This window comes from Hymenobacter sediminis (assembly GCF_003231285.1).
Lineage (GTDB): Bacteria > Bacteroidota > Bacteroidia > Cytophagales > Hymenobacteraceae > Hymenobacter > Hymenobacter sediminis.
Genome location: NZ_QKNS01000008.1, coordinates 227810 through 285480, shown reverse-complemented (window position 1 = coordinate 285480; position 57671 = coordinate 227810). Strand labels below are relative to the sequence as shown.

Sequence of the window (57671 nt, the reverse complement as noted above, 5' to 3'; positions counted from 1 at the left end):
GTCGGGCGGGCTTCTCAAAGGCATCTACGATTTCACGCACAAAAGCCACCAGGTTGCCTTCGGTGGCACGCACCGGCATTTTGCCAACTTCAATCTTGCGGAAATCCAGAAGTTGGTTTACTAACTGCAACAGCTGCTGCGTGTTACGCCGAACCAGCGCTAGGTCCTGACGCTGGGGAGCGGTTAGGTCGGGGCTGCTGGTAAGCAGTTCTTCTACCGGGCCCAGGATCAGGGTCAGGGGAGTGCGCAGCTCGTGGGAGAAGTTGGTGAAGAAGCGAAGCTTAGCCTCCGTATCGGCCCTCGACTGTTCGGCCAGGGCCTCCAGCTGATTACGCTGCTGCCTGATTTCTTCGTTCTGACTGATTAGCTGCCGGTTGATCTTGTCATTAGCCTCATTCTGGAGGGCAAGCTGATGGTTGATCTGACGGTTTTTACGTGCCGACTGCCAAGCCAGAGCACCCAGCACAACGGCCCCCAGCAGGGTAGCCAACAGCCCATACAGAATGGTTTGCTGGCTGGCATAGGTAGCCCGCAAGCTCTGCAACAGGCCCTGCTGACGCTCAATGTCCTGCTGTTGGCTCACCATCTTATCGGTTTGCTGGTGCATGGTCAGCACATTGGTCGAGTCGATGACCATGGAGCCCAGCGTATTCTCTTTCTCGAAAGGCTGTTTGCGCAGGATTTTCAGCGCCGTCCGGATGGCATCCTCGCCGCCCGGCGAATACACCACGGAAGCCGTCAGCATGCCGCGCTGGAGCAGGTCAAGGCCTTCATTCGGCCCAGCCAAGCCGTCAACCCCGATGATGCGTACCTTGTTGGCTAGTCCCAGTTCCTGGCACACTTCATAAGCGCCCCGGCCCATGCCGTCGTTATGCGAAAAAATCAGCGACACGTTGGGATGAGCCTTGAGCGCGGTACGCAGGGCTGGCTTCAGCGACTTCACCGTCCAGTCGCCGGTTACCTGGCCTACTAGGTGCAAGCCGGGGTAGGAGGCCAATGCCTGAACAAAGCCCTGGTGCCGGTCGGTGGTAGCCGAGGAGCCCGGAGAGCCCAGCACTTCAATGATGTTGCCGTGATACTTGAGAAGGCGGGCCGCATAGTTGGCCGCCGTTTGTCCTACGGCCAGATTATCGCCCCCGACGTAGGCCGTGTACTTGCGCGAAGCCGTGCGCCGGTCGAGCAACACAACGGGCACACCGGCCCGAACGGCTTCTTCCACGGCCGGCGTTACGGGGCCAGCTTCGTAGGGAGAAACAATCAGCAAGTCAACGCCCTCCTTTACCAGCTGACGAATCTGTTGTTGCTGGCGGCGGCTGTCATCGTGGGCATCTAGCAGGTGCAGTTCTGCTTCCGGATGAAAGCTTAGCTCGCGTTCCATACCGGCCAGCATGGCTTCGCGCCAGGGGCCGGACGTGCTGCACTGAGAAAAGCCAATGCGATACGCTGTTTTCTTTTCGCTCTTCTCACAACCTGTGAACAGGGCTAAGAAGAGTAGGAGTAGCGCCCATCGGACTGAAAGAAAAGGCATTCTAGTCAAATAGTGGCCAGCGGGTTGAAGAAATAGGGTGCCACGCTTCTTTCAAAGATACATAATCTTGCTGCTGCAGACATGCGAAAAGTAGTGCAGTGTCGAGTCAACCAATCTTTTAGCTGAATAAGGGGTAGGAGGGGTAGTCAGGTTAAGTAGTTGGTATGCGCAAAGACACAGCCTAGTAATGGTTCTCAAGGCTATACTCGAAGTGGAAAGCCTGATAAGCTCAACTGTCGGTTTAGCCTCGACGTCTTCTGGTTCAGCGGCTGTTTCGCTGGCACAAGCCTTAGGCCCCACATGGAATTTACGCACAAAAAAAGGACGCCCTTCAACAGGGCGCCCTTAAGAAACTAGCCGGAAAGTCGGGCCTCAGATGATGTTGCGCAGATCTTGACGCAGGTTTTCGATGCCGTGCCAGATTTCGTCCCAGGCGCTCCGGTCTTGGTCGGGGCCAGTAGCCGACTTGTCGGAGGCAGTGGGGGTAGGGGCATCGGGGCCGAGGCGCTCAACCAGGCGGGCGCGCTTAGCTTCCAGAGCGTCGGCGTGTTGGTTATAGGTGTTCTGCGAGTTAGCGGTGGTAGCGTGGGCCCGGTTACGCAGGGTCTGGATTTTGGCGTCGAGTTCTGTGAGAGCTTGGCGCAAATCCTCAGCGGTGAGGTGGGCCGGGGCGCGCATGTGTTCGGGAGAAGGAGTAGTAGCCATAGTAGCAGAGCAGTAAGGAGTGGAGTGGCGCCGGGTGGGCCCGTTTGCTATGTACTTGCCCCCGCCCAAAAAGGATACAGCGCCCCGTGCCAACAAATAGACAACTGAATGATAACCTAATGGTTACCTACAGTTCAGCTGGCACCGGTAGTTTTGCCCGGTATTCCGTTTTCCGCCACCTATGCCGCAACTACTACGCTTGTTTCTGCTGCTTTGGCTGCTACCGATAGCTACCCCCACCTTTGCTCAACACTCTGGCCCCGACGTGCAAACCGATGAGCCAGCTGCTCAAGCATCGGCTACCCCCACCCCGGCCGTGTACCATATTGCCGAGGTGATGCCGGCTTTCCCTGGTGGCGCAGAGGCTTTCCAGAAGTTTATGCGCAAAGAGCTTCGCTACCCCGATGAGGCCCTGCAACGCCACGTTTCTGGTAAGGTGTACGTGCGCTTTCTAGTAACGGAGGAGGGCCGCATCCGCGATGCTGAAATAGTGAAAGGCCTCGGGGCCGGCCTCGATGAAGAAGCGCTACGCCTGGTCCGCATTATGCCTTGGTGGAGCCCCGGCCAGAATGCTGGTCAGCCCGTGCGGGTCCTTTATACCATGCCCATTGTGTTTCGGGCGCTGGAGTAGCAAGGTGCATTACTTTATTCCGGACTAGAACTCCCGCGGAATGCCCAGCTCGCGGGCCAGAGGCGCGGCAGCCGAGGCGTAAAGCAGCGTCAGTAACTCATTGAGGGCGGGGGCTAGCTCTACGTGGTAGTCCTCGTGGAGCTTTTGGATGGCTTTGACTACCTCGGCTGTGCGGCGGGCCAAGTGTTGGAGTAGGGGCTGGGTAGGGCCGTGCAGCCGACCGGTGGCTTCAGGCTGGTGGCGCAGCACGTTTGTTAGCAGGCGTAGGGTCAACTCGATTTCCCCCCGCGTATCGCCTGTGATTTTGCAGTGGTAGGTGAGGCGCTGCTGCAACTGCCGCACAATGTGCAACAAATCGTTGGGGGTTTGGTGGAAGCCGCGCACGGGGTCATCTACCTGCTGTTGCAGGCGCTGGCGGCGCACCTGCAGGGCGTCATCGCCTTCCAGCAGGCGGAAGGCCAGTTGCTCCGTCAGGACGGCGTCCTGAGAAACCAGGCGGGTTAGAAGTTGGTCTTTTTCTTTTTGCGGCAGGCTCAGGAGGGCTTTGCGCAGATCGGGGGGTAGGGCAGGCATAGGAACTATAAACGTAGTTCCGCCGCTCCGGATTCCCTAAGCGCTTACACTCTATGCAACCGCCACTGCCACCATTGCCGCACTACCCGCCATCCCGAAAGCAAGCTAAGAAGTAGCAGGAGCAGCCAAGTGTTGCGCCAGTCAGGGGAGAGCAGAGCTTTTGTAAAGGAGCGAAAAAGTGCCTCTAGTTTATTCGTAAATGTTGTTGGCAACGTGTATGAATCACAACAGCCACATGTAAGCGTTTCGACGTTAATGTTTTGATTGTCTGTTGCAATTAATGGTTTCTCGGTATATGTATAAAGCGTAGTAGGCTCATGAGCCATATCGAGCCAATATTTGCCAGCTTCTACTTCTCTAAGCCAGTCATACAGCTGAATCAAGTTAGTATAGTTAGAGCCGGGTGCAAACTGCACCCGCATCCCCCTGTCAAGGTTAGGTTCATACTGAAATTGTCGCGTGACAATACGGATGTTTTGGAGTGCGAAATAGTCGGGTAATGTCTGACCAACGAAGGAGAAAGTATACCAGGGTCTAAATTTTTCTAGTACTGTAAGTGGCAAACATGGCGGAGCACTGCGCATTTGTTCGACAAAGATGAACTTGTTGTCTTCTTGAGAGCATATCTTCTTGGACCATATTGCAATTTCCAACACTCGGAGTCGATGTCGTGACTGTATCTGCGGCAGCGCCACGCACCCTAGTAGCAGTAGCCAAGCCAATGCCAACAGGCCCGGCGGGAATAGTAGAGGACGATAATAAGGGCGAGGGGTAGGTGATAGCAGCATAACAGTAGATTATCCTCAAAGTAAGAATAACGGCTGAATAACAGCTGTTCAGAGTATCGTGTGCATCAGCAGACCCAGCAGGGGTAGCAAATCCTTAATGTACAGAAGTAGGTCATTTGTATTAATTCAATCGGGGTTATAAATTTTCTTCCCTATCTTGGCCCCAGCAGGCGCTACCTGCTGCCTTTGGGATTACTATTCTCGTTGCTGCCCCCTTACTGGACTGACCCCCACCCGTCTGGCCCCAAAAGCTCACTGTCTTGTCTGAATCAGGTTTTCGGCGTGGTGCCGATACCCAAGTGACCAGTCCGCTGGCTGCTCCGGAAGCAACGCTCTGCTGCGCCTCCGCCTTTCAAGTACCGGTCATCCTTGAAAGCTGTTCTATGAAATGCATGATACGCTACCTCCAGGGGGGGAAGCCGATGAGGATAATTGCGGCTGTGCTTAGTCTGGCGGCCGGCTTTGCTTCCTGCTCCGGCCCCCAACATCCGGCGGCCGTGGTGCGCACGCCCAATACTGCCGAAAGCTACGTGCGACCCTACACCGCCGATTTCGGCTACGGCTGCAACATGGGCTACTACGGCAGCGGCTGGGACGACGAGCACCTGGCTTCAGCTATCAGTAAGGCCGGAGGGCAAACCATTCGAGTAACCCTGCCCGATCAGTTCCTCGATAAGTGGGGCTGGCAGGCTCGGCAAGCAGCCTTCGACCACCACACCATTAACCTGGGCCTGCGCGAGTTGGTGTGCTTCGTGGGGGAGCCCTCGGCGGAGCACCGCGACAAAACCGTATACCCCGGCTGCCGGGAGCCGTCCAAGCTGTTTGCCAACCTCTACGAGCCCATCTGGAACGCCGACAGCACCATAAACCCGCGCAATTACTACGCCGCCTACATCTATCGGCTCACTCAAACCTACGGTAAGCACATCCGCTTTTGGGAGGTAGTGAACGAGCCCGATTTCATTACCGACGTCAGCAATAAGGAGTGGCTGGACCGGGCCCCGAACCCGGCCGAAACTACCAACACGCTAGCCCCCATTTACCACTACATCCGGACCTTGCGTATCACCTGGGAGGTAGTAAAAAAGTACTGCCCCGAGGATTATGTAACCCCCGGCGGGCTGGGCTACGCCGAGTACCTCGATGCCCTGTTGCGCTTCACTGATAACCCAAACAACGGAGCTGTAACGGCCCAGTACCCAGCCCGGGGCGGGGCGTATTTTGATGTGGTGGACTACCACGTGTACCCTTCTTACTACCTGCGCCGGCGCAACCTGCTGCACACCAGCTTCAACTACCTGCGCAACTCCGATAATGCTGCCGCTCAGCTGCTGCGCCACAAGGCCCAGTTTGAGGCCGTGCTGCACAAACATGGCTTCAACGGCGATACCTACCCCGAAAAGCACTTCATCGTTACGGAAACCAACATCAGTCGGCGGCCGGCGGAATGGCGCTACAGCTCCGATGAAATGCAGCGCAACTTTGGCATCAAGGCTCTGGTAGCAGCCCAGAAGAACGGTATCCGGCAGGTACACTTCTATAGTGTGGCCGAGGCCACCGATGCACCCCAGGAGCCAGCCGGTGTTTCCTCGGCCGATGAGTTCAAGCTCATGGGCATGTACGAGAACATGAACCGCGACCGGCCCGGCCACGAAAAGCTAACCCCACTGGGCCTGGGCTTCAAAACCACTGCCAACCTACTGGCCGGTTGGCGCTACGATGCTCCGCGCACTGCCGCCCTCAAGTTGCCGGAGGAGGCCGATGGTGCAGCCTTCCGGCGGGGTAGCCAATATGTGTATGTGCTCTGGGCTAAAACTCAGCTCGATCAGCAGGAGGCTGCCTCCGTGCGCTACACCTTTCCGGCTGCTTGGTCGGTGGCTGGGCTGGAGCGGCGCGCCTGGGATTTTGGCGTTTCCGGGGTCAGCACGCGCATGCCGGGGCCGACCGTATTGCTTGATGGAGCTCCGGCTTTTTTCACTCCTCTTGAGGATGCTAAGAAACAGCTCGCGGCTCGCGCCTACCCTCATCCCAAAGCAGAACAGTAGGGCAGGTTGGCTGAACGGCTGTTCAGCTATATTGTAAAAGGCCAATACGATTGTGCTCCTGCTTATTGCTTTTTGTATTGTATAATTACGATATCAAATTTTGAAAAATTGCTAAAATGCTGATTATCCAACGATTTAGGGAGTATGTAGTATTGACTAATTGTATTTTTTACGAAATTTGAACGACTGACATGCTGTGCTGGTTAACGGGAAATGTATAATATCAGCAACAGGAAAACGGAGTTGGGCGCCGCAGCTCCAGATCTGAACACCAATACCAACAAATAGCTTCTGCTCCGGACAGCTTGTCCGAAGTAGAAGGGTAGGAGATACGCATTCGGATACAGTTTGCCTGCCACCTAAAGGCAGTAAACGCGGAGCTTCCCTCGGGGAAGAGGTAGTTCTTCAGAAAGGCTGAGCAGGATAGACTCAGTTGCTATTCAGGCCCAACGAAGAGGTACGTGAGAAGAAATAGTACTGTGCTGCAGCTGCTAAGGTAACTGCAGAAACCCGATCTGTTCCCCCCACCACTACCACCCCCGGCCCCCCCGCAAGGCGGCCGGTTTAGCAACCAAAAAGGAGTAGCGTTCTGCTACTTACTGCTTCACCAAACTTCTTTCGAGATGGGGAAATTATCTGGATGGATGACGCTGCTGGCCTTCATTGCGTGCTTTTTTCTGGCTTTTAACAGCCAGGCGCAAACCGAAAAGCGCATCGGCATTACCGCCATTATGCCCAGCGTAAACACCGGTCAGGACTATTCGCCCTGGCTGAACGATGACCTGAATGACCTAGTCCGCAACCACTGGGTTCCTACTAACTTCCAGTACGTAGATGTTACGCTAAAGTTGGCTGAGCGCACTTCTATTACCCGCCTGCGGCTCTACGACTTTGAGGGTTCCTTTGTTGATAATCCGGCTACTATCTACGCCTTGAATGGCTCCCAGCGCACGTTGCTGGGTACTTTTACCGGGGTACTCTATCAGCAGTGGGTGGAGCTGAAAACGGCTGCGCCCGTAGTAGCCGATGCCATTGTAGTGCGCAAGTACAGCAACAACATGCCGCACAAGATTCAGGTGTTCGGGGCAGCCAGCGGCTCATCTACACCTGCGCCAGGCCAGGCCCAGGCTGTTATTAGCTTCGGTACGCTGCCTGGTAAAACTGTAGGTGCGGCGCCTTTTGCCCTCAACGCCACCAGCACCAACCCAACTACGCCCATCACCTTCGCTTCCTCTAACCCAGCGGTGGTTTCGGTTTCCAATGCCGGTGGGCAATGGACCGCTACGGTGGTTGGTGCGGGTACTACCACCATCACGGCTTCCCAGGCCGGCAGCACGGCCTATCTGGCTGCTAGCGCCAGCCAAAACCTGACGGTGTTGCCCTCCCTCTCGACAACCCCCATCACTCCGAATCCTGTTACTCCGCCTACCCCCGGTACTACGGCGCGGGCACTTAAGTTCAAGCAGTCGTTAGGAGTCAACGCTTTTGAGTGGGACCTGGAAGACCCTAACCGCCCCTGGGAAGTGGAAGCCTCGCGGCTGGCTGGTATGAAGAACTTTACCGGCATGCGCCACTACCTCGACTGGGAGCGGCTGGAATCGACGGAAGGCAGCTACACGTTCAACCCTACCCACAGCGGAGGTTGGAACTATGATGCCATGTACCAGCGCCTCAAGTCAGAAGGCATTGAAGTACTGGCCTGCATCAAAACGCTGCCCAAGTGGCTATTGAACACTTGGCCAGCCGATCAGCGCGACCATGAAAACGTGCCGGTGCGCGGCGGAGCTGACTTCAGCAAGCCCACTTCGTACCGCGAGCAGGCTCGGATGGGCTTCCAGTTTGCGGCCCGGTACGGCAGCAACACGGCCTTAAATCGTAGCTTGGTAACGGTAAACTCTACCCCCCGCTGGCCCGGTGATGGTATTAATGAGGTGAAGATTGGTCTGAACCTGATTAAGTACATGGAGTGCGACAACGAGCGGGACAAGTGGTGGAAGGGCGCCAAAGCCTACCAGACTCCGACTCAGTATGCCGCCAACCTATCGGCTTTCTACGATGGGCACAAGAACACCATGGGCCCCGGCATTGGGGTGAAAAACGCTGACCCCAACATGCAGGTGGTAATGGCCGGTTTGGCCAAGCCCGACCCGGAGTACGTGAAAAGCATGGTGGAGTGGTGCCGTCAGAACCGCGGCTACCGCCCCGATGGCAGCGTGAACCTGTGCTGGGACATCATCAACTACCACAATTATTCCAACGACGCCGGCACCTCGCAGGGCGGCAACTCTACCCGCGGGGCCGCTCCTGAGCTGTCGGATGCCGCCTCGGTAGCCCGCAACTTCGTGCAGATGTCGCGCCAGTACTGCGGCAGCATGCCGGTCTGGATTACCGAAACCGGCTTCGATACCAACCAGGGCAGCCCATTCAAGGCCATTGCCATCGGCAACCGCTCGGTACAGGAAACTCAGGCCGACTGGATTCTGCGTACGGCTTTGCTCTACCCGCGCTACGGTGTGGAACGGGTATTCTTCTACCAGCTCTACGATGATAACCCTGGCAGCTCCACGCAATTTGCCACGATGGGCCTGCTGAACGCCGACCGCACCCCGCGCTTGGCTACTAAGTATCTTACTCAAGCCAACCAGTTGCTTGGTGAATACACCTTCAAGGAAAGCCTGAACGCTAACCCTGTAGTGGACCGCTACGAGCTGAATGGGCAGTCGGCCTACGCACTGGTAGTACCCGATGAGCGGGGGCGCACGGTGCAGTATACCCTTAACCTGGGGTCTGCCACCTACGCCGACGTGTACCGACCCACTAGCGGTAGCGCATTGGCAGTGCAGCGCGTAAATCTGCAGAACGGGCAGCTAAGCGTACTGGTAACCGAAACGCCACTCTTCGTGGTGCCCTCTCCGGGCAGTAGCGGCAGTGTGCCTACCCCCACGCCGGCTACGGGCAGCCTGCTGCGCGAGCAGTGGAATAACGTGAATGGCTCGGCCGTGAGCAACATTCCGGTGCAAACCGCGCCTACCTCTACCAGCCAGCTGATCCAGTTTGAAAGCCCCAGCAACGTAGGGGACAACTACGGTGCCCGAATCCGGGGCTACGTCATCCCGCCCCAGACGGGTGCCTACACCTTCTGGATTGCCGGCGACGACAACTGCGAACTGTGGCTGAGCACCGATGAGGACCCTACCCGTAAAGTGCGGATAGCCTCGGTAACCGGTCATACCAACGCACGCGAGTGGAACAAGTATGCCAGCCAAAAATCGGCTCCGATTACCCTTACGGCCGGTCGGCGTTACTATGTGGAAGCGCTGCACAAAGAGCAAGGTGGCGGCGACTTGGTATCGGTAGCGTGGCAGCTACCCAATGGCACCATGGAAGGCCCGATTCCGGGTAGCCAGCTGGCACCTTACACTAGCTCAACCGCTAGCCTATCGGCCACTGCTACCAGTGAGATGCGCGCCGCCGGTCCGGCATCAGAGGTAGCACGCACAGCAGAGGGTGCTACCCTGGCTGTAGCGCCCAACCCCGTGGTTACCAGCAGCGAAGTTACATTTCGTCCGACGACTACGGGGCCGGCTACCTTGGCGGTTTATGACTTACAGGGCCAGATGGTACGCCAGCTCCTCGTAGGAACTGTGGAGGCCGGAGTTACCCAACGGGTTACCCTACACGCTCAGGGCCTGCCAACCGGTGTGTACCTGGTGCGGCTTACTACCCCCGCCGGTGTGCAAAACCAGCGGATAGTGCTGGCTCGGTAACCCCTCAGCGAACGACCTACGCCTCGGTCTCGCCTGTCAAATAACAGCGGCCACTCCCGGCAGTTAAAAACGGGAGTGGCCGCTGTTATTTTAGGCAGCTTTAGAAAGATGACGACGGCCCAAGGCCAGCAGCCTACGCACAAAGTAGCGGCTCAGTGGGCCTTTCGTCAGGGACTTCAGAGCGTACTTAATGCCGGCGGTAGGCTGGCGGTGAGCAAAGGCGTAGAGAGACCCCTCGCGGAGCCGGTCGCACTCCACCTCGCGCTGCCACTGCACCGTGAGCTGATGCACGCAGTATAGTCGCTCAGCCAGCGAGGCTTGCGCGAAGTTCTTCTGGATCAGAATAGAAAGCTGCCGGTCCATGATGTGCTTCTGCCGCCGGCCCCAATAGTGGAACAGGTAAGCCTGCCCGCTCTGCAGTTGGGTGCGGTTCTGCAAAACCAGCGAAAAAGCTAGCTGCTCACTAACGAACCACCCGGTGCGCTCAAAAAACGTGTCCAATACCCGTCGGATGTCTGGCAGTAACGGTAACTGCTCATGGCTAATACCCAACAAGCCAGAGTTCCAGGCTACTTGGCGGGAGTAGAAGCGAGTGGGTTGGCCAGCTACCTCAAATACTTCGTTTTCCAACAGTTTCAAAAACTGCTCGGGGTAGTGCTGCTGCCCGAAGCGGGCAAACTCGCGTACCGCATCCACCATCAGATATTCCGGCTGGTGCATCAGGCTGGTGCCTGGCTCCAGGCGGCTGAGCAACCCTACCGGATCGGCGGTGAAGAAAGTGTCGGTATCGATATAGAATACGTCGTGGCTCGGAAACAGCTCGAAGCTGTGCTCCAGAATCAGGGCCTTTACGCGATGGACATACTGGGCCGGGCCCCGCATCTGGGTTAGCCGTGCTGGGGTCAGGAGTTCGTAGTGCACCGAAATGCCAGCCAGATAAGGCCGGAAGTACTCTGGATTATCAGTGTAGATGATGGTCTGAATCCCCGCCTTATCTCCACTATACCACGCCCAGAAGCTCAACACTGCAAATATTGCTCGCTGATACTCGTTTCTCCGACCATAGGAGAGGACGACTAAATTCTTCATACGCTTGGGTTCCTATTCGTAATAAGCTTGACCTTCCGGAAAAGCACATCTAGCCGGCTTTTAAACTCGGCCAGGGCCAGGGGGAAGATGTCCTGATAATCCAGCGGTAGGTACTTATTGAGGATCCAGTAGCCATAGCCCAGGCTGGCTACCAGTGTGAAGGCGGAGGCCACTGCGGCTCCGTAAATGCTACCCGTAAACTTGATGCAGATAATATCGGCGGTGGTGTTGATGGCCAGGGCAATCAGCACCTTAATCAGGTTTAGCTGGGGTTTGTTGATGATGTCCAGGGTAACACCCAAAAACCGCTCAATGGGGAACAGCAGGGCGCACACAATCATGATGCGGTAGATGTTGGCCGCCTCAGTGTGTACGTACTTCTGCCCGCCAATGATGTACACAATTACGTCAGCAAAAATCAGCACCCCAATGGTAATTGGGATGAAGAGCAGGGTAAGCGAGCCGGCGTATTTCTTGAGCGTGTAGGCTACCTCGTCGTTGCGCTTGCGGTTCATGGCCGCCGACATATCGGGCATAGCCGTAGCTAGGCCACTACGTAGCGGAATTTCAATGATTTCGAGCAAGCGCTGGGGCAGGTTGTACACGGCCAGCGCGGCTGGGCCCAGCATAAATTTGATGATGAAGGTATCGGAGCTGCGCAGTAGAGTAGCGCACAAAAAAGTGCCGAAACTGTACTTCCCGAAATGAAATACCTCGGCCACGCACTCAGAGGTTTTGTGGCGCAGCGCACCCAGGCGCGCCCAACCCATCACCAGCGCCATCACACTTGTCAGTAGAGAACTGGCCAGAAAAGAATACACAATGCCCTGCAGGCTGATTTTGTCCAGCAGGTACAGCAGCACCGTCAGAAGAATAAAGGAGCCCTGGTTGAGAAGCCGGATTGCCAGAATAGCATCGAAGCGCTGCTCGGCCTGCAGCAGCCACACCGCCACGTTGAAGGGCAAGGTTACCACTAGGCTGATGCCAAAATAAGCCAGCAGCAGCAGCACGCCGGTATCATTGGTGTAGGGAGCGAGGGGTAGGGCTACCACGTTCAAGACCACAAAGAACCCAGTAACCAGCAGGCCAATAAACCACGAAGAGCCCGCCACGGTGGTTTGGCGGGCGGCATCGGCGCCGGCGTAAAACTTAATAAGAGGCGTTTGCAGCAGTCCGGTCCGGAAGGTGTCGAGCAGCAGAAAGGCAAACTGGAAAAACACCCAGTTCCCCATATCCGTCTCGGGCAGAAACCGATATAGGATACTATAGGTCAGGATGCTGAACACAGCCATTACACCGTTTCCCGTCAGGGACAAAACGTGTCGGTTCTTAAAAAGTGCAAGCATCAGGTAGCAGGGAATAACGGTGTGGGGCAGGTAGGCAGAGGGGAAGTGCGCTTATCAGGCATGAGCCAAGGCAACATCTGGCCCCGGCGTAGGGGTAGGGGCCACCGTCCGGATGGCCTCATAAATTTGGCGGACGCTGTTTTCCCAGGTATGGGTAGCGGCAAACGCGGCGCGGCTGTGCTGCAGCTCCGCCGAGTCTTCCCACAGGGCCTGCTCAATCAGGCGCACGTAGTCAGCGGCCGATTCAGCCAAGTACGTGTGCTCCGCGAAAATATCCATGGCCTGGGTGCGGGTAGCAACTACGGGCTTACCCAAGGCCAGGTACTCATCAATCTTGCGCGGGTAATTGCCAATGGTCATGTCATTGACGAGCTGGGGGTTGAGGCACACGGCGAACTGCCGGATATAGGCAGGCAATTCTTCCGGCTTTTTCGGCCCCAGGAAGTGCACGTTGGGCAGCTTATGCAGGGCACTAGCCCGGAACTCCTCGTCCTCGGGGCCCACCAATACCAAGCTCCAGTTGGGGCGCTGTTCGGCAATGGCCTGAAGCAGTTTTATATCCAGTCGCAAGCTCACCAGCGCACCTACGTAGCCAATAATAGGCCCGCGGATGCCGGCTAGGTCGGCAGGGGCGGCTTCGGGAGAGGCAAGGGGGGTAGGGGCTACGTCGCAACCCTGGCCTACGTAGTAGGAGTTAGGATTGTAGCGCTGGCAGTAGGAGGCCAAGTAGCTGGAGTTAGCCACGCACACGTCGCTTTTGGCAATGAGCTGGGGTTCCAAGTGGCGGCCGTGTTTGCGCCAGTAGTCCACCGCCAGCATATAGTCGCGGGAGTAGTACACGCTCACGGCGGGTTTCAGCAGCTCCTTCAGGTAGAAGCTGCGGAAGATGTCGTTGTCGTTGAATAACACGAAATCCTGAAAGCCCAGTGCCTGAATGCCGCTCTGGATGGAAGCCGCAAAGCGGCGGTTGTTCAGCTTGTTGAACACGGTGTACACCGGCGAGGGGGGGAGCCAGTTGATGGATTCCACCATGCTGTCGGGGGTGAGCACCCACAGGTTTTCATCCACTACCTCCAAGGCACGCTCCTCGCCCCGAATTACCCGCAGGCGCTGCTGAATGCGGGCCTCTCGGCGGTGCTTGAGCACCGTGTTGCGGTCCAGGGGCGAGTTGACGTAAAGAACCCGGTTGTGGCGGGCAAACTCCAGGGCAATATTCTTGCAGTTGCTGCCAATTTCGGTGTCCCAGGGCTGCTGCCCCACTACCACAATATCACGGCCGTGTAGAATGCTTTCCATAGGAATAAGGCTGGTGAAGCGGCCACCGAAGCGGCCGCCAATAATCAGGAAACGGGTTGTAGGGGAGCCGCCAGCAGGTACTCATCTACCAGATCCAGAACCGTGGTGTCCACCTCGGTATCGAACTTGCGAGCGAACAGCTTGTGGCTGTCGCGCAAGCTCTCAAAGTCATCGGCGGTCAGCACCTTGGGGTTAGCGCCCCCCTGGCTCCAGTCGATGTACCGGTAGTTGTCATTCACGATGGTAGACCGGTAGGGCGAGTTCATCAGGATAGTCGAAATCAGGAACTCATCGGAGCCCCAGGTAAACATCGAGAACCGCTCCAAGGTAGGATTACTATCCACAAAATCAATTAGATACTGCGCGCAGGTGCGGCTGATAGTCCACCACGAGCCATCCATACCGCCGTAGAGGGTGTAAGGCAGCGGGAACTTGCGCTTGGGCAGCACCCTGTTGATGATGGCCTGCAGCACGTACTGGCCCTTAAACTTGAAATAAGTGGAGTGGTACAGCTCTACCCGGCTCATGGCGTGCGCCCACCACGCCGAGTCTTCTTCATTCGACTCAAACGAGAGGAAAGACCGCCCGATGTTACGGGCGAAGAAGTCGTGGATGGCTTCGGCTGGCTTGATGGGGTAGTCCTGCGCGCTCATCAGGTTGACGAAGTCGTAGTCAATGCCGGTAGCCAGAATTTCGCGGGTGCACTCCAGAATGGCTTTGGTGAAGCGGTAGGAAGCCCAGCGCACGTACATGCGGGTGGTGGTGAGGCGCACGCCGGGCAAGGTTTCCAGAAACTCAAACTCCCGGCGGTCGGCCTTTGCATCCAGGTGAATGTAAAAGTCGGCGCCTTCGTGGGCCATGGACGTCACCAGGCGGACAATTTGCTCCGGGCCTTTGTGCGCCATAATTAGGTGGGCTATTCTCATCGCCGAGGAAAGTTGGGTGAACGGCTTACGAATGGGTGGGTGGGGTAGTAAGCAGAGCGGGATTTAGGCTTTCGGAATGCTCAGATTGCCTTCAAGGGGTTGATTGCGGGCGGCTTTTTCCCAGGCGGCCGGCTGGGCATTGCGCAGGTAGCGCCGGAAGCCGGCAAACACGGCCACGTTCATGATAGTAAAATAGAGTGGCACCAGTAGGGGCTTGATGCTGCGGCCCCGGCTTTCAGCCAGCCAGCCGAGGTAGGCCAGCCCGTAGAACAGCACTTGGCCGGCAAAGAACAAGGTGTAGAAACCGCCCTGCGTGGCGGCCAGCACGGCGCCCAGCACCAGCAGCAAGGCCAGCGCCACCGGCGTGATGCTCCAGCGCAACACCCGGTGCGACACGTACAGGAACGTCACTAGTGGCTGCCGAAGTGGGTTCAGCAAAGAGCGCAACCGTACCATCGACTGCCACCCGCCCGCGCAGATGCGGATTTTGCGCTTCATTTCTTCGGCCAAAGAGGCCGAAGGTGCTTCGGCGGCGTAAGCGGCTGGTTCATACACCACGCGGTAGCCCTTCTCCACAATGCGCAGCGACTGAATGAAGTCGTCGAGGATGGTGTCCTTTTCCAGGGGCTGGAACAGGTTGGAGCGGAAAGAAACCAGCTCGCCGGCAGCCCCCATGAGAGAGTAGATTTCGGAGTCGCAACGCTTGAGGAAGGATTCGTACTTCCAGTAAAGCCCTTCGCCGGCCCCGGAGGCCGAGTCGTGGGCCAGAACCTTCTTCTCGCCCGACACGGCGCCTACCTGCGGATCTTGGTAGTGTTTTACCATTTCGCGCACGGCGGTGGGGTTCAGGAAGGAGTTACAGTCGGTGAACACCACGTAGGGCGTGCGCACATACTCCATGGCCCGGTTTTCGGCCAACGACTTACCACCGCGGAAAGGGGAGTGCAGGTGCTCTACCTGGGGGTAGCGGGCCAGCACTTCGGCCGAGTTATCGGTAGAGCCATCGGTGATAAACATGAGCCGCAGCTTTTCGCGGGGGTAGTCCAGGGCCAGGCAATTGGCTACTTTATCGTCGAGAATATCGGCCTCGTTATAAGCCGGTACTACCAGCGTAACGTCGGGCTCGAAAAAAGCTAGCGGCCGGGCCGGGCGCACTAGCCGGGTGAGGCGGGCCAAGGCCCAGGCAACCAGGCCATAGCCTACATAAGTGTAAAAGGACACGGCGAAAGCCGCCCAAAACAGGTAAAGTAGCACGTTGCTCATCGTTCTAGAGAGTAGCTCAGTAGCTGGGAAACTGAGCGGGTTGGGCGTAACGTGGGAAGAAACGCATTGATAAGGCGGAAGGGAGTGGAAAAGGGGCAGTTAGGATTGCTGGCGGGCCCGCAGGCCTCGGATAAAACCGAAGATCAGGCAGGCCGCAGCGGGCAGGGCAATGATTTCGAACGGCATGGCTGGCGCAGGTTAATGCTCAATGGAGGCATCCAGGGTTTGAACCCGGTGAGGGGTAGCCAGGAAAGCGGTTTTCGAGCGGTTGATGCGAAACAGGGCCAGTACCATGCACACCAGGGCGTAAGGCAGGCGCAGGATGGCCGTAAGGAGTTGCTTGTTGTAGAGGCGGCCCGGTAAGGAGACAAACAGGGTAATACCCAGCACCGCCAGGAGTCCGCCCCAGAACAGCGGCGAAGGACCTGCGGGCAATACTAGGCTCATCACCAAGGAAACGATGAACAATACCCCGAGTACCCCAATCAGGAGCATGCGTGGTACCAGAAAGGCCTGTACTACCTTATTGAAGAACTCGAAGTTGTCGTGCTCCATGAGTTGCTCCAGGCCCTCGGAGGCGTATTTTTTCAGGAACTCGAACTGCGAGGCTAACCAGCGGCTGCGCTGCTGGGTGAATACCTGCGCGTTTTCTACCTTCTCATCGTACACGTACACATCGTCGAGGTAGCAGATTTTTTCCTGGTCGCGGGCAATGCGGAAATCCAGCTCTTTGTCCTCGCCCACGGTTTCTCCGATGTCGGTGAGCAGCTGGCGCAGATAGCCAAACTCGAAGGCCATGCCCGAGCCAATAAGAGCCGCTGACAGACCCACGGCAAAGTGCCCTTTGCGGTAGATGTGGTTGTTGATTTCCTCGTTGCAGGCATCCAGCAGGGCAAAAGCCGAGTCAGTGTTTTTGGCCGTGCGGTGCGCCTGTACTACCTGGTACCCCGCCTCGAAGGCTTGGTTTACGGCGTTTAGGCAGTTGCGACCCATGATGTTGTCCACATCGAGCACCATGGCCACCTCAAACTTGTTTTTAGGAAGGGCTTGCAGCGCGAAAAGCAATGCCTTGCCCTTGGTGCTACGTTCGAAGTGCACTTCCAGCACTTCAGCACCCATTTCGCGCAGGGTAGCCACGGTTTCAGGCTGCAGGCCATCGGCAATGACGCACACGGTATGGGTTCCATTGTACGTGTGGCGCAGAGCCGCGCGGGTGCTTTCCAGTATCACCGTGTTTTCGCGGTAGGCCGGAATAAGCACGCACATGGAGCGGGCCGGGCGGTTGGACTGCGATGAGGGGGTAGGCTCCGGGAGGCGGGGCTGCCGGAAGTGGCCAGCTATGGCGAAAAACAGCAGGTAGGCGCAGTTCAGGGCCAGATAGATGCCCAGTACCCACAATACCACATCAAGAACGAGCGTAATAAATGACATAGCGTGCGGTTAGGAAGTAGCGGTAGGGGTGCCCAGGTTTTGCAGATTCCACCACAAGCCGCGGCCCAAAGCCCGTAGGTGGCTCCACTCTGAGCGCCACGAGAACGATACGGCTTTCTTGGGCAGTGCGGCCAGCAAAAACACGCAGGTGCTCGTCCAGAACGACCAACCCGTGAAGTTGCGGCGGATGAACAGCAGGCGGTTGCGGTTCATGTAGTAGGTTTTCATCACCGACGACTTACCTACTGACATCGACTCTTTGTGGTAGATGGTGGACTCGGCCACGTAGTGGCAGGTATAGCCCCAGCGCTTAATGATTTCGCAGTAGTCCAACTCCTCGTAATACAAGAAGTATACTTCCGGCATCAGGCCTACCTCATCAATCACGCGGCGCGGCACCATCATGGCGGCTCCGTCGGCGAGCTTGGTGGGGCCCGAAACGTTGTGCTGCCCGTGGTCGGGCTCCAGGTGCCCGACGGTCACGCTGCGGCCCGTCCAGGTATTAATGCCCAGGGAACCGGCGTACTGGATAATGTCGTCGGTGCCGTGGAAAATGATTTTAGGCGAGGCAATGCCGGCTTCGAGGTTGTTCTCGAACAATGCCACCAGAGGCTCCAGAAAGCCTGGGTCTACCTCCGTATCGTTGTTCAGAAACAGGATGTACTTGCCTTTCGCCTGCTTGATGCCTAGGTTGTTGCCACCGGCAAAGCCCAGGTTCTTGTCAGAACGAATCAGCTGCACTTCCGGAAACTGCTCGGCTATTACGCCGGGGTCATCGGTAGGGGAGGCATTGTCAACCACAATAACTTCCACGGCCGGGTACGTGAGCTGGCGCAACGAAGCTACCATCTCGCAGGTGACGCTGGCCTGGTTGTAGTTGATGGAAATAATAGATACCAGAGGCGTTGCCATATGCTGGTTAGTGTTGAACAGGTTCAGGTTCCGAATCCAGCTTAGGCCCCAGAAAAATGAAGGCCCAGGAGATGTACACAATGATGGCCGAGGGCATGAAATTGATTACCTCGTTGCCATAGCTGCAGAAAAGAATACCGGCCGAGCCGGCCGTCAGGGCGTTGAGCTTTACCCGCAACTTGGGGTCCCGGATATTCCAGACGATGCCGCACCCTTTGCCCACTATGTAGAGCATGATGCAAAACCAGATGGTGAAGCCCACAATGCCATACATGGCCCATACCTTTACCCAGTAGCTGTCGGGCGGGATGTTGGCTAAGTAGCTGTTAGGGTTGTACTTCAAGCCCCAAGTGCCAATAGTGCCTACACCCTCACCAAACGGATGCGAGTCGAGGTAGTCACGAAGCTTTAGCTGGTTGTTAAGGCGCACGTTCAGCGAAGCATCCTGCGGGTCGAGGGCCGTGCGCATACGGTACACGTTGTAGTTGCTGTCTCCGATTTTGGTATACTTCAGTACGTACAGCGCCGAAAGAGCCAACAGGGAGCCTACTACTAAGGCCTTGATGTTCTTACTGATCAGGAGAGCTACCGCAATCCCGACGATAAGAGCAAACAAGGCCCCCCGGGTACCAGAAATGAACATGCCCGTAATCAGGATTCCAGCTGCCACCAATAGCAGCGCTTTCTGCCACTTCTTGAACGGGCCGAATCCCAAAATCAGGGCTATCAGGGCAATGTGGGCCTGCGAGGCGCCGAACTGGCCGGCGTCGCTGTAGAAGGAGAAAACGCGCAGTTTGCCCCACAGCAAGTGGGTTTTGGCGTTGCCTACGTCCAAGAAGTGCTGCTCGCCTGGTGAGAGGCCAATATAAAGCTGCTTAAGCCCGTTGAGCGTGCCCAGTACCGACAACACGATGAGCAGCATCAGGAACAGGTTCAGATCCTTACGCTGATTGAACAGCAGCAGCGACAAAGGCACTGTCAGGAGCCAGTAGAACGATGCGCTCCGGAATTCCTGAACCCAACCCATTACGCTGGCCCCTGATGGGTTGCCCAGTTCCAGAATGTTTACCACAAACCAGAACAAGGTTAGCAGCATCAAGTCATTCTTGATGTAGCTCCAATCGAAGCGGCGGTGCTGCACCAGCACCGCCACGGCTGTTGTTACCAGCAAGCCATCAATGGCCATGCCATAGGGCGCGCCGCCTATCTCCCGGTCAATGATAAAGAACAGGAAGCAGTAGCAGAGCAGAGCAATGATGCCCAACCGGGGGGTAGTAAACAGGATGATGACGAACGGCACCACCACTGCCAGCACAATCAGCAGAGCCGGCACCAGTAGCCCGGCCTGCGCTGTAAACCACCCCAAGCCAATAGCCGCCATTACCCCCAGCAGGATTTGCATCCCGCGGTTTCTGAAGAAGGGTGTCGACGCGAATTGACTCATAGAAGCAGAAGATGTTTTTGGGCGGGCCGCAACGAGCCCGCCCTGGAAAGCAGTGAATTACGGGTTGAGCAAGCCCTGAATCGGGCGCGCAGGCAAGGCAGCAATTTTACCGTGGCTGCCTTTCACGCGGGCCCCAATGAAGTCCGTCACGTATTCCGGGAGCACGCCGTTGAGTACTATCTCAATCGGGGCCTTGGTCACGTTTTTGATGTTCTCGTAGATCTTTTTGTCGGCCTGTTCCCAGCTGCGAGTGGCTTTCACGGCTACCAGCACTAGGTCTAGACTTTGCAGCAAGGAAGCGGGGTAGGTAGCCTCCAGCAAGGCCGGAAACTCTACGATGATGACGGCATTGTTATAGATGCGCGTGCCCGCCAGATCAGCCACCGTAACGCCCTGCGACAATCCTTGTAGCGGCGAATAGTAGGAGGTGTGTCCTTCCATCCATACGTGCTCGGCGTGGTCATTCGGGAACAGCCCCAGAGCCTTGATCTTCATGTTGTTCAGGCTGGCAGTCAAGGAGCTGGCCAGGGTGGTTTTACCCTCGCCGCTGTGGCTGCTGAGCACCCCAATCATGAAGGGCTTTTCGGAGTCGTCTTTCTGATGCATTTTCAGCAGCAGCTGCCGGGCCAGTTGGTCTTCGGCGCGCTGGGCATCCATCAGTTGGTTCTGGCTCAGGTTGGTGGTGTTGGGGATGATGCCCATCACCGGGAAGCTGGTTACGCGGGTGGCCAAAGCGGGCTTCTGCAGCGAGTTGTTTAGCAAGTCAGCTGCTACCAGGCCAGCGCCCGTGAACATAAAGGCGCCCACAAAACCACCTAGCAGCAATACCAGCAGGCGGGTGCCACCAGCCGTAGCGGGCAGGTTTGGCGGGTCAACTACCTTCAGCTTGGAGGCCAGCTCTACGTTTTGCTGCGAGAGTTTGCTTTGCTTCAGGCCTTCTACCTGCGACATGTACTCCTTCTCGGCAATTTCTACCTCGCGGCGGATTTTGCGGATTTCAGCGCCCAGTGGCACCAGGCTGTTGTACTGGCTGGTGAAGTTGTTTTTCTGCTGACGCATAGAGGCCAACTGCCCGCGTAAGTCTTCTACCAGAAGGGCGTTTTTGCTGTAGTCCTGCAGCACGTCCTTCACCGCTACCCCCTGCGCTGAGCGGGAGTCGGCGTCGTAGCTCGTGGTAGCAGCATCGAGGCTGTTGCTGAGGCTGGCAGCTTGCTGCTTGAGGTTGGCTACCCGCGCTGCACCCTCAGGCGTGTTAGCGGTTTTGGTAAGTAGCTCGGCTTCCGTAATCTGCTCGTTTACTTCCGCTAAGCGGTTGCTGAGGCGCAGAATCTCTTGGCTTTTTACATTCGATACCCCGCGCTTGCCCAGAGACGACTGCGTGGATTTCAGAGCTGAACTAGCGCCGGCGTACTGCATCTCCAACTCGTTGAGCTTGTCGGCCGTCAGCTGGCGCTCCTCTGTGGAGGTCACCATCTGCTTCTCGTAGTCCACGATGTTGTGCTTCTGGTGAAACTGCAGCAGCTTTTGCTCAGCAGCTTGCAGGCGAGCGTAAGCCTTTTGGGTGGCCTCGTCGAAGTAGCCGATTACGTTGGCGTTCTGGTCGACGAACAGGTCTTTGTGCTTGCGGATAAACACCTGGGTCAGAATGTCCAAGGTTTCGCGGCAAATTTCGGGGTCCTTGGAGCTGTACTCAATGCGCAGCAGGTCACTATCCTTGATGCGGTTAGCGGCGATATTCCACATTGCCGACTCCGAGTAGTAAGGGTGCTTGGAGTTCAGCAGCTTGTAAATAGCGTTGGTGTTGTCGGCTTTGTAGGCTGCCTGCAGGTTAGCATAGGTTTCGGGTACCGAGTTACCAGCAACCGTCACGGCCAATGAGTCCAGCATGTGCTGATCGGCAGCGTCCATCTTGTCGGGCGAAAGGGCCCGCTCAATGGAGGCCAAGGCTCCGGTAGGAACCGCAGCAGCCTGTTGGGCCGCGGCCGGGTTAACTCCCGCCGCCTTGCGCTCCATCAGGTGCTCAGACAGCAGGCGCAGGCATACCTCCGCACGCGTATCGCGGGAGTTGATGAGAGACAGCAGGTTGTCGAAGGCCGTAGAAGCTGCGTTCCAGCCGCTGGCCGCCGCGTTGTTGTCGCCGTCAATTTTGTAGCCCGAGGCAATACCTGTGTAAATAACCGTGTCAGAGGTATATTTCTTGTCCCGGTTACGGCCAAAGAAGTAGATAGAGGCGCTGGTGGCCAGCGGAATCAGCAGCAGCAGCAGCCAGTGGCGCCGCAGTAACCGAGTAATGTCTTTAAAGGTCATTTGCCAGTCATTAAAGCGTGGAGAGGCGAGCCCAGAAGGTCTTCCAGCAGCAACATGGCCGTCTGGTACTTATTGCGGGCTTCTTCCTGAGCCAGCAGCGCTTTGTTGTGCAACTCGGTAGCAGCCATTTGCTCATCTACCTGAATTTCTCCGCTCCTAAACTTGCTGTCGGCCAGCTTCTTGCTGATTCCCGCCGACTGCACCGCGCTCTGGTGGTGCTGTAGGTTAGCGTGGGCCAACGACAACTCCTGGTAAAGCATGATTACCTGGCGTCGAATGTCAGTTTCGCCCACGGCGCGCTCTGCAACGGCTTGTTGCTGAATCAGCTCCTGTTTGTGGATGGTAGTGCGGCGGTTAGCCAGCTGCTCAAAAGGCACGGCAATGTTCAGCCCCACCGTGTACTGCGCCCGGGCACTCAGCGAAAAAGCATTCAGCTGCTGAATGCGTTCCGTGTTGCCAGTAGTGGCAAAGTAGGGGAGGGTACCGTAGCTATAGTTGGAGTTCAGAGAAACCAAGCTCAGAATCTTTTTCCGAGCCAACCGAACGTCTTCGCCCGCTACCTGTTCCGCTAATCCCAGCTTCTGCAGCTCCGCCGAATGACCGATGGCCGCCTGGTAAAGAATAGGCAACACGGTTTCCGGGGTTTTGAAGAACCGCTCCTCCCAAGGCTGGGCGGGAGGAGGCGGGGGGCCGGGCGTCTGCCCCTGAGAAAGCAGCGGTACTACCGTCAGGGCAAAAGCAAGTGAGTAGAAGGCGGCTTTCATCATACGTTTTCCTTTTGCAGCAGGGCCGGGAAGGTTTTCAGCAGGATCTTGATGTCCTTGCGGAAAGAATAGTTGGTCGCGTACTCCACATCGAGGGCTTTGCGCTCCTCCGCCGACATCTCTCCGCCCTTGCCGCGCTTGCTTACCTGCCAGAGGCCCGTAATGCCGGCCGGAGCCAGGAAGCGGGTTACGAATTGGTCAGTAGTGAGCTTTTCAGCCTCATAGAGGGGTAGGGGACGGTTGCCCACCAGCGACATATCGCCGCGTAGCACGTTGAAAAGCTGGGGAAGCTCATCGATGCTGGTGTTGCGGATAAACATGCCAATGCGGGTAATGCGCGGGTCGTTGGCAATCTTGATGAAAGCTGCTTCTTCACGAGCCTTCTTGGATTGATAGTAGCGCTTCTCGCAGATGAGGTTGCCGTGCTTATCAATCAGATGGCTCTGGCAGGTGCCGTGTTCACTTCCGCAAGCACAGGTGCCGGTTTCGTTGGTTTCTTGCTCAGCGGCTGCCTGATATTGGTTCAGGTTCTTCATGGAAGAAAGCAGCTGATCAGCATCTTGGCGCATGGAGCGGAACTTCCAGAAACGGAACTTGCGGTAGCCCGTGCCTACCCGGTAAGAGTAGTACAGCACTGGGCCCTTCGATTCTAGCTTAATCAGCAGAGCTACAATCAGAAACAGCGGCATGAGCGCCAGCAGAATAGTAGCAGATACTACTATGTCGAAAGCCCGCTTGGCAATGGGCATGTGCATGCCACTGGCTGCAGAACGGACGCGGGCCGAGCGGCTTTTCTTGGTTTTGCGGTGTGTGAACTGCCACCAGTTTGGGAGCAGGGATTGGGGCGCGCGGCCGGAAGGGTAGATGTTAGGAGCGGTAGCATTCATAGCTGGAAAGTGTTGGTATTTGTGAACCAATACATATAGGGAATTTCGGGTAGGGCAGGGCAAATGAGCGGTAGAAGGAAGAGGCACTAGGCCCGCACGCGGTTTAGGGCGTTTTTGATCCTGATTTCCAACTCTTCGGGATTGAACGGCTTCACGATGTAGTCGTCGGCTCCCTGCTTGAGGCACAGGATTTTTTTGCTGCTTTCATCAGCTACCGACAGCATGAGCAGGGGCGTAGAGCTGTGGGAAGCATTGGCCCGCAGGCGCTTCAGAAACTCCAGCCCATCCATCTGCGGCATTTCGTAGTCGGCAACAATGGCATCGGCCTGGTGGCCTTTTTGTAGCCAGTTCAGAGCCTCCTGTCCGTTGGAGGTGACTACTACGTCGTACTCGCTGGAAAAGTAGTGCTCCAGAATCAGTCGGATAGAGGGCTCATCGTCGATGATGAGGAGTTGTTTCTTAGGTAAAACCATAAGTGCCAGAGGTTATGGTGAGGGAAAAGAGTCAGCGTGCCTGATGATATTAATCGAATAAAATTTTGTCCTTAAGTGTGCAGGCAGAAGTTTTAGCTTCATATTGGCACACCAAAAGGCCCTCAGGCAGCCTCGAAGAGCTGACAGAGGTAGGCGGGTGGGAGGTTTTTTGGGAGAGAGCTACGTGCCGGCCGGAGCCTATGGGAGCAATTGTAGCAGAGCGGGAAGGAAGCAAGCGTGGAACTGTACTTCCGGGAAAATAGGCTGGTAGCCCGTGATTAACAGCTTTTTACTGCCGCTGCTGGCAAGTGAGTTACGTTAAGCAGGTTTCAGAAACCGGGTCAACAATAGTCCGTTGTCATGCGATTGGGTAAGGCAGTTGCTGGATCATTGTCAGCGGCTTGATTGCTTAGCTTACAATGTACCGGCTCATACGAACACAACTGAGCAATGTTGTAATTTTATGTAATTATATTCATTGTTATTTGGATTTGAAAATTTGCCCAGGAAAAAAATCGTGGCATAAGTTCAAAACAACTCAAGCCGTCAAGTAATTAGCCCAGCAGAAGACGCTAGAGGGCACAGAGAGCAGAAAAAAGAGATAAGGCTTAAGTGGGCGCTTAAAAATTTAAAATAAACGTAACAGAGTACCATGCTAGGCTGGTACCAGTACACTCTGCTCAGGGTCCTCTGCAAAAGAGCTGGCACCAGGAGCTGACTTATCTAATTGTGTGGCCTGTTGCAGGTGCTCGGCAAACGTGTCGGCCATACGATTGGTGATGGTGGTGAGCAGATTCAGGAGGTTAAGCAACGGCGTGGGGGTAGGGGGCGGGGTCTGCATAGCCTTCTCCAGCTGTTTGAGGCAGTTAGTAGCTTCTTCCATCTGCAGGCTGCCATAGGTTGAGCGCAGGCTGTGCGTGAGTGAGCTGGCAACCTTCCAGTGGCGCTGAGCCAATGCTTCGCGGAGCTGCTGCAACTGGCCTGGCACCGTGTCCAGGAAAAGCTGCTGCATCTTGCGAATAAACTCCTGGTCGTGGGCCAAACGGCCTAGCTGGGAGAAGTTGTAGGTAGGCTGGGGCAGATCAGGCGTTGCTTCCGTACGACCGGTAGCCCGCACGATAACCCGGTACAAATCAGCCTCCGAGTACGGTTTGATAAGGTAATCAGTGAAGCCCTGCTGGGTATAGGCTGCTACCTCGTCCTTCATGGCATTGGCCGTTAGGGCGATGATAGGCGTGTGCTGGTTGGGGTTGGTGGTAGCGCGCAGGTAGGCTGTGGCATCAAGGCCGGTAAGCTGCGGCATCTGAATATCCATCAGAATCAGGTCGTAGCGCTGTGCTTCCGCCATGTCCAGAGCCTGACGTCCGTTGGCTGCTACCTCTACCTCCACGCCCCAACCCTGCAAAAGCGAAGTAGCCAGGAGCTTGTTCACGGAGTTATCTTCGGCCAGTAGCACCGAAAGACCTTGCAATAGGCCAGGCTCCAGCACCGGCAGCACATCCTCAGGCTGAGGTTCGTAGGCGCTGATAGGGTAGGCCAGCGAAAAGCGGAAGCAACTGCCGCAGCCGGGCTGGCTATCCAGCCAAATTCGGCCTTGTTGCAGTTCAATCAGGCTTTTGCAGATGGTAAGTCCCAGGCCAGTGCCTCCGTAGCGCCGAGCCGTGCTGGCCGCAGCCTGGTCGAAAGCCCGGAAGATTTCCTCTGACTTGTCGGGGCTGATGCCAATGCCGGTATCCTCCACGCAGAAGTCCAGATGAACCTGCTGGTCGTCTTCGTGTCGGACTTCTACACTAACGGTAATCTGGCCTACTTCCGTGAACTTCAGCGCGTTGTTGATCAGGTTCAACAGCACCTGACGCAAACGGAACGGGTCGCCCTCCACCGTCGGAATGGCGGTGTCGTGGAGACGAGTGTGCAGCACAAGGCCCTTTTTTTGGGCCAAGTGCTGCAAGGAGCGGGTCGTGTCCAGAACGGTAGCAGCCACGTCGAAGGGGACGCGTTCCAGCTCCATACGGCCCAGTTCTACCTTGCTGTAATCCAGGATATCATTGATAACCAGGAGCAAGTTCTCCGCAGTTGAGGAGATAATGCTTAGGTGCTCTTCCTGTTGTGGAGTAATGAAACTGTCTCGCAATAAACGAGTTAGCCCCATAATGCCATGAATAGGCGTGCGTATCTCGTGGCTGACGGCAGCCAGAAAGGACTGACGACGCTGGCTGGCGGCTTCCGCGGCCTGTTGAGCCAAGCAAGCCGCACGCAGCTGCAGGTGCTGACTGGCTTGCCCGGCCAATAGCTCCAAAAACACTTGCTGCTCTGGGCTGAGGGTGCGTGGGGTGGTATCGTACACAGCCAGTACACCCACTGCCTGGCCTTCCGGCGTGCGCAGGGGGTAGGCCGCGCCGAACACTACCGCAGGGCCTTGAGCAGGCAAGGAAGAGTTCTGGAACAGCTCGGGGGTGTTAGCCTCATGCAACTGCACCAAGGCATTACCCGCCAGCGTTTGGGTGCACAACGGAGCCGCGCACGGAATTTCCAGCTGAGCTAGGCCAGTCTGGGCTTTCACCCACTGCCCAGCAGCATCAAGAAAGCTGATTGATGCTATTGGTACCGCGCATAGGCGGGCGGCATCCTGAGCTAGTTCCTCAAGCCGGGGCTCAACTGCTGAATCGGTAAGGGGAAAAGCAACCATACTTGCTACATGCTCAGGCTCTGTGCCGACATATCGCCCGGCATCAGCTGGCACCTGAAAAGATAGGCTCGGCTCGGGCCCAGTCAGTAAAGGTTTCATGCATTCGTTGGGGTTAGTCGTTTATCACATGCATCGTCTGAGGGCAGGCTAGCAGGCATTGGCAACAGCATATTTCACTGAGCTTTTGCTTTGTAACAAGATGCAATACTAATAGCTTAAAATAAAGTTTTAGTTTTTATTGTTATTGTTATATTAAAGAACCTTAATAAATGTGGTTTTACAATCTTCTAATAGGCCTTTTTAGTCTACTAGCAGAGTTGAGATAAAGAAGCAAAGCTCATCCATAAACTAAGATTTGCTTGGAAAATATAGGGAATGTATGATAAATTTAATGAGCTGAGTACAAGTTGATGATAAAACTGTCTAGCTCAACATTCGGACTGGCATCTTGCTTTTCCTGACAGTTATAGCTCGACACTAGTTGACCCACCGGAGTAAAGGCATCTACAGTTTTTTGAGGGTAGCGGCAGGGCGCAAAAAATCGAAAATTTTTTGCGCCCTCTAGGTAGAAAGTTGCTTTTGGGAAGCAGATAGCCTTCACCACAAGCTACGATTTCGTCCTTTCGGCAAACGAAATGGCGGCAACTCGGTATAGCTTCTGGCTACCTCATCAGCCTCGGTCTTTCTGGCCGGCTAACAAGGGGTAGCCGCCCGCTGCCGAATCGTTTCGTATATGACCTATCGTTACACCTTTTCTCTGCTGTTGCTGCCTGTTTCCGCCGTGGCCCAGCAGCCCCTTCCTACCCCTCCCGATACCGCCATGCTTCGCCCGCAGGTACTGCCCGAGGCCACCGTAACCGGCTACGGGCAACAGCTGCCTCTGCGGCGCACGGCCGCTTCCGTAGGCGTATTGGATGCGCGTGTGTTAGAGCGCTTCCCACAAAACGCCCTGACGCAGGCTGTGAACACTATACCCGGTGTGCGGCTGGAAGAGCGCGCTACGGCCAGCTACCGACTGAGCGTGCGGGGCAGCACGCTTCGCTCGCCGTTTGGGGTACGCAACACCAAAGTATATTACCAGGGCCTGCCCTTCACAGAAGCCAGCGGCAGCACCCCTCTGAACCTGCTTGACCCAGCTCTATTAGGGGGGCTTGAGGTTATAAAAGGTCCGGCGGCCAGCGTATATGGTGCCGGCACCGGAGGGGCCGTGCTTCTGACAGGACGGCGGCCAACCCCGGGCGTTAGCAGGGCGCAGGTGGGCTTCACGGCTGGGAGCTTTGGGCTGCGGCGCTACACGGTTTCGGCTGAAACGGGCACAGCCACAGGCTATCTGCGTGCTACCTATGCCCGTCAAAGCCTGGATGGCTACCGGCAACAGAGCGCCCTGCGCCGCGACGTGCTGGCCCTGGACGGTGAGTGGCAACCCTCCGAAAAGCAAACCCTGAGCTTACACGCTCTCTACTCCGACCTAACGTATCAGCTGCCTGGCGGCCTTACCCGCGCCCAGTTCGAGGCTAACCCCCGCCAGGCCCGGCCTGGTACAGCTACTAGCCCTGGCACCGTGGAGCAGCGGACCTACTACGCCTCCCGCGCGGCCCTTCTGGGCGGTACCCACGAGGCCCGGTTTTCGGAGCGCCTGAGTTTGCGCACTACCCTCTACCTGAGCGGCAGCCGCATCAACACACCATACCTAGTGGATTTTGAGCGTAATACCTTATTGGGCGGCGGCGGCAGAGTAGTGGCCAACTACCGCACCACCCTGGCCGGCCGGACACTGCGGCTGCAGGGGGGCGGCGAGGGTCAGACTGGCTTCGAAAGCTCCCGCAACTACCAGAACCGCGCCGGTACTCCCGGTTCCCTGCGCTACGATGACGAAATCCGGACACTCACGGGTTTTGCTTTCGCCCAGGCCGACTACGAACTGCCCGCTGGCCTGCTGCTTACGGCCGGGGCCAGCTACAACCGTTTGCGCTACCGTATCAGCCGCCTTTCCGACGCCGCCGCCCGCCCCGCCGACTACGAGCTAGAGCGGAATTTCCGACCGGAGGTGTCGCCGCGGGTAGCGCTGCTGCGCGAATTTGGGCTGGGGCTGTCAGTGTATGCCAGTGTAAGCTCGGGTTTCTCACCCCCGACAGAAGAAGAAATTCGGCCTTCGGATGCTTCCATCAACCGGGCATTGCAGGCCGAGCGAGGCACTAGCTACGAGGTAGGAGCACGGGGGCAGCTTTGGCAGGAGCGGTTACGCTACGATGTGGCTTTCTATGATCTACGCCAGCGGCAAACCATTACTACCCGCACCACGGAGCAAGGCACGCAGCTTTTTGCTAATGCCGGCTCCACCCGGCAACGGGGTATTGAAGCAGCTCTTAGCGGTTGGCTTTGGCGCACGGCGGGGGTAGGGGCCGGTAGTCAGGCACTAGCCCCAAGCTATGGGCTGCGGGCCTTCGTGAGCTATGCCTATAACCACTACCGCTTCGGGAGCTATGAGAGCGGGGGCAACAACTTCAGTGGCAACCGCCTCACGGGTACCGCTCCGCACACACTCACCACCGGCCTCGACTTCAATGAGCGGCTGGGCTTCTACCTTAACCCTACCATCAACCACCAAGCCCGCCTACCCCTCAACGATGCCAATACCGAGTACGCCCCCGGCTACTGGACGTTTGGGAGCCGGGTTGGCTGGCGGCGAGAGCTGCCACTGGGGCTGGGGCTGGACATCTTCGGGGGCCTCGAAAACGCCACCAACCGCCGGTATTCTCTGGGCAATGACCTGAATGCTTTTGGGGGCCGGTACTTCCAACCCGCACCCGGCCGTAACTGGTACGCGGGCATTCAGGCCGGCTGGCGCTGGTAGGATAGAAGGTTTGTAACCTGTACAGGGGTAGGCAAACCTGTTAAAAACACCGTTGCCAAGTAATAAGGCCGCACTACACACAGAGGCCCCCGCCAAATTTGGTGGGGGCTTTTGCGTGTAGTGCGGAGCCAGAAGCTAGTCCAGAGCCGGTAGTAGCAGCATGGGCAGCTTGCCGTGCAGAATAACTTGGGAGGTAACGCTGCGGTTGAAAAGCTGGCCCAGGAAGCTGCGGCGACGGGCTATCAGAACCAGTAAATCGGCCTTGGTTTCGGCGGCGGCTTGCAAAATGCCCTCCGGAATTCGGCGGTGCCGTACGCCGTGGGCATGAATGCGGTGAGTAGTACTGCCAATAATACCGCTGTTGGTAATAGCCGTGAGAGCGGGCGCGCAAGTGTCGCTGTTTTCGGGCTCGGCTACGTGGGTTACCGTCAGGCGTGGCTGTAGGGCCTGCAATAGCTCCTGCACATTTGCCGACTGTTCTTTCAGGTCAATGGGTTGGTTGTCGGCGGCAATAGTTACGCACTGCGGCGGAACGGGCGCATCCGATCCTTCGGGTACTACTAGCAAAGGGGTGCGGGTGGCTCGCAATAGCTTTAGCGAGGTACTGCTGACCAACTCATCGGGAGTAGTTTCAGTGTCGGGTTTGCCCAGTATCACCAGGGAAGGCGCGTGCCGTCGGACGGCGTCGGCCACGGCACCCTCTACGCCATCCACCGCCGATTCTACGGTGTGTGGCACACCCAAGGGCTGCACCCGCTCCTGCAGAGCCGCCGCAATTTCGCCCTCACTCATGTGGCGAATTGTGCCAGTGAAAGCGTCCGGGTCCAATAAGGTTTCGCGCCGGATATGGAGTACTACCAGCGCGGCCTGCGCGGCAGTGGCCAAGACCGCTGCGTAGCGCAGGGCATGGTCGGCGGCGGCAGTAAAATCAGTCAGAACAAGGAAGGGGGCAGCCATAGGCGAGTAGGATTGGGAGAACAGAAAGCTACGCGGAAGATTTAGATACGCGAAATCCACCCCAATGTCAGGGGTAGCAACGACAGGTCCAGCCGCCCTACCCCCCAAATCAGCCGAAAGGCCAGCAACTCCAGAAGCCAAGTGAGCTTCCAGGATTGCTGACCTTCCGGGGGTGTCGGATGCCAGTTGGCCGCTTGGGGAGGGGTAGGCCACGCAGGCTTACAAAGGCTCCCGGCCGGCTAGCGGTTGTTGTCGTCGATAGGGTTGTTGAAGCCCGGGATGTCTAGCTCGTCGCGGCGGCTCATGTTGTCGGCGTCGGGGCCAGCATTGCCCGCGCCGTCCAGCGGAATACCCGTGGTTTCTTCTTCGAGGCGGGCCGAGGTGTCGAGGGTGCCTTCTTCGTCGCGCTTGTAGCTGTACAGCTCTTCGCGGTGCTTGCGCTGCTCCTCCGTCAGGTTAGCACCCGAGTTGGGGTCGAGGGCAGCAGCGGGGTCTTGATTGGGGTCAGTAGCCATAGGAAAGAAAGGAAAATGTGCAGGGAGTAAAACCAGGGTTGCCCCCCTGCACAGTCAGATTATCAGATCAGAAAAACGCGCTTATTTGTCTTTGTCGGAGGCCTCAAAGTAAGGACCAGCGTCGTCCTTGCCTGCACCCGGAATGCCACGGCCTTCATCGGGGCGGAGCGCACTGAATTCGTCGGGGTTATCGTTTTTGCCCACGTTGGGGTTGCGCGGATGCTCGTCGTCTTCAGCGGCGGGGCCGGTGCTGCGGTTAGCCGGCTCGTTGGTTGCCCAGTTGCGCGTACCCCCGCCGTAGCGTGGGTCATCCTGGGCCCAACCTTCGCGCTGTTCATCGTACTCCGAGTCGGATACTTGGCGTACGAGAGAAGGGTCGAGGTTCTGAGGGGTGCTGCCGCGCTGCTCCGGGAAGGCTACCGGCGGGGCCATTTGCCCACCTTGGGTGAGGCTGCCCGCTTGCTGGGCCTGGCTGGCCGCCGCATCAGAAGGCTTGCCAAACTCGCCGTATTGCGGTGTATGCAAATCAGAGGCAGGTTTATCGGAATTCTGAGGCGTGAGGTCGGGATTTTCGGGAGTATGTGTCATGGTATGGAAAAGAAGAGAGTGGGAAACCAGGGAAATCAGAGGAAAGCAAAAGAAAGCCCGGCCCTAGTGGCCGGTGCTGCTCTTCATACGTAAATACCCGGCAAATGGCGGTGCTTACCGCAACTGTCGACCTTGTTTCTCTTTTTTGGTTTTCCTCTGTATGGCTTCTTCTATTAATCACCACGCTTCTGATCAGGAATTTACGGTTTCGCAAAACGGCTACGTTGGCGAGTTGGCGTACAGCAAGCCCCAGCAGGGCATTATCGATTTTACCCACACGTATGTAGACGAAGGGCTGCGAGGCCAAGGCGTGGCAGAAGAGCTGGCCCGCGCCGGACTGACTTATGCCAAGGAGCAGCAGCTAAAAGTGCGGACTAGCTGCGAGTTTATGGATAGCTTCGTGAGGCGCCACCCCGAGTACAACGAACTGCTCGACGGGGACAGATAGGCTGCTTCACTACTAAGGTGCACCCCGCCGCCTACCCCTTGGCGGCGGGCAAAGGCCATTACAGGCGCACTACCACGCTTTTTACTACGGTTGAGGTAGAAATATCTGATTATAAGATCTTTTTAATTTTATATTAATTCTGGGCGCTACGGAAAAGTGTACCTTTCAAAACGGTTGTTTTCGTCACTCGCAGCGCCTGCTACATGCTCACGTTCCACGTCCTGACCGACTTTTCGGCTACCGCGGCCAACGCTATGCAATATGCGGTGGCCGTGGCCCGGCATGTGGGCGGTCAGGTTTGGCTGTGGCATATACTTCCTGATGAGGACACGCCCGAGGGCTCTTGTTTCCATACCGGCCCAGATGAAATTGATGTCAGCATCCGGCACCGGAAGCTAGCCGCACTGGCCACTCAGGTGCCACTGGAGGTGCCTTGCAGCTACGAGGTAATTGCCTTCCGCAACCCTATTGAGCGCTTAAATGAGGCACTAGGCCTAGGTACTGGCCACGTAGTGGTGGTTGGCAACGGCAACCCCGCTAAGCTCCTGACTCCGGCTACCCGTAGCACGGCCCTGCACCTGGTGCGGCAACTGACGCAACCTTTGCTAGTAGTTCCTAACACGTTCCGGGCTGGCCCTGTGCCGCGGCGTATCGTGCTCGATACTGACCGCCGCGCCGTGCGCCTGCCTGCCGCCGCCGCTACCATTCCGGGGCTGCTGGCCCAACTCACGCACTCGCGCTACCCGCTCACGCTCACGCACCTACCCGGCGACGTGGAGCGCCTGCTTGCCCAGTTGCTCCCCGAGGTTATCGGTATTCATGTGTACACCAGCCCGGCCTCACCGGCTATGGAGGAAATAGCAGACCGGCTGCACCAATCGGGGCTATTGCGCGGCGTGGCTCACACGGTGGCTACTACCCGCTTTCCGTGCGTGGAGTTAGGTATCCGGCACGTGGCAGCCCGCCACCGCGCCGATCTACTCTCGTTCGTGACCAGGCAGCGCACATTTGCGGGCGAGCAGTTTCTGCAAAGTGTAACGGCGGGGCTCCTGGCACACAGCAGCATTCCAGTACTGACCATTGCTGAGGTATGATATTGATATAAAGGTTTGTTTTTATAGTTAGCCTATTGATTGAGTGGATGATACCGCATGTGTCTGAACGGCCCGCACTGCAATGCGGGCCGTTCGCTTTTCATTGGTGCTACCCCCTGAAAAGCCAGAATCCGGCAGCCGCTCTCCTAGGGGAGGCAACTGCCGGATTCTGGTGGCTGGTACCGAAGCCGGTTAGTGCTGTACGACTACCCGGCTGGTAGTAATTACTCCGCCTGCCTGCACTTGCACCGAGTACAGTCCGTTGGCCAGGGACTGTACATCCAGCGTAGCGGTTTCAGCGGCACCCAGCGACTGAGAGCGGCTAAGTACCTGCTGCCCCAGCGCGTTGTAGAGGCTGATGGTTGCCTGCTGGCGGGTACGCAAGCCGGGCAGGCGCACCTGCAGGCTGCCACCCGCTGGGTTCGGGAATGCCTCAATGCCCAGGCTCATGGCTGCTGCCGAGGCCGTGCTGGTTACGGTGGTGCAGTTGCTGGTGTGGCTGCCTACGTTGGTGAATACATCGGTGCCCAGCACGTCCCACTCCTCTGCCGACAGGCTCCAGCGGGTCTGACCGCGGCTGACGGTGCGCTTGCGCACCAGAGTATTGTCGCGGGTAGAGCCGCCGGGTACCGTCCAGGCATCACCGGAGGGCGCCCGCCCAATTATCCCAATAACGTCGAGGGTATCAACGCCATCAAATAAGGCAATGGAATGCGGCCCGCTGAAGAAGCCTACCTCCGACTGCAGATCAACCTGGGGCTTCACTGCATTAGCTGCGACGCCCGTGTTGGCAATAACGTACACGTCGCCGGGCGCGATGGTGCCGCTGAGGTTGGCCGTGCGCGAAGCGGTAGTAGAGCCGCTGGGGTAGAGGCGCACCTGCATTCCTTCTAAGCTTATGGGCGCTGACGATGGGTTGAAGATTTCCAGCACTTTGGTGTTGTCGGCCTTGCCCTCGGCGTACTCCGAGAAAAACAAATCGGTGCAGGGCGAGCCGGCGGGTGCCTGGTCATCGTTCTGTATCGTCAGGACGTGAGCCGACGGGGTGCCCAGCACGGCTCCGCCAGTGGTAGGCGTGCCCAGCACCAGGCGCACGGTTTCGTTAGGCTCTGGCTGGGTGTCGCCAACCACAGTCAGGGTTATAGCTTGAGTCTGGGAGGCCTGTCCGGCCGCAAAGGTCAGGCTGGTGGTATTCAGGGTGTAATCGGAGGGGCTGGTGGCTGTGGTGCCGGTGGTGCTTACCGTTACCGGGATGGTAACAGCGGCGGTAGGGGCGCTGCCGCTCAGCGTAACGTTCACGGTGTAGGTAGTGGTAGCGCCCGCATTGCCCTCCGGTGCACTGCCCGCAGCCGAAGCAAAGGCAATAGTAGGGGCTGTGCCGTCGTCGTTGGTAATGGTCAGCTCATGCGTGGCTGGGCCGCCTACTGCGCCGCCGGTAGAGGGGTTGCGCAGGCTGAGCACCACTATTTCATTGGCCTCCTGTTGGGTGTCGCCGTTCAGGGTTACCGTTACCGTCTGGGTGGTTTGGCCCGCCGCGAAGGTGACAGTTTGGGGCGAGGTAAACGTGAAGTCCTGGCCCGGCGTGGCCGTGGAGTTGGCCGCATCCAGCACAACATCTACGGTAAGTGGGGTAGTAGGAGCTGAGGTCACTGAAAGAGTAACCGTGTAGGTGCTGGTGCCGGCGTTGCCTTCAGGGGCGCTGCCCGTAGCCGCCGCGAAAAAGACGGTGGGCGGCACCGGGAAGCCCCAGGCCCGGGCTACCAGATCGGGGTAGGCAATGTAGGGGTTGAAGTTGCCCTGGCTTTTAGCCACTCGGCGGTTTCGTTCCCGCTCACGGGCATCTACGGGGTCGGCTAGGTGCCACTGATACAGGGTTTGCAGATCGGCGGCAGCCGTGATTACACCTTTGCCAGCGTCAAACTGCTGCTCTTGGTGCATGGTGTAGAAGTAAAAGATGGCCCGGGCCAGGTTGCCCTTGTGGTCTTCGCGGGGCTCAAACTCAGAGTTGGTGTCCTCGCTGTACTCGTTGATATTGGAAGTTGGGATGCTGGTCTGAGACTGGACGTCGCGCATCCAGAGGCGGGTCTGGGAGTCAGGAATTTCTGCAAAGGGGTCGGAGCCGCGGTTGCTGTTCCAGGTATCATAGGTCGGGAACAGGTGGTGAATGTCGGAGCGCATGCGCACTACCTCATCAAACCACGACTGCGGCACGGTATGCTCGCAGTTGATGCGCGTAACTACGCCAGGGTTGGTGTTGCTGGAGTCAAGCGGCGTACTCTCAGTGTAACCTGAGTACACGCATACCACCCGGCCATCCTGGTTATCAACATAGTTGTACATTTTTCCCCGGGCCATGCTGTAGCTGAGCTCCGTGCGCTTGCCGTCGTACCAGTTCTGCCGCAGCCAGGTTTTCAGGTCCTGGCCCTGCAAGTTTACTGGCGCGGCAGGGGGTAGAGTTTGCGCCATAACTGAGCCAACGCTCAGCGTGGCACCCACCAACCATGAGAAGAAGTGTTTCATAGGAGCAAAAGGGTGTGTGTTGGAAAGGCGAAGCTCAAAGATCGGCAATGCAGGCCGGCTGGGTGGCCCCAAAGCGGCCTCAGCAGGGTTTCATAACAATTCCGTAACACAAACAGGGTTTGGCAGCCAAAGAAGGGGTAGTACGCAAAAAAGCCGGCCCCTAAGAGGGGCCGGCTTTTGTATGTGGCTGGAAGTAAGTTTACTTAGTGGGCATCAGCACCGCGTCGATAACGTGGGTCACGCCGTTGCTCGATACTACATCGGGGGTAGTTACGTTGGCTTTGCCGCCTTTGCTGTCATGCAGCATTACAGTATTGCCGGTGCGGTGCACCATCAGAGTTTCGCCTTCTACGGTGGTCAGCATCTGGCCGTCCTTGAGGTCAGCAGCCAGCAGGCGGCCGGGTACTACGTGGTAGGTCAGGATGGTGGTCAGCTTCTGCTTGTTCTCAGGCTGTATGAGCGTGTTCACGGTGCCAGCGGGCAGCTTGTCGAAGGCCGCATTGGTGGGCGCGAATACGGTGAAAGGACCCGCTCCTTCCAGGGTTTCAACCAAGCCAGCACCCTTTACGGCCGCAACCAGGGTAGTGTGCTCATTGGAGTTCACGGCGTTGTCCACAATGTCCTTGTCGGGTGTCATCATGGCGCCGCCTACCATCACACCAGCGCTGCTGGAAGTAGACGACATCGACATATTTTTCATGTCAACGCCTTTGCGGGGCTTGGTGGTAGCTTTCAGCTTGGCCCCATCCTCCGACTCGCCTTTTACCTTCACTTTGCCGTCATCGGCCACCTTGGTTTTGGTGGTCATGCCGCCTTCTTTGGTTTTCGTTTTCTCGTCGTCCGATTTGGTTTTCATCTTACCCTGAGCCAGCGCAGAGCCAGTGTTGAGCGCGAAAGCCAGAGCCAGGGTGGAGAGCAGATACTTGTTCATGGTAGAGGGGTGAGTGGGTTCAGAGAGAAAGAGCCTACCCCCACGGGTAGGCCGAATGCGGCTATATACGCAGGAGCTTGCCGTTAGATACGTGGGGCTGGCAGCCGAATGGTAAATTCGCTGTACTCACCTTCTTCGGAGCGCACGGAAAGTGTGCCGCCGTGGCCTTTGGTAATGATGTCGTAGCTCAGGGAAAGGCCCAGCCCGGTGCCCTCGCCGGGAGGCTTGGTGGTGAAAAACGGGTGGAAAATCTGACCCAGCACCGCCGCCGGAATGCCCGTGCCGTTGTCGCGCACCTGAATCAGGACTTCATTGCTGTTTTTCAGCCAGCGCGTGCTGACGGTGATGGTAGGACGGTAGGTGCCGGGCGTGGCCAGGCGGGCTTTCTGCTGCAGGGCATACAGGGCATTGGTAAACAAATTCAGTAGTACCCGGCCCAGGTCCTCGGCCACCACAGCCACGGGTTCCAGGTGCAGGGCAAAATCGGTGGTGAGGGTGGCGTTGAAAGTAGGGTCTTTGGCGCGCAGGCCATGGTAAGCCAAGCGCAGGTACTCGTTGCAGAGGGCATTGAGGTTGGTGGCCTGGCGCTGGCCGGTGCTGGCCCGGCTGTGCAGAAGCATCGCCCGCACAATGCTTCCGGCCCGCTCGGCGTGCTGGTGCACCTTCTGCTGGCTCTGAGCCAGGTCGTCGAGCAGAAGGGCAACGTTCTGCTGTGCTTCAGCCGACAGCTTTTCGGTGGCCAGCGCCTCGCGCAGCTCCTGCACCATCTCCAAGCCTACCTCCGAAAAGTTATTGACGAAGTTGAGCGGGTTCTGAATTTCATGGGCAATGCCGGCCGTAAGGGCGCCCAGGCTCGCCAGCTTCTCCTGCTGCACCAGCTGGGCCTGGGTAGTACGCAGGTGCTGCAACGAATCGGTCAGGGATGCATTCTGGCGGGTAAGCAAGGCTTCCTGCTGCAGGTTTTCGCTGCGGAAATAAAACACCACCAGAAACAGCGTCAGAAAGCACAGCGCCACATTCACGTTGTAGAAATACACGCTGCCCGGCACGTACAACGAAAACGTAACCACCGTCATGGCGTAGCGCACGGCAAAGTAGGCCACCACATTCACCACAAACAGAAAAGCCACCTTCCAGAGCGCCCGGAAGAAAAGCATGCCCACGATGCTGTTGGTAATCAGGAAGAACTCCACGCCATTGTAGCGCCGCACTATTGCCGTCAGGCCGCAGATCAGCGTTACGCTCAGGATGTTGTAGTAGGCTGAAGCATCGTAGCGGTGGTAGTAGTTCAAAAGCAGAGGCGGCAGATGCAGCACCAGCCCAGCCAAGCAGATGCGCAAAGTCAGCCAGTCGGGCGAGTTTATGTACGCCAGCACGTAGCCCGCGTAAATCCCAACGGTAATCCAGCAGATGCCATTGAGCAGGTGAATGCGCTTGAGCTGCCATACCGTAAGGCCCGGCCGCGCGCCCAGGTTAATTGCGCGCCACCACCACTTCCGCACCCAGGCCCCCAGCAGGCTCCAGGGGTTCCGGTAAAACGACTTGGGAGCAGATAGCGGCTGAAGAGACATAGCAAAGGGAGAAACCCGCCACGACAAGCGTCGGCAGCGGCAGTGGAAGCAGGGAAGTAGCGGCCCGCTGATAAGGTTGTGCCTACCCCGCTAGTGGGCGCAACCCTTGCTCAGATTAGGTAATCAGACTATTTCGCCTTCGGCCAGCGCTTTCATTTTCTCGTTCTGCAGGCGCAGGCGCTGGCAAAGCACGCGCAGAATATTCTGGAGCACTTCCGCGCACTCTTCCATCACGTCGTAGAAATCTTCCTGATCGAGGCGAAAAGCAACTACGGGGCTCTGGGTAACAGCAGAGGCGGAGCGCGGCTCCGCATCCAGCAAGGCCAATTCGCCAAAAAACTCGCCTTCGCGGAAAGTGGCCAGCCGGTGCTCCTCCGTGAAAATACCCACCTCACCAGTGTAAATAATAAACAGGGAAGTTCCCAGGTCGCCCTTTGCGAAAATTGGGTGCTGCGCCGGGAAGCTCACTTCCTTCATGATGGGTACAATGCTGCTGAGCACGTTCTCGGGCGTATCGGCGAAGAGGGTGGTATGTTTTAGGAGCAGCAGCCGCTCCACGGCTGGCACGCGCGGCTCCGCGGCCGGCGGATTGCCGTCCAAGGCGGGGGTAGGGAAGAGGCTAGCCCAATGCTCATACACCGCGGGGTAGCGGGCGGGCAGCAGCTCCAGCACATCTTCGGCGCTTTCGCGCACCAGCACGTTGGTGGCTCGCAGGTAAGTTTGCAAGGTGGCCACCGTAGCGGGGGTGGGCTGCCACTGGCGCAGGGCCACGCTCAGGGTCCAGGGAGCAAAGGCTTCCTCGCCGCGCTCCAGAATGGTGGTCAGGATGGGTTCCGGCGGCGCGGGGCCCAACAGTTGATCAAAGGTCTGGACCTTCTTGGTCAGCCTCCCTACCTCCACTAGCGCCTGCAACCCCTGGTAAAGCGGGCGCGGAAGTAGATTGTCGAGGATTTCGAGGGCATTGGCCTGGCGTTCCTGGCCGGTCCGGGCAACGCTGCGCCGGGCGTCCAGAATGGGTTGCCGGTCGTAGAGCTGCAGCAACAGGCCAAACAGGCGCTGCTGCGCCTTCGTCAGCTCATACTTCAGGCAGGAACGTAGCTCCACGTTGGCGCCTAGCATGCCGCGTAGTAGCTGCTGGGCCAGTCGCATTTCCTTTTGCATCAGGTGCTGAAACAACGGGGCATCGGCGACTACGGTATCAAAGCGGCCGAGAGCCTGCAGGGCGGCCGCGCGGCGCGTCAGGTTGGTTTGCTGAGCCAGCAGCACCAGCGTACGGCGCGCAGCAGGGGTAGCCAGGCGGGCGCATACCTGGGTTAGGCGGCGCAGTAGGGGGTAGTCGGTTTGGCGGTGCAGGTTTTTTTCGAGGGTAGGTAGCACGGCGGAGCCCATATTCACCAGGGTGTCGGCTGCCAGCTTGCGCACCGCCTTCTGCTCCAGCAGTTCTATCAGCAGCTTAATTATCTCGGGTGTGGGTACCTGGGCCGCGGCTTGGCGGGCAGCCTTCAGCAGCCCTGGGTTCTGGCTCTGAAAACAGGTGCGCAGCAGCGTTAGCTGCTGAGGGTGGGGTAGGAATTCCAGCAGCCCAAGTGCGGCCTGCCGCTGGTTGGCATCACTGGCAGCGGCCAGTTCCTGCAGGCGGGCCTGGGCCGCTGGGTGGTCGGGCTCGGCACTCAGGCAAGCCCGGATGGTTTCCAGCTGCACCGGCAAATCTGGGTTATGCAGGCCCGCATCGGGGTTGAAGCCCGCCGCGGGGGTAGGCGAATCGGCTCCCCATGTAGAGTGTGCGTCAGCCTCCAGATGCTCGAAGGTTTCCCGGATGCCAAGCCGGCCGGCGAGGTTTTCGGCGGCCTGAGCCGGGTTATAAAAGCGCCGGCCCAAAACGGTTTTCAGCTCCTGCAGATAATGACGGTGAGTGCGGCGCAGCATCAGCATAGCAAGCACTAGCAAAGCCCCCATCCAGACAAAAGCCACTGCACTGCCCCCTGCTGGCCAAGCGTGCACGGCATACAATACCAGTCCTGTTAGGCCCATACCCAGCGGCTCATAGAACCCCTTGACCTGAGTGTGCCCCTTCAGCCGCTCCGGAGCCGAAAGGGGCTGGAACAGCACCAGAAATACCGGCTCAAACAGGCCCCGACGCAGCACCTCCATGCTCAAGTACAGCCCGCAGAAATACAACAGCCACCCGCCTGAGCCCACAGCCCCCAACTGCAGCGCCCCAAACATGGCTACCCCAGCTAGGGCCGTGAGCGGAAGTAGCAGCAGGGTACGCGGCAACCCCAGCCGGTCGAGGCCATGGCGGGTGAGCAGCAGCTTGCCCAGCATGGCCAGCCCATAGGAAAGAGCCAGCACGCCGCCTACATACTGCAGAATCACGGTCTGGTCGAGCAGCTTCTGCTTTACATTGACGAAGAAAAAGTACTCCGCGCCCGTGCTCACGGCTGCCACTGCCAGCCAACTCAACCCCATGTGCAGCAGTAGTGGGCTCCGGCCTAGCCACCGCCGGACCAGGGGTGAGGCAACCGAGGCCTGCGGACGCGCCGGGGCTGGCCGGGCTTCTACCAAGTGCGAGCGAAACGTGAGCTGCTGGGTGTACAAGGCCACCAGGTACGCCCCGAAAGCCAGCCCTAGCAGTAGTACCAGGTCTTGTTGGGCATGCACGAAAATAGCTAGCAGAGCGCCCAGGGCTTTGGCCGGCATGTCGCCGGAACTGATAACGCTGAACAGGCGCCGTCCCTGCCGCACATCAAACACCACCGCCGAGAGGCCCCAGAACTCCAGATTGGTGAGCAGGTACACTACCCGGTAGCCGGTCATCAGCAGCACGGCCACAACCACGGCATTGCCCCGCAGTAGTAGCAGCCCTCCAAGTAGCCCCGTGAACACCAGAGCTGTGAGTATTGCCCGCGCCGCCAGTGTTTTCAGGGGCCAGGCGTGCTCAAAGCGGGTGTATAGCCTCCCGACGGCCAGCATGGCCAGCGCCCCCAGCCCGTAGGCCAGCGGCAGGTTGTGCTCGGGGTAGTGCTCCAGCAGCAGTACGTTAGCCACCACATACACCAGAACAGTCCCGATGCCCAGCATAAAGTTGTGCAGGAAAAACAGCCACACCGTTTTCACCTCCCGCGCTCGTACGCCCAAAAACTGCTGCCACGTTTCCATTGCCATGCTCTCGAGAAGTAAACCAGGTGAAAATCGGGGCTGGCCCGGTGGGGTAGGGGTGCGCCGCTTAGTGCAGGGGGCGTTTCTTAACCAGCCCGCCCCGGATGTCGCTGACGCACTGCATCACGATAAAGGCGTGGGGATCTAGCTTCCGAATCTCGTCGGTGAGATGAATCACCTCCAAGCGCGTTACTACCGTGAAAATGGCCTCGATGCGCAGGTGCTGATGCCCATGCGAGCCAAACCCACGGGTGCACTCATACACGGTGGCGCCCCGGCGCATTTTATCGGTTATTAGCTGCCGAATGGCTTCGCTCTGCACTGAAATAATGGTCAGGCCCGTGTATTCCTCGATGCCAGCAATAACAAAATCCACAGTCTTGGCTGCCGACAGATACGCCAGAATGGAGTACAGCGCCGTTTCCACGGACAGCAGCCAAGCCGCCACTCCGAAAATGATGATATTGATAACAAGGATGATGTCGCCGATAGAGCCCGGTAGCTTTTTGCTGATGTAAACCGCCAGAATCTCAGTGCCATCGAGCACACCCCCGCCCCGCATGGCCAGCCCTACCCCCGCCCCTAAGAAAAACCCGCCGAACACGGCAATCAGCAGCTTATCCTGGGTTAGGGCCGGAAACGAAACCACTAGCAGCACCCCAGCCAGCGTCAAGATGGTGAGCAGAGTTTTAAGCGCGAACTGAGGCCCAATCTGGAAGTAGCCCAGCACGATGAATGGGATGTTGATAAATACAATCAGTAAGGACAGGGAAACGCCCGTTACTTGGCTGACCAACAGAGAAATGCCGGTAACACCTCCATCAATAAAACCATTCGGCAGCAGAAAGGCCTTCAGGCCCAGCGCAGCACAAAACACTCCCGTCATCAGCATAGCGCCATGCGTGAGCAGGTGCCGGACCCACTGCCAGGAGAGCCGGTAAAACAGACCGTAGTTGGGAGCGGGTGGTAGGTCGGCCGCCATGGCGGCCAAGGGTTGAACTCGACGGCGGGTGCGCAGGCGCGCCGGAATAAGCTGCTCAATAAGCATGTGGCTGCGACTTAGGGGTAAATGCTGGCTCAGCACCCGGCTGAGTTGTCTTTCGCGCAGAATTTCCCAAACAGCAGCCCCCAGCTTCTACTCCGGCCTGTGAAAACTTCCGCGCCTTTCCTACACTTCTGCTCAGGCAGCTCTTTTCTGCCCGATTTCTCGGCTCTGTAGCAGCCCAGAAGGATTTACCTTTCAGGTTTACCTAACACTGCAAAGCTGCCCGTTTCTCTTAAATCTTAGTAGAGTAAAAATAAAGATAAAATAGATGATATGTCAAGAGCTTCTGAGCTTTATTGCCTGAAGGTTTGCGCTTTATAAGAGGGGTAGCTGACGGGCTATGTGGTAGGCTGGGGCAGTTAAAAGCAAAAGCCCCTCGCCTACAGGTGAGGGGCTTTTGTGAGTGGTGGCGCCAGGAATCGAACCTGGATCAAGAGCTTCGGAGACTCCCATACTATCCGTTGTACTACGCCACCAGGGTAGTGTAGTGGGTGGCAAAACTAGAGAGAAAATGCGGTGCCGCCAAACCAAAGTCCGCATTTTCCGCAAAATCATATACTGCCCGTAGGTAACCTTCCACGGCTCAGCACAGTTAAATCCGGATACCAACACCACCTGAACCTATCTTGTATGGCAAGCTCCGAAAAAAAGACTTTATACACGGCCGATGCAACGGCTATTGGCGGCCGTAGCGGCCACGTACGCTCGGCCACTGGCACCATCGATTTGGATATGTCGGTGCCAGAAGGGTTAGGCGGTAAAAAAGGCGCTACCAACCCCGAGGAGCTGTTTGCAGCGGGTTATTCTTCCTGCTTTCAGCAGGCTCTGCTGGTAATTGCTCAGCGCGCCGGCGACCGGCTCGACCCACAGACGGAAGTAAAATGCTCGGTTTCTCTGTTCCAAGAGGGTGAAGCGTATGGCCTGTCGGCGGTGCTAGACGTCGATCTGAAAGCGTTTGACCGCGAAAAAACCATTGAAATGGTACGTCAGGCACATAAAATCTGCCCATACTCTGTAGGTACCCGCGGCAACATTGAGGTAGAACTGCGTGTGCAGGGTGAGCCTGTGCCGGTGCAAGCCGAAGAAAACGCTGGCGTGGCCGAAAAGGGCGGCGTGCAGTAAGTCTTGGTCTTGGCTTTCTGCCTGACTCAAAAAGCAACATAAAGCCTGACGACCCTAGGGTCGTCAGGCTTTATGCTATAACGGGGGGTAGGGGGCTAGTCAGCGGGATGCACCATCTGCGCCAACAGCTAGCCAGTTGGTGCCGGTAGGAGAGGCGTAGAAAGTGGCTGCCGAGTTCGTGTAGCGCATGTTATGGATGGCTTCGGTGCGCTGAAAAATCACGGGCTTGTGTGCTCCTACTGGCACCAGCATCAGCCCTGTGCGCCCCGATTTTACGCCGTAGCGGTTATCCATTACCGTATCAAAGTAGAACAAATACTTATTTACCCACTTGAAGTAAGGTTTAGCTTTCGATTCGGTGGAGGTTAGCACAGTCAGGTCCGGCGCATCGGCTGCCAAGGCCTGTTGGAGTTCCAGGGCATTGAGGGGGGTAGTGCCTCGCATCGGAATAATATCAGCCTGGCTGTCTACCATCACCCATTTGCCCAAATCAGGTAGCCAGGCCTCAGCCAGCGCGTGGCCGGCCGCCGAGGTGCGGGTCTGCACATCTTCTGACTTCAAGTAAAGGGGCCGCGCCGGAATACCCACAGCATTGAATGCAGCGGCCAGCACCAGTCCAAACTCCACGCATTGCACTTGCTCGCCCAGCATGGCTGCCTTCAGGATGGCAAATGGGTCCTGGGACTCAAAGCGCTTGTGCCCATCGTGACTAAGCCGGAAGTGCACCCATCGGCAAAGTGCCCGGGCCCGACCCAGGTCAGTGGTTTCCTGAGCAATTACCTCATTAAGCCCGTACATCTCCCGAAAACGGGTGAGGTAGTCGGATTCAGGTGAGCTGAATTGGAAGGGGTAGGCAACTGGGTCGAGGGTAGTGAGGTAGGACGCGGTAGCGCCATTTCCCTGTTGCGCCTGCACCCGGCCGGGCAAACCCAGCAACCCGATGGCTAATAAGCAAAGCGTAAACGTTTTCTTGTGCATACAATGAACGTTGATGAGCTGCTGTAAACGGGAACAACCGACGGCAGGTTGGTGCCGCACAGAACAAAAATGCCCACCCGGTGAACCGAGTGGGCATTACAATGTACTATAATATCTGGGAAAAAGCTTACGAAATGCCTTGCTCAGCCAGAACCTCTTTTACGCGCTCGGCTGCATCTTTCAGCAGTACCGCCGAGTACACCTTCAGACCGCTCTCGTCGATGATGCGGGCGCCTTCTTCGGCGTTGGTGCCCTGCAGACGCACGATAATCGGAACGTTGATGGTGCCAATGTTCTTGTAAGCTTCCACTACCCCGTTAGCAACCCGGTCGCAACGCACGATGCCGCCGAAGATGTTGATCAGGATGGCCTTCACGTTCGGGTCCTTCAGGATGATGCGGAAACCGGCTTCAACCGTCTGGGCGTTAGCTCCACCCCCTACGTCGAGGAAGTTGGCAGGCTCGCCACCGCTCAACTTGATGATGTCCATGGTAGCCATAGCCAGGCCGGCGCCGTTTACCATGCAGCCCACGTTGCCGTCGAGCTTCACATAGTTCAGGTGCGAGGCCGAAGCTTCCACTTCCAGCGGATCTTCCTCGTTGGTATCGCGCAGCTCTACAAAGTCTTTGTGACGGTAGAGGGCGTTTTCGTCGAGGGTTACCTTGGCATCAACTGCCAGAATCTTATTGTCCGAGGTCTTCAACACAGGGTTGATTTCGAACATGGCCGAGTCGGTTTCGTCGTAAGCCTTGTACAGGGCCGTTACGAACTTCACCATCTCTTTCTGCGCTGCACCTTCGAGGCCCAGGTTAAAAGCAATTTTAGCTGCCTGGAAAGGGCGCAGACCTACGCGGGGGTCAATGTGCTCCTTCAGGATTTTGTCGGGGTGTGCCTCAGCTACTTCCTCGATGTCCATGCCACCCTCGGTGGTATAGATGATAACGTTCTTGCCGGTTGCACGGTCCAGCAGCACGCTCATGTAAAATTCCTTGGTTTCCGACTCGCCGGGGTAGTACACGTCCTGGGCTACCAGCACTTTGTGCACCTTGCGGCCTTCGGCGCCAGTTTGCTTGGTTACCAGCTGCATGCCAATGATTTGGCCAGCAATTTCTTTCACCTGCTCCAGGTTTTTGGCGAGTTTCACCCCGCCCCCTTTACCGCGCCCGCCGGCGTGAATCTGAGCTTTGATAACGTGCCAGCTAGTGCCGGTTTGTTCGGTCAGCTTTTTGGCAGCTTCGACGGCTTCTTCGGCCGTATCAGCCACGATGCCTTCCTGCACGCGTACGCCGTAACGCTTCAGAATGTCTTTGCCCTGATACTCGTGAATGTTCATAGAGGTCAGTTATGGGTCCGTTATGGGGGTGGTTTACTAGGCGCGAAAGTAGGGAGAAATGCGTTGCCAGTTACCAGTGTCGGTTCCCAGGTGTGAGTTTTTACCTGCACAAACCTAAAAATGAGCGAATAGTTATGTGCCCTAGGAAAACCATTTCTGTCATAAAACCGCTAACCGTGCCGGAATAGGCTTCCGTACGAGGCCTGTGTGGAGGTTCAAGGAGTTTCCGGGGGTAGGCGTCACCCCAACGCGCTACATTCCGTAGATTTGTTTCCCGTACCCCCGGCTCACTTTACCTGGTTCCGTTTTGCTGCAAGCCATCAACGTCCGCAAGAAATACAACACGCTGGAAGTTCTCAAAGGCATCGACCTCACGATTGAAAAATCGGAAATCGTGTCTATCGTTGGTTCATCAGGAGCGGGAAAAAGCACGCTGCTGCACATTCTGGGCACGCTGGACAACCCCGACTCCGGGGAAGTGCTCTTCGATGGCGAATCGGTCAGTTCCCTGGGCCGCTCCGATCTGGCCCGATTCCGGAACCGCCATATCGGTTTCATTTTCCAGTTTCATAACCTGCTGCCCGAGTTTACGGCCCTCGAAAACGTATGCCTGCCGGCTTACCTGGCTGGCCGCTCAGAGAAGGAAACCCGCGTGCGAGCCCGCGAATTGCTTGGGATGCTGAACCTGGAGCGCCGCGCCGACCACAAACCCTCCGAAATGAGCGGGGGTGAGCAGCAGCGCACGGCCGTAGCCCGCGCCCTGATCAACTCCCCCGAAATCATCTTCGCCGATGAGCCCAGCGGCAACCTCGATTCCCAGAATGCGCAGGAGCTGCACCAGATTTTCTTTCTGCTGCGCAAAGAGCTGGGCCAAACCTTTGTTATCGTGACCCACAACGACCAGCTAGCGGAAATGGCTGACCGCAAAATCACGATGAAGGATGGCAACATCTGGGAGGGGTAGGGAAGCGGAACTATACATAGCAGATTTTGATTATTAGAGGAGCGGCCACTCAGTGGCTGCTCCTCTCTTTTTTGCTACCCGGTCGCGCGCCCGGTATGCCCCGAGCCGTGCATAGCAGCCAGTTGCCGCGTTTCCGGAGCGCGGCAACGGGTTATTCTTGCCAGTGTATTGGTGGTTGATGCCCGTGCTGTTCGCCTACCCCCGGTGGCTGCCTGAATCTTGCCTGTCGGAAGCCAGCCTGATGCAGACTATTCGGGTAGTTATAACCTCGGGTTTGGGTGGTTAAGGCCTATATAAGGCGAGCTTTTGTGGCTGATGAATGCTAAAAAATAGGTTTGGCTAAATAATTTGGAAATTATATTTGTAAGTTATTGATAATCAATGATAAAAAATACATATAAAAAGCAGCGTTTTTGCACCTTTTAGCGGGCTGCTTGGTTATATTCACGTAACACAATACGGTACTACAGGACATAAAAGGAAAGACGCCATGAGCGAAGCAACTAAGAACATCAAAGAGCCGGTTCGTAAGACTAAAGTGGAGAGCTTTGACATCTCGCGCTCCGACGAGACGCTGCACTTGGCGACGGACCTTGCTAAATTCATCAAGGACAACAAGCTCAGCACCACGGTGCAGGGCAAAGAGTTTGTGAACGTGGAAGGCTGGCAGTATGCCGGCTCGCGCCTGGGCATTGTGCCCATCGTGGACCATGTTATCAACGTTTCTACTGAGCAGGAAATTAAGTACCAGGCTAAAGTGACCCTGTTCGACATGAAGTCGGGTCACACGGTAGGTGCGGGCTTTGCTATCTGCTCGAATAAAGAGCAGGGCAAGAAGTTTTACCAGGAGTTTGCCATTATGAGCATGGCCCAGACCCGGGCTATTGGTAAGGCATACCGCAACATTCTGGCCTGGATTATTCGGGCTGCTGGTTACGAGCCTACCCCTGCTGAGGAAATGGAGTATGGTGGTAACACCCCCGCTGCTCAGCCTGCCATGGTAGTAGCTCCGGCAGCTACTCCGGTAGCCATAGCTGCGGAGGCCCCGGCGGCCATGAAGGCAGTGCCCGCTGAGCCAGCTGCTGCTGAGGCTCCGGCCCCAGCCTACGCCACCGCTTCGCAGAAGGAAGAAATTATTCGTCTGCTGAACCACCCGGTTATCACCCGTCCGGAGAAGACCAAGATGCTGTTGAACATCAACCGTCTGGACGAAGAGCGCGCCACTCAGGCTATTGCCAAGCTGAAGAAGGCCATTGATGACCGTGAGAATGGCCAGGCCGCCGCTGCCTAAGCCTCTCCCAACTCCATATAGCAAAAGCCCGCTGCCATTCGGTAGCGGGCTTTTTTCATGGCTGTTTGGGTTTACTGGCCCACGGAGGTAGCTGCGCCGGAAAATCGGTTGGTTAAGGTTTCCATGAGGGGAGCTATGTCTGGGCGGGCCTGCAGCTCCTGAAGCATCTTATGCGTCTGGGGAATTTCGGGAGTAGAGGTCGGGAACCGAGCCGTCATTAGCCAGCTGCAGGCGCTGGCCGTGTCAGAAAACAGAGCTACTACCGGCGCCTCAAGGTTGAAGAGGGCAATATCAGTGTTGATCTGGGTGCTTATGCTAGGAGAATATACCCAGGCAATAAACTGGATGCCCCCTAGCACCGTGTAGGGCAAAAACTCCTTAGCCAGCCACGGCGACACATCGGAGTCCATACTCAGCACATTGGTGTTATCGTTCAGGGCTTTGATGTAGGTGCGCTGCAGAAAATACTGCGAAATCAGCAGGCAGCTTTCCTGTATAGCCGGCAGGGTGAGGTGGCCCTGCCAGTCTATATAAAGCCAGCCATTTTTGGCATCCTCGTACAAGGATAAGGAGGGGGTTTCAGCAAGTAGCAGTAGACTCATAGACACAGGGTGCTTGAAAGGAAAGGCCGTTACCACACGTTTGCACAAGCCGTCTGTGGCGCCCAATGGGCCTGAGAAGGTAGGAAAAAGCACGGGTTATTCGCAATAAATCTATATGCCCTTATTTTATTACAACAGGTTTTAGATTTCTGAAGGAGCGAGGGGTAGGAAGCAACAGGCCACCGGCTCAAACTGCGCTTCTGATTCCGGTGGGGTGGTGCTACCTTCGTAGTCCCGATCAAAGCCCATTCCTGTTGCTACCCGCCACCGACGATATTCTGCACGTGCTGCGCCAAACCTGGGGGCACACCCAGTTCCGGCCCCTGCAGGAAGACATCATCCGCTCGGTATTGGCGGGGCAGGATACGCTGGCTTTGCTGCCCACAGGCGGAGGCAAAAGCATCTGCTTTCAGGTACCGGCCCTGGCCCGGCCCGGCCTCTGCGTGGTAGTGTCGCCGCTGATTGCCCTGATGAAGGACCAAGTGGAAAACCTGCGCAAGCGCGGCATTAAGGCCGAAGCCGTGTACGCCGGCATGAGCCACCAGGAAATAGATCAGACCCTGGACAACTGCGTGTACGGGCCGGTGAAGTTTCTGTATGTAAGCCCCGAGCGACTATTGACAGATATGTTTCGGGCCCGGGTAGTCAAGATGAAGGTGAGCCTGCTGGCTGTGGATGAGGCGCACTGCCTTTCCCAGTGGGGCTACGATTTCCGCCCGCCTTATCTGCGCATTCAGGAGCTGCGCGAGTTGCTGCCCGGCGTGCCTTGCATTGCCCTCACGGCTACCGCCACCGAGCAAGTGCGCCAGGATATTGTGGAGAAGCTACGGTTTGCAGCTTCGCACCGCGTGTTTCAGCAGAGCTTCGCGCGGCCTAACTTATCGTACTCGGTGCTGAGCACAGAGGATAAGCTCCGGCGCCTGTTGGAGGTAGTGCGGGGGGTAGGGGCCGAGAAGACCAGCATTGTGTACGCCCGCACCCGCCGGCAAACCGAGGAAGCCGCTACCTACCTGCGCCAGCAAGGTCTGGCCGCCGCCGCCTACCACGCCGGGCTGCCCAGCGAGCAGCGCACCCGCACCCAACAAGACTGGATGCAAAACAAGACGCGCTGCATTGTGGCCACCAACGCCTTCGGGATGGGCATCGATAAGCCCGACGTGCGCCTAGTGGTGCACCTTGATGCACCCGACAATCTGGAAGCTTACTACCAGGAAGCGGGCCGCGCCGGCCGCGACGAGAAATACGCCTTTGCCGTGCTGCTGCAGGGCCCCAACGACGATGCCGAACTGCGCCGCCGCACCCAGCAGTCCTACCCCCCGCTGGACACCGTACGCCGGGTGTACCAAGCCTTGGCTAATTTCTCGCGAACGGCCGTGGGCGGAGGCGAGCTGGTAGCCTTCGACTTTGATATTCAGCAGTTCGCGGAAACATACCGCATCAAGGCTCTGGACGCGCATAATAGCCTGCGCACGTTGGAGCGCGAGGGGTTTGTGCAGCTGAATGAAGCGGTGAACAACCCCGCCCGCGTCCACATCCCCATCGACCACACCGACCTGTACCGCTTTCAGGTATCCAACCAGCAGCACGACCAGTTGATCAAAAGCCTGTTGCGTTTTAATGGGGGCGAGTTGTTTGCGGGCTTCCAGCGGATTTCGGAGAACAACCTGGCCCAGCACCTGCGCCTGAGTGTGCTGGATGTGCGCAAGATGCTCGTGTTCCTGCACCGCTCCGGCATTATTCAATACCAGCCCAAGCACGATTCGCCGCAGGCTCTGTTTACTACCCCCCGCTTCGATGCCGACAAGCTACCGCTGGATCAGAAGCGCCTCAACCAGGCCCGGGAGCTGGCTTATCAGAAAACCGAGTCCGTAATTCGCTATGCCGCCGGGGGGCGCTGCCGCCAGCAGCTGTTGTTGGAGTATTTCGGCGAGCTGGACGCGCCGGCCTGCCAAGTCTGCGACTTCTGCCTGGCGAAAAAGAAGGCCAAACAGGAGGCCACCCCGGCCCCTGATCTGCGCGCCCAACTGGTTTCCCTGGTGAAGGCTACCCCCCAAACGCCCCGCGAAGTGCTGGCCCACTTTGCACCAGGGCAGGCCACCACTATTACGCAGCTGCTCCGGGAACTGGTGGAGTTGGGGCAACTGCGCTACGCCGCCGACGGGCGGCTGGGGTAGGCCTCTAGGCGGTGGGGTGCTCTACTTGCACAGCCGCCTGAATGTGGCCGCGCTTGGCCCGGAACCGAAACCAGCCCCCAACGGCCATTCCAATTCCTAGCGGTACCAGCGCCACGCCCACCCACACATACAGGTTTTCGCGGAAGAAATTGATCAGTGAGAAGCCTGCAATGATGAGCGCCAGCCCCGTGCGCAGGTAGGCCAGAAAGGTGCGCTCGTTGGCCAGGCGCGTGCGTTCCAGCGCAAGCCGGTCGCTGAGGCTAAGGGGCAAGTGGGGGTAGGAGGCAGTTGGCATGCAGCAAAATGCGGACGGATAAAAGGAGTTTTACGCAAAAGCGGGCGGTTCTGCTACCCCTGCCGGCGCTTGCAACCTTTCAGGTACTGCCCAGCCGTACCAGAAGGTAGTATGAGCCACACCTGGTTTAGGCCACGTATGCTCTGGTATTCAGCTCCTTTTCTGCGCATGACGACTCCTCTCCTGATTATTCTTATCGGGTTTCTGATATTTCTGGGGCACTATCTGGCTCAGCTCTTCGACCGCACCAAAATTCCGGATGTGGTGGGCTTGCTGCTCGTGGGCATGATGCTGGGCCCGGTTTTTCACCTGATTAACCCCACGGCTTTCGGGCAGGCGGGCCGGGTGTTTTCCAATGTGGTGCTGGTGTTCATACTGTTTGAAAGTGGCCTGGAAGTGCGCTTCGAGCAATTACGCTCGGCCCTGCGGGGTACTATGGGCCTCACTACGCTCAACTTCATCGTCACGACGCTGGTCGTTGCTATCCTGGGGCAGCTGTTTGGCGGCCTCGATTTTTTAAGCTCCCTGATTTTGGGCAGCATTCTGGGGGGCACGTCCTCGGCGGTGGTTACTACCCTGGCTCGTAAGGTTGATATCCTGCCCCAAACCTCTACAACGTTGGTGATGGAGTCGGCGCTGAGCGACGTGTTTACGCTGGCCGTACCCATTGCCCTGATCAGTTTTTACACGGGCTCGTCGTTTAATATTGCCACCCTTTTCAGCCAGATTTTGGCCTCGCTGGTGGTGGCCGTGCTGGCGGGGGTAGGAAGCGGGTACCTGTGGTCGGTGCTGCTGAACCGGGTGCCTACCCTGCTCAAAACCCGGTTTTCTACCCCAGCCTTCGTCTTTATTCTGTATGGCTTGGTGGAAATGCTCGAGTTCAGTGGCCCTATTGCGGTGCTGTTTTTCAGCATCACGCTCGGCAACGTAACCCTGCTCCGGCCCCGGCGCCTGCGTCGCTTCTTGCCTCAGCCTACTGAGCACGTCGAGCTAACGGCCATGGAGAAAGACTTTTTCGCGGAAATCGTGTTTTTGCTGCGCACCTTTTTCTTCGTGTACGTTGGCATGTCCATCGTGCTCGACAACTGGTACTTGATTGCGCTGGGGGTAGGCATGGCGGCGCTGCTGTTTCTAGTGCGCATTCCGGTGGTGCTGGCTACCGCCGATGCCCGTACCCCGCAGTTCGATATGGCCTTTATGAGCGTGATGATACCGAAGGGCCTGGGTGCAGCCGTGCTGGCTACCCTGCCTTCGCAGCGCGGGGTGCCCAGCGGCCCAACTATTCAAACCCTCACCTTTGCCGTCATCATGGCTACCACGGTGCTGTGTACCATCCTGTTTTTCCTGGTAGAAAAACGGCGCATTCTGGGGTTTTACGCGCTGTTCTTTGGCCGGCACCGGCCGCTGGATGCTGGTACCACTACCGAGAAAGAATGAAGTATCGCCCGCGCTATTGTCTTCCGGAAGGTTTAGGGGTAGGCCGGGGGTAGAAAAACAAACCACGGCCCCGGCCGCTCCTCAAATCAGGAGCGGCCGGGGCCGTGGTCTTGGGGAGAGTATGAGCAGGAGCTTACTTCTGCAGCAACTGCAGCAACTCCTTGGCGGCTGGCTCCGAAGAAGCAGGGTTCTGGCCTGTAATCAGGTTTTCGGAGCGCACTACATAGGGTTGCCAATCGGCAAGCTTAGAGTAGTCGGCGCCGCTTTCTTTCAGCATGTCTTCCACCAGGAAAGGCACCACATCGGTTAGCTGTACGGCCGCTTCCTCGGTGTTGGTGAAGCCTGCCACCGATTTGCCTTTTACCAGCAACTCGCCGTTGGGGGCTTTTACGTGGCGCAGCACGCCGGGCGCGTGGCACACAGCCGCTACGGGCTTGCCGGCGGCGTACATGGTTTCAATCAGCGCAATCGACTTGGGATCTTCGGCCAAATCCCAGAGCGGACCGTGGCCACCGGGGTAGAACACGGCATCATAATCAGCGGCTGAAATAGTATCGAGCCGGACGGTATTAGCCAGCGCCTGTTGGGCTTCCGGGTCGTTCTTGAAACGCTCCGTAGCCTCGGTCTGGGCGCTGGGGTCGTCGCTTTTGGGGTCGAGGGGCGGCTGTCCGCCCAGGGGTGAGGCTAGCGTGAGGGTCGCGCCAGCGTCCTTAAAGACATAGTAAGGAGCCGCAAATTCCTCCAGCCAGAAGCCGGTTTTGTGGCCCGTGTTACCCAATTGGTCGTGCGAGGTCAGCACTAGTAAGATGTTCATCGAAGTCAGTCTGAAGGGTAGGGAAAGAAATTATGCCAGCAGGTGATACACCGATACGTGGCGTTCCGTGAGCAGCGGCACCATTTGGCCGGCTACCAACTCCTTGTAGTGAGCCGAGGCTACGTGCGCTTCCAGGGCAGCCTGATCGGCGTATTGCTCATAAAACAGAAAGTGCGTTGGGTCCTTGGGGTCCTGGTGCGCCAGGTACAGCAGGTTGCCCGGCTCGTTGGCGCGTACGGCGGCAGCGGCTTGCAGCATCAGTTGGCGCACGGTTTCGGCGTGCTCCGGCTGGGTGCGCCACTCGGCGGTAATGCAAATGATGGCAGACATAAGGTAGGTATAAAAGAGAGGATTCAGGCAACAGATAGGGGTAGGCAGCGGCGTTCAACGGGCCTGTCCAAAGCTCGTGCGTTTTTCCGTTAAGCTACTTTCACAATAGCTTTGCCCGTGTTTTCGCCCTTGAACAGGCCCAGAAAGGCCGCCGGAATCTGGTCGAAGCCTTCTGTGACAGTTTCTTCGGCCCGCAGCTTGCCTTCCTTATACCACTTGGTGAGCTGCTTTACGCCTTCGGGCCAGCGCTGGTAGTAGTTGCTGACGATGAAGCCCTGGAGCTTGGCGCTGGTTTTCAAAAGCTTGCCCTCGGGGCGCGGGCCCATAGGTGCTTCGGCGTCGTTGTAGCTGGAAATCTGGCCGCAGAGGGCAATGCGAGCGTGGTTGTTGAGCAGGTCGTACACGGCATCCGTGATGGGGCCGCCCACGTTGTCAAAGTAGCAGTCAACCCCATGTGGGGCGGCCGCGGCCAACGCTTCCGGAATGTTGGCGGTTTTGTAATTGATGGCCTCATCGAAGCCCAGCTCTTTCAGGTACGCCACCTTCTCATCGGAGCCGGCCGTGCCAATCACGCGGGCGCCTTTGATCTTGGCAATCTGGCCCACGATCAGGCCTACTGCGCCGGCCGCGCCGGATACCACTACGGTTTCGCCGGGTTTCGGCTCGCAGATATCAAGCAGTCCGAAGTAAGCCGTAAGGCCGGGCATGCCCAGCAGCCCAAGGTAGTAGCTGGCCGGTGCTTCATCGGGCGAAATAATCTGCAGGCCTTGGCCTTCTGATACAATGTATTGCTGCCAGGGCAGGTTGCCGGTTACCAAGGCACCCACCGGGAGGCTGTAAAGGTTGCTATCAATAACCTCCGCTACGGCGCCGCCGGCTATGGGCTGATTTAGCTCGAAGGGTGGTATGTACGACTTACCCTCGTTCATGCGGCCGCGCATGTAAGGGTCAACAGAAACGTAAAGGGTTTTCAGCAGCACCTGGCCTTCGGTGAGGGCGGGTACTTCGTTGGTTTCAAAGCGGAAATTTTCGGCTGTAGGCGTACCAGTAGGGCGGCTGGCAAGCAGAATGGTTTGGTTTTGCATGGTGCGGAAAGGAGTGAGGAAAAGAAAACTGTCATCCTGCGCGGGCAGTAAGCCTCTTCGCGCCCGGAGACGGTAATATAACCGCTTGGGCAACTGAAGAGCTTATGCTCTACGCAGGATGACAGCATTTTATCGGTTAGCCGATACTTAAGCCGGATTGGTGGTGGCTTGCAGGGTTACCTCAATATTGCCTTTAGTAGCGCGCGAGTAGGGGCAAATGCCGTGGGCGGCTTCTACCAACTGCTGGGCCTGGGCCTGCTCTACGCCGGGAATGTTGACGTGCAGATCGGCCGAAATGCCGTAGCCGCCGTCTTCCGCTTTGCCAAAACCAATGAACGCCTCCACGGTCACGCCTTCCAGCTTCACGCCAGCCTGACGAGCGGCTACCCCCAGGGCGCCCTCAAAGCAGGCTGCGTAGCCTGCCGCGAACAGTTGCTCGGGGTTAGTGGCGCCAGCCTTACCGGGGCCGCCCATGGCTTTAGGCGTGCTCAGCGCTAGGTTCAGCACTTGGTCATCGGAAGTAACCTGACCGTCGCGGCCACCTTTTGCCTTGGCTTGAGCCGTGAAGATTTTCTCGATTTTCATAAAACAGGGAAGAAGAGAAGTAAAAAAGGACTGGCTTACGCCAGTTGAGTTAAGAGCGTATTGAGTTGGCGCCGCAGCGTTTCAAAGTCGGCTTTCGACATGTTGAGCCGGGCAGCTATGCTTTCCGGGATGCGGCAGGCGCGTTCCTGCAGCGCCTGGCCCGCCGGCAGCAGCCCGATGATAACGGAGCGCTCATCGCGCGGGTCGCGGCGGCGTGTAATCCATTGCTTCTGCTCTAGGCGCTTCAGCAGGGGCGTCAGCGTGCCGGAATCAAGCAGCAGTTTCTCGCCCAATTCCTTCACGGTCAGTTCCTGGTGTTCCCATAGCAGCATAAATACCAGATACTGCGGATACGTGAGGTCCAGCTCTTGCAGCAAGGGCTGATAGGCCTTCGTAATCATCCGCGACAGGGCGTAGAGCGGAAAGCATAACTGGTTTTCCAGTTGGAGCAGCGGGTTAGGGGTAGCAGGCTGGCGTTCGTTGTTCATAAGCTTCAGGCAAATAAACGAGTTATGGTTGCGCAATGTTTAATTGTGTACAATTAATTTAGAAAAACAGTTTATACATTGCTGAACTACAGCCTGATAAAAATTTGTGCATCCTGGAAAACAGGATATGTAATGCGGAGACTAGGCCCAACCGCCCAATGGCGTAGTTGGATTACTACCCATACCAGCATCTAAAGCATTGCTTTTTTACTACCCCCAATCGAGAGCCGAAACGGTATAAAAACAAAAGTCCGGGGTTGGCGCTAGGCACACCCCCGGACTTCCCAATGCTCTGGGATTATAAACTATGCCTGCTGGTACGCCTGCATGCCGCCTACTAGGTTGCGCACGTTCTGGAAGCCGTTTTGCTGCAGGAAAGCTTTGGCCGAAGCCGAGCGCCCACCGCCTTTGCAATGTACTACCACCTCTTGGTCCTTGAGGTGCTCTAAATCGTCGAGCTTGCTGGGTAGCTCGCCCAGCGGAATGTTCTGGCTGCCGTCGATGCGGCTTTCTTCGTTTTCCCAGGTTTCGCGCACGTCGATGATGGTAGGGGCGGTGCCAGCGGCCTGGCGCTCTTTCAGTTCGGCGGAGGTGATGTCAGTCATAAAGGAAAAGCTGAGAGTAAGGGGTAGGAAAAAGCGGAGCAGTAAGCCTGGCTGTTGCTGCAACGTTAGAAAGAAACCGGCAGATGTTTAGCGCGCCAGCACCGACAGGCGCTTCGTTACCAGCATTCCGTCGGGCAACGTCAGGCGCACGAAGTACAGGCCAGCTGGCAGGGGCGGCAGGGTTAATTCAGCCTGGCCCTGTTGCCCGGCGGGCTGCTCCCACACTACTCGGCCCAGCGCATCGAGGGCGGTAGCGCGGGTGTAGCGGCCTTGCACCCGCACGCGGCCATCGGGGGTAGGGTTGGGATAGAGCAGGTAGGTAGCGGCCACCTCGGCGGGGGCGGTAGTGCCCGTTATGGTGCTGCCCGTAACGGGGCGGAGCATCAAGGCGCCCGCGGGGCGGGTAGTGGAAGCCGTGTTGTTGACGCTCCAGGTGCCCAGCGAGTTTAGCAATAGATAGCCTGGAGGAGGCGCATTGTTCAAATCAAAGCCAAACTCCACGAACTGAGGCGTAGCGGCCTGCCCGTAACCAGCATAAAACCGGTTGCTAACTGCCACCGCCGCATCAAACTTAACTTCCACGAAGGTTTGCCCGGCCGGCAGGGTAGCCGGAATCTGATACGATTTACTGGCTTTTGGGGTAGCCGCGGGCCGGCCGGAGCCGTCGTCATCCCAGATGTTGAGGGTAATGACGCGGCCAGCTGCCGTGGCCATCACCGGGTACAGCCGAATGGCTCGTATCTGGTCGGGCTGGTTCAGGTCGAAACGCAGGGCAAGGTAACTGGCGGGGCCGGTGGAAGCCGGCGGTAGGCTTATCGAGGACTCGGCAGTGCCATCGTCATACGCGAAGTAGTTGCCAAGCTCTGTAATGCGGGTAATGGTGTCGTTAGGCTGGGTGAGCGGGCTGGTTTCGTTGGTAAGCAGCGTCACACGTTGGCGCAGAAACTTGGGGGCCGCCGTAATAGGCACGCTGGCTGAGCGTATATCTCCCAGCACAGGCAACTGGCGGGAGTTGGCGTCAA

47 protein-coding genes and 1 tRNA gene (2 of these 48 running past the window's edge) are annotated in these 57671 nt (G+C 57.4%); 11 read left to right on the top strand and 37 right to left on the bottom strand.

Translation table 11 applies throughout. The annotated features are described in order from the left end of the window. Both DNI29_RS20430 and DNI29_RS20425 read right to left on the bottom strand, forming a co-directional pair. Positions 1-1528 carry the 5' portion of a substrate-binding domain-containing protein gene (locus tag DNI29_RS20430; protein ID WP_110979986.1) on the bottom strand. The gene continues 1280 nt to the left of window position 1, outside the view, so 1528 of the gene's 2808 nt are visible here — the first part of the coding sequence; it begins with the start codon at positions 1526-1528; its stop codon lies off the left edge, out of view. Positions 1529-1900: 372 nt separating this feature from the next. Continuing rightward, on the bottom strand, positions 1901-2233 hold the full coding sequence (locus DNI29_RS20425) for a hypothetical protein (protein WP_123823348.1): 333 nt from the start codon (positions 2231-2233) through the stop codon (positions 1901-1903). 181 nt (positions 2234-2414) lie between these two features. Here DNI29_RS20425 and DNI29_RS20420 point away from each other — a divergent pair, with 181 nt between their 5' ends. Further along, entirely contained in the window at positions 2415-2864 is a 450-nt protein-coding gene (locus tag DNI29_RS20420) for an energy transducer TonB (protein ID WP_110979984.1), read from the top strand. Positions 2865-2888: 24 nt separating this feature from the next. Here the strand turns inward: DNI29_RS20420 and DNI29_RS20415 are convergent, their stop codons facing one another. Beyond that, positions 2889-3437: a hypothetical protein gene (locus DNI29_RS20415; protein WP_110979983.1), complete on the bottom strand. Its 549-nt coding sequence runs from the start codon at positions 3435-3437 to the stop codon at positions 2889-2891. Between the two features lie 44 nt (positions 3438-3481). Continuing rightward, positions 3482-4090, bottom strand: a complete 609-nt coding sequence (locus DNI29_RS24270; protein ID WP_123823347.1) for a hypothetical protein — start codon at positions 4088-4090, stop codon at positions 3482-3484. A 557-nt stretch (positions 4091-4647) separates the two neighbouring features. Here DNI29_RS24270 and DNI29_RS20405 point away from each other — a divergent pair. Together DNI29_RS20405 and DNI29_RS20400 are read left to right on the top strand one after the other, a co-directional pair. Then, positions 4648-6270 (top strand): hypothetical protein, encoded by a 1623-nt coding sequence (locus tag DNI29_RS20405; RefSeq protein ID WP_123823346.1) that lies wholly within the window; start codon positions 4648-4650, stop codon positions 6268-6270. A 623-nt stretch (positions 6271-6893) separates the two neighbouring features. After that, complete coding sequence (locus tag DNI29_RS20400; RefSeq protein WP_123823345.1) at positions 6894-10037, top strand: PA14 domain-containing protein; 3144 nt, start codon at positions 6894-6896, stop codon at positions 10035-10037. Positions 10038-10127: 90 nt separating this feature from the next. On the opposite strand, the gene DNI29_RS20395 is transcribed toward DNI29_RS20400, so the two are convergent. From DNI29_RS20395 to DNI29_RS20335, 13 genes are all read right to left on the bottom strand, one after another. Next, the gene (locus DNI29_RS20395) at positions 10128-11063 is read right to left on the bottom strand and encodes a hypothetical protein (protein ID WP_162303682.1); all 936 of its coding nucleotides are present in this window, start codon (positions 11061-11063) and stop codon (positions 10128-10130) included. A gap of 59 nt (positions 11064-11122) precedes the next feature. Continuing rightward, positions 11123-12472 (bottom strand): lipopolysaccharide biosynthesis protein, encoded by a 1350-nt coding sequence (locus DNI29_RS20390; protein ID WP_110979978.1) that lies wholly within the window; start codon positions 12470-12472, stop codon positions 11123-11125. Between the two features lie 54 nt (positions 12473-12526). After that, positions 12527-13768 (bottom strand): glycosyltransferase, encoded by a 1242-nt coding sequence (locus tag DNI29_RS20385; RefSeq protein ID WP_110979977.1) that lies wholly within the window; start codon positions 13766-13768, stop codon positions 12527-12529. Between the two features lie 44 nt (positions 13769-13812). Continuing rightward, positions 13813-14694 carry a beta-1,6-N-acetylglucosaminyltransferase gene (locus DNI29_RS20380; protein WP_110979976.1) on the bottom strand — a complete coding sequence of 294 codons (882 nt, stop codon included), beginning with the start codon at positions 14692-14694 and terminating at the stop codon, positions 13813-13815. A 63-nt stretch (positions 14695-14757) separates the two neighbouring features. Beyond that, on the bottom strand, positions 14758-15957 hold the full coding sequence (locus DNI29_RS20375) for a glycosyltransferase family 2 protein (protein ID WP_110979975.1): 1200 nt from the start codon (positions 15955-15957) through the stop codon (positions 14758-14760). Between the two features lie 198 nt (positions 15958-16155). Further along, a complete protein-coding gene (locus tag DNI29_RS20370; RefSeq protein ID WP_110979974.1) occupies positions 16156-17388 on the bottom strand; it encodes a glycosyltransferase family 2 protein in 1233 nt (410 codons plus the stop codon). Between the two features lie 9 nt (positions 17389-17397). Next, positions 17398-18300, bottom strand: coding sequence for a glycosyltransferase family 2 protein (locus DNI29_RS20365; RefSeq protein ID WP_110979973.1), 903 nt, complete (start codon positions 18298-18300; stop codon positions 17398-17400). Positions 18301-18307: 7 nt separating this feature from the next. Then, positions 18308-19702: an O-antigen ligase family protein gene (locus DNI29_RS20360; protein ID WP_202910545.1), complete on the bottom strand. Its 1395-nt coding sequence runs from the start codon at positions 19700-19702 to the stop codon at positions 18308-18310. A gap of 99 nt (positions 19703-19801) precedes the next feature. Continuing rightward, complete coding sequence (locus DNI29_RS20355; RefSeq protein ID WP_110979971.1) at positions 19802-22051, bottom strand: GumC family protein; 2250 nt, start codon at positions 22049-22051, stop codon at positions 19802-19804. Further along, entirely contained in the window at positions 22048-22818 is a 771-nt protein-coding gene (locus DNI29_RS20350) for a TolC family protein (RefSeq protein WP_110979970.1), read from the bottom strand. The genes DNI29_RS20355 and DNI29_RS20350 overlap by 4 nt, the downstream gene beginning before the upstream one ends. Beyond that, on the bottom strand, positions 22815-23702 hold the full coding sequence (locus tag DNI29_RS20345; RefSeq protein ID WP_110979969.1) for a sugar transferase: 888 nt from the start codon (positions 23700-23702) through the stop codon (positions 22815-22817). The genes DNI29_RS20350 and DNI29_RS20345 overlap by 4 nt, the downstream gene beginning before the upstream one ends. An 86-nt stretch (positions 23703-23788) precedes the next feature. Next, positions 23789-24175, bottom strand: coding sequence for a response regulator transcription factor (locus DNI29_RS20340; RefSeq protein ID WP_110979968.1), 387 nt, complete (start codon positions 24173-24175; stop codon positions 23789-23791). Positions 24176-24830: 655 nt separating this feature from the next. Then, positions 24831-26864 (bottom strand): ATP-binding protein, encoded by a 2034-nt coding sequence (locus DNI29_RS20335; protein WP_162303681.1) that lies wholly within the window; start codon positions 26862-26864, stop codon positions 24831-24833. Between the two features lie 733 nt (positions 26865-27597). Between DNI29_RS20335 and DNI29_RS20330 the strand changes: the two genes are divergently transcribed. Further along, positions 27598-29718 carry a TonB-dependent receptor family protein gene (locus tag DNI29_RS20330; RefSeq protein WP_110979966.1) on the top strand — a complete coding sequence of 707 codons (2121 nt, stop codon included), beginning with the start codon at positions 27598-27600 and terminating at the stop codon, positions 29716-29718. Positions 29719-29853: 135 nt separating this feature from the next. Here the strand turns inward: DNI29_RS20330 and DNI29_RS20325 are convergent, their stop codons facing one another. From DNI29_RS20325 to DNI29_RS20315, 3 genes are all read right to left on the bottom strand, one after another. Continuing rightward, positions 29854-30675 carry a universal stress protein gene (locus DNI29_RS20325; protein ID WP_110979965.1) on the bottom strand — a complete coding sequence of 274 codons (822 nt, stop codon included), beginning with the start codon at positions 30673-30675 and terminating at the stop codon, positions 29854-29856. 239 nt (positions 30676-30914) lie between these two features. Then, positions 30915-31190, bottom strand: a complete 276-nt coding sequence (locus DNI29_RS20320) for a hypothetical protein (RefSeq protein ID WP_110979964.1) — start codon at positions 31188-31190, stop codon at positions 30915-30917. Between the two features lie 81 nt (positions 31191-31271). Next, positions 31272-31778 carry a hypothetical protein gene (locus DNI29_RS20315; RefSeq protein ID WP_110979963.1) on the bottom strand — a complete coding sequence of 169 codons (507 nt, stop codon included), beginning with the start codon at positions 31776-31778 and terminating at the stop codon, positions 31272-31274. Between the two features lie 160 nt (positions 31779-31938). Here DNI29_RS20315 and DNI29_RS20310 point away from each other — a divergent pair, with 160 nt between their 5' ends. Together DNI29_RS20310 and DNI29_RS20305 are read left to right on the top strand one after the other, a co-directional pair. Then, positions 31939-32226 carry a GNAT family N-acetyltransferase gene (locus DNI29_RS20310; protein ID WP_110979962.1) on the top strand — a complete coding sequence of 96 codons (288 nt, stop codon included), beginning with the start codon at positions 31939-31941 and terminating at the stop codon, positions 32224-32226. Between the two features lie 203 nt (positions 32227-32429). Next, positions 32430-33320 carry a universal stress protein gene (locus tag DNI29_RS20305; protein WP_110979961.1) on the top strand — a complete coding sequence of 297 codons (891 nt, stop codon included), beginning with the start codon at positions 32430-32432 and terminating at the stop codon, positions 33318-33320. A 192-nt stretch (positions 33321-33512) separates the two neighbouring features. On the opposite strand, the gene DNI29_RS20300 is transcribed toward DNI29_RS20305, so the two are convergent. The 6 genes from DNI29_RS20300 to DNI29_RS20275 form a co-directional block, all read right to left on the bottom strand. Beyond that, positions 33513-35840, bottom strand: a complete 2328-nt coding sequence (locus tag DNI29_RS20300; RefSeq protein ID WP_110979960.1) for an endonuclease — start codon at positions 35838-35840, stop codon at positions 33513-33515. A gap of 199 nt (positions 35841-36039) precedes the next feature. Beyond that, positions 36040-36540, bottom strand: a complete 501-nt coding sequence (locus DNI29_RS20295) for a fasciclin domain-containing protein (protein WP_238388166.1) — start codon at positions 36538-36540, stop codon at positions 36040-36042. A 314-nt stretch (positions 36541-36854) separates the two neighbouring features. Beyond that, on the bottom strand, positions 36855-38342 hold the full coding sequence (locus tag DNI29_RS20290; RefSeq protein ID WP_238388161.1) for a sensor histidine kinase: 1488 nt from the start codon (positions 38340-38342) through the stop codon (positions 36855-36857). Between the two features lie 123 nt (positions 38343-38465). Beyond that, a complete protein-coding gene (locus tag DNI29_RS20285; protein ID WP_110979958.1) occupies positions 38466-41507 on the bottom strand; it encodes a cyclic nucleotide-binding domain-containing protein in 3042 nt (1013 codons plus the stop codon). 61 nt (positions 41508-41568) lie between these two features. Continuing rightward, on the bottom strand, positions 41569-42549 hold the full coding sequence (locus tag DNI29_RS20280) for a YitT family protein (protein WP_238388160.1): 981 nt from the start codon (positions 42547-42549) through the stop codon (positions 41569-41571). A 401-nt stretch (positions 42550-42950) separates the two neighbouring features. Continuing rightward, positions 42951-43022, bottom strand: a tRNA-Arg gene (locus tag DNI29_RS20275). Positions 43023-43176: 154 nt separating this feature from the next. Here DNI29_RS20275 and DNI29_RS20270 point away from each other — a divergent pair. After that, positions 43177-43668: an organic hydroperoxide resistance protein gene (locus DNI29_RS20270; protein ID WP_110979957.1), complete on the top strand. Its 492-nt coding sequence runs from the start codon at positions 43177-43179 to the stop codon at positions 43666-43668. A gap of 99 nt (positions 43669-43767) precedes the next feature. Here the strand turns inward: DNI29_RS20270 and DNI29_RS20265 are convergent, their stop codons facing one another. Then, positions 43768-44646, bottom strand: a complete 879-nt coding sequence (locus DNI29_RS20265; protein WP_110979956.1) for a transglutaminase-like domain-containing protein — start codon at positions 44644-44646, stop codon at positions 43768-43770. A 127-nt stretch (positions 44647-44773) separates the two neighbouring features. Then, positions 44774-45979, bottom strand: a complete 1206-nt coding sequence (gene sucC, locus DNI29_RS20260) for an ADP-forming succinate--CoA ligase subunit beta (protein ID WP_110979955.1) — start codon at positions 45977-45979, stop codon at positions 44774-44776. A gap of 307 nt (positions 45980-46286) precedes the next feature. On the opposite strand from sucC, the gene DNI29_RS20255 reads away from it, so the two are divergent. Together DNI29_RS20255 and DNI29_RS20250 are read left to right on the top strand one after the other, a co-directional pair. Then, on the top strand, positions 46287-46943 hold the full coding sequence (locus DNI29_RS20255) for an ABC transporter ATP-binding protein (RefSeq protein WP_110979954.1): 657 nt from the start codon (positions 46287-46289) through the stop codon (positions 46941-46943). Positions 46944-47433: 490 nt separating this feature from the next. Beyond that, positions 47434-48234 carry a hypothetical protein gene (locus tag DNI29_RS20250; RefSeq protein ID WP_110979953.1) on the top strand — a complete coding sequence of 267 codons (801 nt, stop codon included), beginning with the start codon at positions 47434-47436 and terminating at the stop codon, positions 48232-48234. A 71-nt stretch (positions 48235-48305) separates the two neighbouring features. Here DNI29_RS20250 and DNI29_RS20245 read toward each other — a convergent pair whose 3' ends face one another. Next, the gene (locus DNI29_RS20245) at positions 48306-48836 is read right to left on the bottom strand and encodes a hypothetical protein (RefSeq protein WP_123823343.1); all 531 of its coding nucleotides are present in this window, start codon (positions 48834-48836) and stop codon (positions 48306-48308) included. 254 nt (positions 48837-49090) lie between these two features. Between DNI29_RS20245 and DNI29_RS20240 the strand changes: the two genes are divergently transcribed. Further along, positions 49091-51010, top strand: coding sequence for a RecQ family ATP-dependent DNA helicase (locus DNI29_RS20240; RefSeq protein WP_238388159.1), 1920 nt, complete (start codon positions 49091-49093; stop codon positions 51008-51010). Between the two features lie 4 nt (positions 51011-51014). On the opposite strand, the gene DNI29_RS20235 is transcribed toward DNI29_RS20240, so the two are convergent. Further along, positions 51015-51305 (bottom strand): DUF202 domain-containing protein, encoded by a 291-nt coding sequence (locus tag DNI29_RS20235; RefSeq protein WP_110979951.1) that lies wholly within the window; start codon positions 51303-51305, stop codon positions 51015-51017. A 168-nt stretch (positions 51306-51473) separates the two neighbouring features. Here DNI29_RS20235 and DNI29_RS20230 point away from each other — a divergent pair, with 168 nt between their 5' ends. Then, complete coding sequence (locus DNI29_RS20230; protein WP_162303680.1) at positions 51474-52742, top strand: cation:proton antiporter; 1269 nt, start codon at positions 51474-51476, stop codon at positions 52740-52742. Positions 52743-52875: 133 nt separating this feature from the next. Here the strand turns inward: DNI29_RS20230 and DNI29_RS20225 are convergent, their stop codons facing one another. The 7 genes from DNI29_RS20225 to DNI29_RS20195 form a co-directional block, all read right to left on the bottom strand. Next, positions 52876-53556: a type 1 glutamine amidotransferase domain-containing protein gene (locus tag DNI29_RS20225; RefSeq protein ID WP_110979949.1), complete on the bottom strand. Its 681-nt coding sequence runs from the start codon at positions 53554-53556 to the stop codon at positions 52876-52878. A gap of 30 nt (positions 53557-53586) precedes the next feature. After that, positions 53587-53886 (bottom strand): putative quinol monooxygenase, encoded by a 300-nt coding sequence (locus tag DNI29_RS20220; protein ID WP_110979948.1) that lies wholly within the window; start codon positions 53884-53886, stop codon positions 53587-53589. Between the two features lie 89 nt (positions 53887-53975). Continuing rightward, positions 53976-54971 (bottom strand): NADP-dependent oxidoreductase, encoded by a 996-nt coding sequence (locus DNI29_RS20215; protein ID WP_110979947.1) that lies wholly within the window; start codon positions 54969-54971, stop codon positions 53976-53978. A gap of 147 nt (positions 54972-55118) precedes the next feature. Beyond that, the gene (locus DNI29_RS20210; RefSeq protein WP_110979946.1) at positions 55119-55556 is read right to left on the bottom strand and encodes an organic hydroperoxide resistance protein; all 438 of its coding nucleotides are present in this window, start codon (positions 55554-55556) and stop codon (positions 55119-55121) included. Positions 55557-55591: 35 nt separating this feature from the next. Continuing rightward, positions 55592-56044 carry a MarR family winged helix-turn-helix transcriptional regulator gene (locus DNI29_RS20205; RefSeq protein WP_110980009.1) on the bottom strand — a complete coding sequence of 151 codons (453 nt, stop codon included), beginning with the start codon at positions 56042-56044 and terminating at the stop codon, positions 55592-55594. Positions 56045-56349: 305 nt separating this feature from the next. Continuing rightward, on the bottom strand, positions 56350-56649 hold the full coding sequence (locus tag DNI29_RS20200; protein WP_110980008.1) for a rhodanese-like domain-containing protein: 300 nt from the start codon (positions 56647-56649) through the stop codon (positions 56350-56352). 87 nt (positions 56650-56736) lie between these two features. Further along, positions 56737-57671, bottom strand: the end of a protein-coding gene (locus DNI29_RS20195; RefSeq protein ID WP_110979945.1) for a T9SS type A sorting domain-containing protein. It continues 937 nt past the right edge of the window; only the last 935 of its 1872 coding nucleotides appear in the window; its start codon lies beyond the right edge, outside the window; its stop codon occupies positions 56737-56739.

Coding starts and splice junctions, on each gene's coding strand:
- DNI29_RS20425 (WP_123823348.1), bottom strand. CDS start 2,233: ATGGCTACTACTCCTTCTCCCGAACACATGCGCGCCCCGGCCCACCTC.
- DNI29_RS20420 (WP_110979984.1), top strand. CDS start 2,415: ATGCCGCAACTACTACGCTTGTTTCTGCTGCTTTGGCTGCTACCGATA.
- DNI29_RS20415 (WP_110979983.1), bottom strand. CDS start 3,437: ATGCCTGCCCTACCCCCCGATCTGCGCAAAGCCCTCCTGAGCCTGCCG.
- DNI29_RS20405 (WP_123823346.1), top strand. CDS start 4,648: ATGAGGATAATTGCGGCTGTGCTTAGTCTGGCGGCCGGCTTTGCTTCC.
- DNI29_RS20400 (WP_123823345.1), top strand. CDS start 6,894: ATGGGGAAATTATCTGGATGGATGACGCTGCTGGCCTTCATTGCGTGC.
- DNI29_RS20390 (WP_110979978.1), bottom strand. CDS start 12,472: ATGCTTGCACTTTTTAAGAACCGACACGTTTTGTCCCTGACGGGAAAC.
- DNI29_RS20385 (WP_110979977.1), bottom strand. CDS start 13,768: ATGGAAAGCATTCTACACGGCCGTGATATTGTGGTAGTGGGGCAGCAG.
- DNI29_RS20380 (WP_110979976.1), bottom strand. CDS start 14,694: ATGAGAATAGCCCACCTAATTATGGCGCACAAAGGCCCGGAGCAAATT.
- DNI29_RS20375 (WP_110979975.1), bottom strand. CDS start 15,957: ATGAGCAACGTGCTACTTTACCTGTTTTGGGCGGCTTTCGCCGTGTCC.
- DNI29_RS20370 (WP_110979974.1), bottom strand. CDS start 17,388: ATGTCATTTATTACGCTCGTTCTTGATGTGGTATTGTGGGTACTGGGC.
- DNI29_RS20365 (WP_110979973.1), bottom strand. CDS start 18,300: ATGGCAACGCCTCTGGTATCTATTATTTCCATCAACTACAACCAGGCC.
- DNI29_RS20360 (WP_202910545.1), bottom strand. CDS start 19,702: ATGCAAATCCTGCTGGGGGTAATGGCGGCTATTGGCTTGGGGTGGTTT.
- DNI29_RS20355 (WP_110979971.1), bottom strand. CDS start 22,051: ATGACCTTTAAAGACATTACTCGGTTACTGCGGCGCCACTGGCTGCTG.
- DNI29_RS20350 (WP_110979970.1), bottom strand. CDS start 22,818: ATGATGAAAGCCGCCTTCTACTCACTTGCTTTTGCCCTGACGGTAGTA.
- DNI29_RS20345 (WP_110979969.1), bottom strand. CDS start 23,702: ATGAATGCTACCGCTCCTAACATCTACCCTTCCGGCCGCGCGCCCCAA.
- DNI29_RS20340 (WP_110979968.1), bottom strand. CDS start 24,175: ATGGTTTTACCTAAGAAACAACTCCTCATCATCGACGATGAGCCCTCT.
- DNI29_RS20335 (WP_162303681.1), bottom strand. CDS start 26,864: ATGGTTGCTTTTCCCCTTACCGATTCAGCAGTTGAGCCCCGGCTTGAG.
- DNI29_RS20330 (WP_110979966.1), top strand. CDS start 27,598: ATGACCTATCGTTACACCTTTTCTCTGCTGTTGCTGCCTGTTTCCGCC.
- DNI29_RS20325 (WP_110979965.1), bottom strand. CDS start 30,675: ATGGCTGCCCCCTTCCTTGTTCTGACTGATTTTACTGCCGCCGCCGAC.
- DNI29_RS20320 (WP_110979964.1), bottom strand. CDS start 31,190: ATGGCTACTGACCCCAATCAAGACCCCGCTGCTGCCCTCGACCCCAAC.
- DNI29_RS20315 (WP_110979963.1), bottom strand. CDS start 31,778: ATGACACATACTCCCGAAAATCCCGACCTCACGCCTCAGAATTCCGAT.
- DNI29_RS20310 (WP_110979962.1), top strand. CDS start 31,939: ATGGCTTCTTCTATTAATCACCACGCTTCTGATCAGGAATTTACGGTT.
- DNI29_RS20305 (WP_110979961.1), top strand. CDS start 32,430: ATGCTCACGTTCCACGTCCTGACCGACTTTTCGGCTACCGCGGCCAAC.
- DNI29_RS20300 (WP_110979960.1), bottom strand. CDS start 35,840: ATGAAACACTTCTTCTCATGGTTGGTGGGTGCCACGCTGAGCGTTGGC.
- DNI29_RS20295 (WP_238388166.1), bottom strand. CDS start 36,540: ATGAAAAATATGTCGATGTCGTCTACTTCCAGCAGCGCTGGTGTGATG.
- DNI29_RS20290 (WP_238388161.1), bottom strand. CDS start 38,342: ATGTCTCTTCAGCCGCTATCTGCTCCCAAGTCGTTTTACCGGAACCCC.
- DNI29_RS20285 (WP_110979958.1), bottom strand. CDS start 41,507: ATGGCAATGGAAACGTGGCAGCAGTTTTTGGGCGTACGAGCGCGGGAG.
- DNI29_RS20280 (WP_238388160.1), bottom strand. CDS start 42,549: ATGCTTATTGAGCAGCTTATTCCGGCGCGCCTGCGCACCCGCCGTCGA.
- DNI29_RS20270 (WP_110979957.1), top strand. CDS start 43,177: ATGGCAAGCTCCGAAAAAAAGACTTTATACACGGCCGATGCAACGGCT.
- DNI29_RS20265 (WP_110979956.1), bottom strand. CDS start 44,646: ATGCACAAGAAAACGTTTACGCTTTGCTTATTAGCCATCGGGTTGCTG.
- sucC (WP_110979955.1), bottom strand. CDS start 45,979: ATGAACATTCACGAGTATCAGGGCAAAGACATTCTGAAGCGTTACGGC.
- DNI29_RS20250 (WP_110979953.1), top strand. CDS start 47,434: ATGAGCGAAGCAACTAAGAACATCAAAGAGCCGGTTCGTAAGACTAAA.
- DNI29_RS20245 (WP_123823343.1), bottom strand. CDS start 48,836: ATGAGTCTACTGCTACTTGCTGAAACCCCCTCCTTATCCTTGTACGAG.
- DNI29_RS20235 (WP_110979951.1), bottom strand. CDS start 51,305: ATGCCAACTGCCTCCTACCCCCACTTGCCCCTTAGCCTCAGCGACCGG.
- DNI29_RS20230 (WP_162303680.1), top strand. CDS start 51,474: ATGACGACTCCTCTCCTGATTATTCTTATCGGGTTTCTGATATTTCTG.
- DNI29_RS20225 (WP_110979949.1), bottom strand. CDS start 53,556: ATGAACATCTTACTAGTGCTGACCTCGCACGACCAATTGGGTAACACG.
- DNI29_RS20220 (WP_110979948.1), bottom strand. CDS start 53,886: ATGTCTGCCATCATTTGCATTACCGCCGAGTGGCGCACCCAGCCGGAG.
- DNI29_RS20215 (WP_110979947.1), bottom strand. CDS start 54,971: ATGCAAAACCAAACCATTCTGCTTGCCAGCCGCCCTACTGGTACGCCT.
- DNI29_RS20210 (WP_110979946.1), bottom strand. CDS start 55,556: ATGAAAATCGAGAAAATCTTCACGGCTCAAGCCAAGGCAAAAGGTGGC.
- DNI29_RS20205 (WP_110980009.1), bottom strand. CDS start 56,044: ATGAACAACGAACGCCAGCCTGCTACCCCTAACCCGCTGCTCCAACTG.
- DNI29_RS20200 (WP_110980008.1), bottom strand. CDS start 56,649: ATGACTGACATCACCTCCGCCGAACTGAAAGAGCGCCAGGCCGCTGGC.